This is a genomic window from Brevundimonas sp. AAP58 (assembly GCF_001295975.1).
Lineage (GTDB): Bacteria > Pseudomonadota > Alphaproteobacteria > Caulobacterales > Caulobacteraceae > Brevundimonas.
Genome location: NZ_LJHU01000041.1, coordinates 1 through 55,670, shown reverse-complemented (window position 1 = coordinate 55,670; position 55,670 = coordinate 1). Strand labels below are relative to the sequence as shown.

General features: G+C 68.8%; 53 protein-coding genes, 2 tRNA genes and 1 pseudogene. 23 read left to right on the top strand and 33 right to left on the bottom strand.

Annotated features, from left to right (window positions below; translation table 11 throughout):
• Positions 1–323, bottom strand: a pseudogene (locus IP78_RS06040) (histone deacetylase family protein); the annotation flags it as partial.
• A 65-nt stretch (positions 324–388) separates the two neighbouring features.
• Between IP78_RS06040 and IP78_RS06035 the strand changes: the two are divergent.
• The 5 genes from IP78_RS06035 (at position 389) to IP78_RS06015 (ending at position 4,514) form a co-directional block, all read left to right on the top strand.
• Positions 389–916: a GNAT family N-acetyltransferase gene (locus IP78_RS06035; protein ID WP_054110799.1), complete on the top strand. Its 528-nt coding sequence runs from the start codon at positions 389–391 to the stop codon at positions 914–916.
• A 21-nt stretch (positions 917–937) separates the two neighbouring features.
• A complete protein-coding gene (locus IP78_RS06030) occupies positions 938–2,116 on the top strand; it encodes a VWA domain-containing protein (protein ID WP_054110798.1) in 1,179 nt (392 codons plus the stop codon).
• A gap of 66 nt (positions 2,117–2,182) precedes the next feature.
• Positions 2,183–2,683 carry a hypothetical protein gene (locus IP78_RS06025; RefSeq protein WP_054110797.1) on the top strand — a complete coding sequence of 167 codons (501 nt, stop codon included), beginning with the start codon at positions 2,183–2,185 and terminating at the stop codon, positions 2,681–2,683.
• Positions 2,684–2,749: 66 nt separating this feature from the next.
• The gene (locus IP78_RS06020; RefSeq protein ID WP_054110796.1) at positions 2,750–3,616 is read left to right on the top strand and encodes an alpha/beta fold hydrolase; all 867 of its coding nucleotides are present in this window, start codon (positions 2,750–2,752) and stop codon (positions 3,614–3,616) included.
• Between the two features lie 64 nt (positions 3,617–3,680).
• Positions 3,681–4,514 (top strand): aldo/keto reductase, encoded by an 834-nt coding sequence (locus IP78_RS06015; protein ID WP_054110795.1) that lies wholly within the window; start codon positions 3,681–3,683, stop codon positions 4,512–4,514.
• Positions 4,515–4,524: 10 nt separating this feature from the next.
• Here IP78_RS06015 and IP78_RS06010 read toward each other — a convergent pair whose 3' ends face one another.
• From IP78_RS06010 to IP78_RS05990, 5 genes are read right to left on the bottom strand one after another with little or no spacing between them, the layout of a single operon-like run.
• Entirely contained in the window at positions 4,525–4,941 is a 417-nt protein-coding gene (locus IP78_RS06010) for an MAPEG family protein (protein WP_231680935.1), read from the bottom strand.
• Positions 4,942–4,943: 2 nt separating this feature from the next.
• Positions 4,944–6,773 (bottom strand): M14 family metallopeptidase, encoded by a 1,830-nt coding sequence (locus IP78_RS06005; RefSeq protein ID WP_054110794.1) that lies wholly within the window; start codon positions 6,771–6,773, stop codon positions 4,944–4,946.
• A 41-nt stretch (positions 6,774–6,814) separates the two neighbouring features.
• Positions 6,815–7,432 carry a hypothetical protein gene (locus IP78_RS06000; RefSeq protein WP_156320307.1) on the bottom strand — a complete coding sequence of 206 codons (618 nt, stop codon included), beginning with the start codon at positions 7,430–7,432 and terminating at the stop codon, positions 6,815–6,817.
• Positions 7,429–8,046 (bottom strand): hypothetical protein, encoded by a 618-nt coding sequence (locus IP78_RS05995; protein WP_054110792.1) that lies wholly within the window; start codon positions 8,044–8,046, stop codon positions 7,429–7,431. Before IP78_RS05995 ends, IP78_RS06000 begins: the two co-directional genes overlap by 4 nt.
• On the bottom strand, positions 8,043–8,582 hold the full coding sequence (locus tag IP78_RS05990) for a hypothetical protein (RefSeq protein ID WP_054110791.1): 540 nt from the start codon (positions 8,580–8,582) through the stop codon (positions 8,043–8,045). Before IP78_RS05990 ends, IP78_RS05995 begins: the two co-directional genes overlap by 4 nt.
• Positions 8,583–9,054: 472 nt before the next feature.
• On the opposite strand from IP78_RS05990, the gene IP78_RS05980 reads away from it, so the two are divergent.
• Both IP78_RS05980 and maiA read left to right on the top strand, forming a co-directional pair.
• Entirely contained in the window at positions 9,055–9,744 is a 690-nt protein-coding gene (locus tag IP78_RS05980) for a fumarylacetoacetate hydrolase family protein (protein ID WP_054110789.1), read from the top strand.
• 4 nt (positions 9,745–9,748) lie between these two features.
• Positions 9,749–10,378 carry a maleylacetoacetate isomerase gene (maiA, locus tag IP78_RS05975; protein WP_054110788.1) on the top strand — a complete coding sequence of 210 codons (630 nt, stop codon included), beginning with the start codon at positions 9,749–9,751 and terminating at the stop codon, positions 10,376–10,378.
• Between the two features lie 3 nt (positions 10,379–10,381).
• Here maiA and IP78_RS05970 read toward each other — a convergent pair whose 3' ends face one another.
• Positions 10,382–12,745, bottom strand: coding sequence for a caspase family protein (locus IP78_RS05970; RefSeq protein WP_054110787.1), 2,364 nt, complete (start codon positions 12,743–12,745; stop codon positions 10,382–10,384).
• Between the two features lie 183 nt (positions 12,746–12,928).
• On the opposite strand from IP78_RS05970, the gene IP78_RS05965 reads away from it, so the two are divergent.
• The 3 genes from IP78_RS05965 to IP78_RS05955 all read left to right on the top strand — a co-directional run bounded on the left by IP78_RS05965 (position 12,929) and on the right by IP78_RS05955 (position 17,932).
• Positions 12,929–14,908: a DEAD/DEAH box helicase gene (locus tag IP78_RS05965; RefSeq protein ID WP_082384877.1), complete on the top strand. Its 1,980-nt coding sequence runs from the start codon at positions 12,929–12,931 to the stop codon at positions 14,906–14,908.
• Positions 14,909–14,990: 82 nt separating this feature from the next.
• Complete coding sequence (locus IP78_RS05960) at positions 14,991–16,082, top strand: ABC transporter ATP-binding protein (protein ID WP_054110786.1); 1,092 nt, start codon at positions 14,991–14,993, stop codon at positions 16,080–16,082.
• A gap of 86 nt (positions 16,083–16,168) precedes the next feature.
• Entirely contained in the window at positions 16,169–17,932 is a 1,764-nt protein-coding gene (locus IP78_RS05955) for a patatin-like phospholipase family protein (protein ID WP_054110785.1), read from the top strand.
• Positions 17,933–17,947: 15 nt separating this feature from the next.
• Here the strand turns inward: IP78_RS05955 and IP78_RS05950 are convergent.
• The 8 genes from IP78_RS05950 to IP78_RS05915 form a co-directional block, all read right to left on the bottom strand.
• A tRNA-His gene (locus IP78_RS05950) sits at positions 17,948–18,024 on the bottom strand.
• A 142-nt stretch (positions 18,025–18,166) separates the two neighbouring features.
• Positions 18,167–18,886 (bottom strand): TonB family protein, encoded by a 720-nt coding sequence (locus tag IP78_RS15770; protein ID WP_054110784.1) that lies wholly within the window; start codon positions 18,884–18,886, stop codon positions 18,167–18,169.
• 6 nt (positions 18,887–18,892) lie between these two features.
• Positions 18,893–19,327 (bottom strand): biopolymer transporter ExbD, encoded by a 435-nt coding sequence (locus IP78_RS05940; RefSeq protein ID WP_054110783.1) that lies wholly within the window; start codon positions 19,325–19,327, stop codon positions 18,893–18,895.
• A gap of 5 nt (positions 19,328–19,332) precedes the next feature.
• On the bottom strand, positions 19,333–20,226 hold the full coding sequence (locus IP78_RS05935) for a MotA/TolQ/ExbB proton channel family protein (protein ID WP_054110782.1): 894 nt from the start codon (positions 20,224–20,226) through the stop codon (positions 19,333–19,335).
• Between the two features lie 413 nt (positions 20,227–20,639).
• Positions 20,640–20,715 (bottom strand) — tRNA-Phe (locus IP78_RS05930).
• 125 nt (positions 20,716–20,840) lie between these two features.
• Positions 20,841–21,320 carry a hypothetical protein gene (locus IP78_RS05925; RefSeq protein WP_054110781.1) on the bottom strand — a complete coding sequence of 160 codons (480 nt, stop codon included), beginning with the start codon at positions 21,318–21,320 and terminating at the stop codon, positions 20,841–20,843.
• 103 nt (positions 21,321–21,423) lie between these two features.
• Positions 21,424–22,197: an NAD kinase gene (locus IP78_RS05920; protein ID WP_054110780.1), complete on the bottom strand. Its 774-nt coding sequence runs from the start codon at positions 22,195–22,197 to the stop codon at positions 21,424–21,426.
• Positions 22,198–22,251: 54 nt separating this feature from the next.
• Positions 22,252–23,388, bottom strand: a complete 1,137-nt coding sequence (locus IP78_RS05915) for a DUF2336 domain-containing protein (protein ID WP_054110779.1) — start codon at positions 23,386–23,388, stop codon at positions 22,252–22,254.
• Between the two features lie 155 nt (positions 23,389–23,543).
• On the opposite strand from IP78_RS05915, the gene IP78_RS05910 reads away from it, so the two are divergent.
• From IP78_RS05910 to IP78_RS05895, 4 genes are all read left to right on the top strand, one after another.
• Positions 23,544–24,308 carry a class II aldolase/adducin family protein gene (locus IP78_RS05910; RefSeq protein ID WP_054110803.1) on the top strand — a complete coding sequence of 255 codons (765 nt, stop codon included), beginning with the start codon at positions 23,544–23,546 and terminating at the stop codon, positions 24,306–24,308.
• The gene (locus IP78_RS05905) at positions 24,308–25,090 is read left to right on the top strand and encodes a hypothetical protein (protein WP_054110778.1); all 783 of its coding nucleotides are present in this window, start codon (positions 24,308–24,310) and stop codon (positions 25,088–25,090) included. The genes IP78_RS05910 and IP78_RS05905 overlap by 1 nt, the downstream gene beginning before the upstream one ends.
• Before the next feature lie 118 nt (positions 25,091–25,208).
• On the top strand, positions 25,209–26,339 hold the full coding sequence (locus tag IP78_RS05900) for an efflux RND transporter periplasmic adaptor subunit (RefSeq protein WP_054110777.1): 1,131 nt from the start codon (positions 25,209–25,211) through the stop codon (positions 26,337–26,339).
• Positions 26,339–29,572 (top strand): efflux RND transporter permease subunit, encoded by a 3,234-nt coding sequence (locus tag IP78_RS05895; protein ID WP_054110802.1) that lies wholly within the window; start codon positions 26,339–26,341, stop codon positions 29,570–29,572. The genes IP78_RS05900 and IP78_RS05895 overlap by 1 nt, the downstream gene beginning before the upstream one ends.
• Position 29,573: 1 nt before the next feature.
• On the opposite strand, the gene IP78_RS05890 is transcribed toward IP78_RS05895, so the two are convergent.
• Both IP78_RS05890 and IP78_RS05885 read right to left on the bottom strand, forming a co-directional pair.
• Positions 29,574–30,719: a DUF2336 domain-containing protein gene (locus IP78_RS05890; RefSeq protein ID WP_054110776.1), complete on the bottom strand. Its 1,146-nt coding sequence runs from the start codon at positions 30,717–30,719 to the stop codon at positions 29,574–29,576.
• Positions 30,720–30,779: 60 nt separating this feature from the next.
• Positions 30,780–31,598, bottom strand: a complete 819-nt coding sequence (locus tag IP78_RS05885; RefSeq protein ID WP_054110775.1) for a transglycosylase SLT domain-containing protein — start codon at positions 31,596–31,598, stop codon at positions 30,780–30,782.
• Between the two features lie 231 nt (positions 31,599–31,829).
• Between IP78_RS05885 and IP78_RS05880 the strand changes: the two genes are divergently transcribed.
• On the top strand, positions 31,830–32,570 hold the full coding sequence (locus IP78_RS05880) for a TonB family protein (RefSeq protein WP_054110774.1): 741 nt from the start codon (positions 31,830–31,832) through the stop codon (positions 32,568–32,570).
• Here IP78_RS05880 and IP78_RS05875 read toward each other — a convergent pair.
• The gene (locus IP78_RS05875; protein ID WP_054110773.1) at positions 32,551–33,573 is read right to left on the bottom strand and encodes an FAD-binding oxidoreductase; all 1,023 of its coding nucleotides are present in this window, start codon (positions 33,571–33,573) and stop codon (positions 32,551–32,553) included. The genes IP78_RS05880 and IP78_RS05875 overlap by 20 nt on opposite strands.
• Positions 33,574–33,619: 46 nt before the next feature.
• Entirely contained in the window at positions 33,620–35,479 is a 1,860-nt protein-coding gene (locus IP78_RS05870) for a phosphoenolpyruvate carboxykinase (GTP) (RefSeq protein WP_369814668.1), read from the bottom strand.
• A gap of 209 nt (positions 35,480–35,688) precedes the next feature.
• On the opposite strand from IP78_RS05870, the gene IP78_RS05865 reads away from it, so the two are divergent.
• From IP78_RS05865 to IP78_RS05850, 4 genes are read left to right on the top strand one after another with little or no spacing between them, the layout of a single operon-like run.
• The gene (locus IP78_RS05865) at positions 35,689–36,330 is read left to right on the top strand and encodes a DUF938 domain-containing protein (RefSeq protein WP_054110772.1); all 642 of its coding nucleotides are present in this window, start codon (positions 35,689–35,691) and stop codon (positions 36,328–36,330) included.
• 15 nt (positions 36,331–36,345) lie between these two features.
• On the top strand, positions 36,346–36,867 hold the full coding sequence (locus tag IP78_RS05860; RefSeq protein ID WP_054110771.1) for a heme-binding protein: 522 nt from the start codon (positions 36,346–36,348) through the stop codon (positions 36,865–36,867).
• A 4-nt stretch (positions 36,868–36,871) separates the two neighbouring features.
• Complete coding sequence (locus IP78_RS05855; RefSeq protein ID WP_054110770.1) at positions 36,872–37,639, top strand: pseudouridine synthase; 768 nt, start codon at positions 36,872–36,874, stop codon at positions 37,637–37,639.
• A 12-nt stretch (positions 37,640–37,651) separates the two neighbouring features.
• Positions 37,652–39,451, top strand: a complete 1,800-nt coding sequence (locus tag IP78_RS05850) for a M1 family aminopeptidase (RefSeq protein WP_156320305.1) — start codon at positions 37,652–37,654, stop codon at positions 39,449–39,451.
• A 27-nt stretch (positions 39,452–39,478) separates the two neighbouring features.
• Here the strand turns inward: IP78_RS05850 and IP78_RS05845 are convergent, their stop codons facing one another.
• The 8 genes from IP78_RS05845 to guaB all read right to left on the bottom strand — a co-directional run bounded on the left by IP78_RS05845 (position 39,479) and on the right by guaB (position 47,279).
• Positions 39,479–41,110 carry a M56 family metallopeptidase gene (locus IP78_RS05845; protein WP_054110768.1) on the bottom strand — a complete coding sequence of 544 codons (1,632 nt, stop codon included), beginning with the start codon at positions 41,108–41,110 and terminating at the stop codon, positions 39,479–39,481.
• Complete coding sequence (locus tag IP78_RS05840; protein WP_054110767.1) at positions 41,107–41,481, bottom strand: BlaI/MecI/CopY family transcriptional regulator; 375 nt, start codon at positions 41,479–41,481, stop codon at positions 41,107–41,109. The genes IP78_RS05845 and IP78_RS05840 overlap by 4 nt, the downstream gene beginning before the upstream one ends.
• A gap of 114 nt (positions 41,482–41,595) precedes the next feature.
• Positions 41,596–41,928, bottom strand: coding sequence for a hypothetical protein (locus IP78_RS05835; RefSeq protein ID WP_054110766.1), 333 nt, complete (start codon positions 41,926–41,928; stop codon positions 41,596–41,598).
• Between the two features lie 4 nt (positions 41,929–41,932).
• Complete coding sequence (guaA, locus tag IP78_RS05830; protein WP_054110765.1) at positions 41,933–43,495, bottom strand: glutamine-hydrolyzing GMP synthase; 1,563 nt, start codon at positions 43,493–43,495, stop codon at positions 41,933–41,935.
• Complete coding sequence (locus tag IP78_RS05825) at positions 43,492–44,163, bottom strand: 5'-methylthioadenosine/S-adenosylhomocysteine nucleosidase (protein WP_054110764.1); 672 nt, start codon at positions 44,161–44,163, stop codon at positions 43,492–43,494. The genes guaA and IP78_RS05825 overlap by 4 nt, the downstream gene beginning before the upstream one ends.
• Positions 44,160–45,389: an RsmB/NOP family class I SAM-dependent RNA methyltransferase gene (locus IP78_RS05820; protein WP_054110763.1), complete on the bottom strand. Its 1,230-nt coding sequence runs from the start codon at positions 45,387–45,389 to the stop codon at positions 44,160–44,162. The genes IP78_RS05825 and IP78_RS05820 overlap by 4 nt, the downstream gene beginning before the upstream one ends.
• Positions 45,390–45,399: 10 nt before the next feature.
• The gene (locus IP78_RS05815; protein ID WP_054110800.1) at positions 45,400–45,816 is read right to left on the bottom strand and encodes an MAPEG family protein; all 417 of its coding nucleotides are present in this window, start codon (positions 45,814–45,816) and stop codon (positions 45,400–45,402) included.
• 5 nt (positions 45,817–45,821) lie between these two features.
• Positions 45,822–47,279 carry an IMP dehydrogenase gene (gene guaB, locus IP78_RS05810; protein WP_054110762.1) on the bottom strand — a complete coding sequence of 486 codons (1,458 nt, stop codon included), beginning with the start codon at positions 47,277–47,279 and terminating at the stop codon, positions 45,822–45,824.
• 146 nt (positions 47,280–47,425) lie between these two features.
• Here guaB and IP78_RS05805 point away from each other — a divergent pair, with 146 nt between their 5' ends.
• The gene (locus IP78_RS05805) at positions 47,426–47,959 is read left to right on the top strand and encodes a DUF2061 domain-containing protein (protein ID WP_054110761.1); all 534 of its coding nucleotides are present in this window, start codon (positions 47,426–47,428) and stop codon (positions 47,957–47,959) included.
• 312 nt (positions 47,960–48,271) lie between these two features.
• Here the strand turns inward: IP78_RS05805 and IP78_RS05800 are convergent, their stop codons facing one another.
• Genes IP78_RS05800 through IP78_RS05785 form a run of 4 tightly spaced genes read right to left on the bottom strand, consistent with a single transcriptional unit; the run spans position 48,272 to position 50,714 of the window.
• On the bottom strand, positions 48,272–49,330 hold the full coding sequence (locus IP78_RS05800; protein WP_054110760.1) for a DUF2332 domain-containing protein: 1,059 nt from the start codon (positions 49,328–49,330) through the stop codon (positions 48,272–48,274).
• Positions 49,327–49,731, bottom strand: a complete 405-nt coding sequence (locus IP78_RS05795) for a PIN domain-containing protein (protein ID WP_054110759.1) — start codon at positions 49,729–49,731, stop codon at positions 49,327–49,329. The genes IP78_RS05800 and IP78_RS05795 overlap by 4 nt, the downstream gene beginning before the upstream one ends.
• Positions 49,728–49,973, bottom strand: a complete 246-nt coding sequence (locus IP78_RS05790) for an AbrB/MazE/SpoVT family DNA-binding domain-containing protein (RefSeq protein ID WP_082384875.1) — start codon at positions 49,971–49,973, stop codon at positions 49,728–49,730. Before IP78_RS05790 ends, IP78_RS05795 begins: the two co-directional genes overlap by 4 nt.
• 33 nt (positions 49,974–50,006) lie before the next feature.
• Positions 50,007–50,714, bottom strand: a complete 708-nt coding sequence (locus IP78_RS05785) for an RlmE family RNA methyltransferase (RefSeq protein WP_054110757.1) — start codon at positions 50,712–50,714, stop codon at positions 50,007–50,009.
• Positions 50,715–50,891: 177 nt separating this feature from the next.
• On the opposite strand from IP78_RS05785, the gene IP78_RS05780 reads away from it, so the two are divergent.
• Positions 50,892–51,353: a peptidylprolyl isomerase gene (locus IP78_RS05780; protein WP_054110756.1), complete on the top strand. Its 462-nt coding sequence runs from the start codon at positions 50,892–50,894 to the stop codon at positions 51,351–51,353.
• 42 nt (positions 51,354–51,395) lie between these two features.
• Here the strand turns inward: IP78_RS05780 and IP78_RS05775 are convergent, their stop codons facing one another.
• Positions 51,396–51,977 carry a hypothetical protein gene (locus IP78_RS05775; protein ID WP_156320304.1) on the bottom strand — a complete coding sequence of 194 codons (582 nt, stop codon included), beginning with the start codon at positions 51,975–51,977 and terminating at the stop codon, positions 51,396–51,398.
• The gene (locus IP78_RS05770) at positions 51,935–52,900 is read right to left on the bottom strand and encodes a M20/M25/M40 family metallo-hydrolase (protein ID WP_054110754.1); all 966 of its coding nucleotides are present in this window, start codon (positions 52,898–52,900) and stop codon (positions 51,935–51,937) included. The genes IP78_RS05775 and IP78_RS05770 overlap by 43 nt, the downstream gene beginning before the upstream one ends.
• Before the next feature lie 262 nt (positions 52,901–53,162).
• Here IP78_RS05770 and ligA point away from each other — a divergent pair, with 262 nt between their 5' ends.
• Positions 53,163–55,478: an NAD-dependent DNA ligase LigA gene (gene ligA / locus IP78_RS05765; protein WP_054110753.1), complete on the top strand. Its 2,316-nt coding sequence runs from the start codon at positions 53,163–53,165 to the stop codon at positions 55,476–55,478.
• A partial coding sequence (locus IP78_RS15635) for a hypothetical protein (RefSeq protein ID WP_231680934.1) occupies positions 55,457–55,670 on the top strand: 214 nt, incomplete at its 3' end. The genes ligA and IP78_RS15635, both read left to right, overlap by 22 nt.

Genomic DNA, 55,670 nt, shown 5'->3' with positions numbered 1-55,670 from the left:
CCCGCCACGGCCCTGACCGCATCGATGACGGCTCCGGCCGCCAACCGGGCGGCGCGCACGCTACCGGGAGACAGGACCGTGTCGGCGTCCAGCTGAGCCAGACCCGTGCTCGGCGAGGCGTTCAGAATGCGGGCCACATAATCGGTCGGGTGCACCCTCTCCAGATCGGCGACCTCGGCCTCCGTCGCGGCCCTGCGGTCCAGAGACAGGCCAGCGTCGTCCAGCGCGGCCAGCACAGCGGCCAGGCGCTCCGGCCGTTCCGGGTGGCCGACGCCGGGGGCGTGCTCGGCCATGTCGGGATGGGTGAACAGGGCGACGGACATGGCGGCGGACACTAGGCGGAGTCCCGCCGCTTGTCGCCAGCCGGATCAGCCCCTAATCGCGCGCCATGAGCGATGTCGTCATCCGAGCCCCCTCCCCCGCCGACGCCGAGGCCCTGGGCGCGCTCGGACGCCAGACCTTCATCGACACCTTCGTGACCGGATTCGGCATTCCCTATCCCGAGGATGATCTGGCGGCGTTCCTCGACGCCAGCTTCAGCCCCGAGGCCACGGCCGCGAAACTTACCGAACCGGGCGCGGCCTGGTGGGTCGCCGAGCGGGACGGCGCCCTGCTGGCCTTCGCCAACGCCGGGCCGAACACCCTGCCCCATCGGGACGCCAGCACCAGCCATGCCGAACTGCGGCGTCTATACGTGGCCAAGTCGGCTCAGGGGCTGGGCCTCGGGACGAAGCTGCTCGCCCTGTCGCTCGACTGGATGGAAGCGAACACCGACGGCCCGCTATGGATCGGCGTCTGGAGCGGAAACCTAAAGGCGCAGAAGCTCTATGCCATGCACGGCTTCGAGAAGGCGGGCGAGTATCAATACCCCGTCGGCGCCTGGCGCGACGACGAGTTCATCTTGCGTCGCGGCTGATCCGGGGACACGGTTCGACCCATGCTCCTCCCCTTCTTCACCGCCCTGAAGGACGCCCGCGTTCCCGTCTCGATGAAGGAATGGCTCCACCTGATGGAAGCCATGGACAAGGGTGTGGCCGGGGGCCGGGTCGAGGACTTCTACCACCTGTCGCGCGCGGTGCTGGTCAAGGACGAGAAGCACTATGACCGGTTCGATCAGGTGTTCGGCCAGGTGTTCAAGGGCATCGAGACCGTCGGCGCGGGCGAGGAGCCGACGCTGGACGTGCCGGAGGACTGGCTCCGGCTGCTGAACGAGAAGTTCCTGACCGACGCGGAGAAGGCCGAGATCGAGGCGCTGGGCGGCTTCGAGAAGCTCATGGAAACGCTCAAGCAGCGGATGGAGGAGCAGAAGGGGCGCCACGAGGGCGGGTCCAAATGGATCGGCACGGGCGGGACCAGCCCCTTCGGTCACGGCGGCTATAATCCCGAGGGCGTGCGCGTCGGCGGGCCGGGCCGTCAGGGCCGCGCGGTCAAGGTCTGGGAGAAACGCGAGTACCGGAACCTGGACGACACGGTCGAACTGGGCACCCGCAACATCAAGGTCGCGCTGCGCCGTCTGCGCCGCTTCGCCCGCGAAGGCGCGGCCGAGGAACTGGACATCGACGGCACCATCGACGGCACAGCGCGCCAGGGCTGGCTGGACATCCAGATGCGGCCGGAGCGCCGCAACACCATCAAGGTGCTGCTGTTCCTCGACGTCGGCGGGTCGATGGACGGCCACATCAAGCTCTGCGAGGAGCTGTTCTCGGCCGCCCGGACCGAGTTCAAGAACCTGGAGTTTTTCTACTTCCACAACTGCCTCTACGAGGGCGTCTGGAAGGACAATCGCCGGCGCCACACCGAGCGGATCCCGACCTGGGACCTGCTGCACAAGTACAATGGCGACTGGCGCGCCATCTTCGTCGGCGACGCGACCATGAGCCCCTATGAGGTCACCATGCCCGGCGGCTCGGTCGAGCACTGGAACGAGGAGGCCGGGGCCGTCTGGATGCGTCGCGCGCGGCTGCAGTGGGACAAGTCGGTGTGGCTGAACCCGGTGGCGGAGCGGTACTGGAGCTATACCGCCTCGGTCGGCCTGCTGCGCGAGATCATGGACGAGCGCATGTATCCCCTGACTCTGGACGGGCTCGACAAGGCGATGCGGGCCCTGACCCGCTGAGGCGGATTGGCCGTCGCGGAAACCGGCGTTTCATGCGAGAGTGGAGGCGTTCCGGAGGACCGCGCCATGCCGACCGTCTTCGCCCTGCTTCTCGTGCTTCAGCAAACGCCCGGGGCGGTCGTCTGGGAGACCCCGCCGCCGGACGTCGTCGAGGCGGTCGAAGTCGCCGACGCTCCGGACCTTCCGGCCTGGGCACTCGCCGATCCTTTCGGCTGGGAGCGGTCGCAGTGCAGCCCCCTGGTGCGCGGCGACGAGCCCATGGCCGCCTGCCAGTCCCGGGTGCGGGCCGACCTGTCGCTGGCGCTCGGCGACCGGCTGCCGGCGGGTCTGCGGCCGGCGGATGCCCCGACGCCATGTCAGGCCACGCCCAGCGCCGACGGCTCCTTCCCCGTCGAATGCCGCGAGCCTGAGCGGCGCGTCGCGGCCGCCAACACAGTCCAGGACCAGGTCTGCGAGAGCCGACCCCGGCGCGAGGGCGGGGCGGTCGCCTTCGTCACAGAGTGCCGCCCGGCGGGTGCCTCGCCGGAGCGTCAGGGCCTGCGGTTCCGCCTGCCCATCGGGGACTGATCCCCGCCTCTTGACCTTCCCCAGCGTCACCGTGTCAGGTTCGTTTCCAAACAGGACGGACCTCCGATGGCGCGCACCGATCTCATCCTCCGCGACCTGACGGCGCCCGCCGCCGACGGCTATCCGCTGTCGATGCGTCTGATCTCCGCCCCGGAGCCGACCCACGCCGTTCTGGTGACGTCCGGCACCGGTTTCCCCAAGGGCTTCTACGAGCGGTTCGCGCGGCATCTGGCCGGACGCGGCGCGGCGGTCCTGACCCACGACATGCGCGGCATCGGCGGGTCGCGGCCCGAGGATCTGGCGGCGATGCGCATGACCTATGAGGACTGGGGTCGGCTGGACATGCCCGCCGCGCTCGAGGCGCTGATCGCCGAGGCCCCCGGCCTGCCCGTCACCCATGTCGGCCACAGCGTGGGCGGCCACTTCGCCGGCTTCATGCCGAACCACGCCAAGATACGGCGCCATGCCTTCGTCGCCGTCGGCTCGGGTTACTGGCGCAAACACCCGCTGAGCTACAACCCGGTCGAGCTGTTCTTCTGGTGGGGGTATGGCCCCTTCAGCCTGGCGCGCCATGGCTACATCAAGGGCGGCGGCTTGTGGCGGGGGGCCGACCTGCCGCGCGGGGTGTTCCTGCCGTGGCGGAAGTGGTGCCACGATCCGCGATACTTCGGCGAGCGGCTGCTGACCGAGCTCCAGCCCAACCACTTCGCCGAGGTGACCGCGCCGATCCGGTCATGGATCTTCACCGACGATCCGATCGCCAACACTCGCACCGGGCCGGACATGCTGAAGGTCTATCCGAACGCGCCATCCGAGCTGGTCGTGCGTCGACCAGCCGACTACGGCGTCGCCCGGGTCGGCCACGAGGGCATGTTCCGGCGCGGCATGGAACCGGTCTGGGACGAAATCGCGGACTGGCTGATGGTTGGCTGAGACTGGCGAGGCGCTCGGCCCGGCTTATATCCGGCCTCTTCCCCGAACGACGCTGGAGTCCGCCATGACCGACCAAGCCACGATCACCGTCGACGGTCTGACCATCCCCTTGCTCGGCTTCGGCACCTGGCAGCTGGAGCCGGCGGACGCGCGGCGCATGGTCGCCGAGGCCCTGAGCATCGGCTACCGCCATATCGATACGGCCTGGATCTACAAGAACGAGGCGGCGGTCGGCGATGGTATCCGCGATTCCGGCGTGCCACGCGACCAGATCTGGCTGACGACCAAGATCTGGGTCGCCCATTTCCAGCGCGACCACCTGTTGGCCCAGGCCGAAGAGTCGGCAGAATGCCTGGGCTTCACGCCTGACCTCCTGCTGCTGCACTGGCCCAAGGTGAAGCCGTCGATCCCCGATACGATCGCCGCTCTGAACGAGGCGATGGAGCGGGGCCTGACCCGGTCCATCGGCGTGTCCAACTATCCAGCGGCCCAGTTTCGCCAGGCCCAGGCAGCATCGAGCGCCCGGATCATCACCAACCAGGTCGAATACCACCCTTATCTGTCGCTCAAGACGCTGCGGGCGACGGCGGCGGAGCTGGGGTCCTCGATCACCGCCTGGTCGCCGTTGGCCCAGGGCCAGATCGCCGATGATCCCGTGATCGGCGAGATCGCGGCGGCGCACGGCAAGACGCCAGGCCAGGTGACCCTGCGCTGGCTGATCCAGCAGAACGTCATCGCCATTCCGCGCACCGTGAAGCCGGAGCGGGCCGCAGAGAACTTCGACATCTGGGACTTCGAGCTGTCGGCCGAGGAGATGGAGCGCGTCCACGCCCTGGCGCGGCCCAACGGCCGGCTCGGCGATTGGATCGACAGGGACTTCGTCTGGGACGCGGACTAGCCGCCGCGTTTCAATGCGGCGCGATGAAGGCGTGCACGACCAGCATCAGGGCTGCAAGGAACAGCGACAGCCAGGTCAGCAAGATGCCGAAGACTCGCGCCGTCGTGGCCCGGTCCCCGCGCAGACCCGCCGCGTGCAGCACGCGTCCCAGCAGTAGCGGCGCGCCGACCATATGGATGCCGACCGCCGGCATGCCCAGCGTCGCCAGGATGGCCATGGCCGCGACACCGACCGGGATGTACTCCGCCGCATTGCCAAACACGCGGCTCTTGAGCGCCAGATCGGGATCACCGCCGTCGCCCAGCGACACCCTCCGCGAGCGCCGCGCCAGCGCCACCCGCATCGACAGGACCACCAGCAGCAGGAGCAGCAGCCCGCTCCACAGCGCCGCCGCCTCCGCGCCGCTCAGGGTCCCGTCGATCATCATGCTCAGCCCTCCCGACCGACCGGATAGAGTCGGTAGCGGTCATCATAGAACGGCGTGCGCTCATAGAACCACTGCAGCCGCGCATCCCCGTTCGCCGCGAAGGCCGGGTCGGCGGCCAGCCTCGCCTCGAACTCGGCCTTCAGCGCCGGATCGGCCGCCAGCATGGCCTCGGCCAGCGGCGCGATGGCATAGCCCTCGATATACTCGACGCGGCTGAGGACCTCCGGGACCAGGCCCCAGGCGAAGAAGCTCTCGTTGGACTGCGGTTCCAGCAGCAGGACCGCGATGTCGCCGAGCGGCTGATCCGTTGGCACGCGCACGGAGCCGGGCGCCCAGGTCCAGTCGCGCTGTTCCGCCTCCACCGTCTGGACGCTCATCTGAACGTGGCCCTCGTTGGCGCGGGTGGCGATGACGGGATCGACCAGACGAAGCATGGAAACCGAAACGGTCCTCGGCGTCTCCAACGTCTCCATCTGCAGCCCGTGGATGCGCAGCCGCTCGATCAGATCGGCGCGGTGGGCGGGCACCCAGTAGGCGGTGGGTCGGCGCAAGGTGAGCGAGGGGCGCGATCCGAAGAAGGGCACCTGCCACAGCTGGGGATCGGGCCGGCCCAGCCAGCGGATCTCGGTCCGGCCGGACGCGGGGCTCTCGTAAGTCTCGTAGAGTACGCCCCGGAACGCGCGGGTCTCCAGCGGCGTCGGATCGGGGACGAAATTCGCGGGAATCTCGGCGGGCCTCAGCGCCCGGTCGGCGGAGATGGCGGAGCGGACGGCGGCGCCCTCTTCGGCCAGCAGGCGCAGGGAGGCCTCGATCAGGACATAGGTCCCAAGGACGCGCTGTTCATAGGGCTTGAGGCTGTGGTTCTCGATCAGGACCGTCGGCACATGCGCCGCCGCGCCCCAGCCGTTGGAGAAGCGCTCGCCCAGACCGCCATCCGACAAGCCCGCGCGCGGATTCTCATCATTGACGCCGAACACCAAGGGGCCCGGGATGTGCCCCTGCTCTTCCAGCGCCGCGTTGATCGCCGGCTTGAAGCGGTCGTCCAGCCATTCCGAGATCGCCGGCGAGCGGGAATAGACCCCGTCCTCGCCGTTAAATCCGAAGGTGATGTCGTACTGGTAGTCCATGCCGTCGGTGACGTGGATGTCGAGATACAGGTCCGGATCCAGCCGGTTCATGAAGGCCCGGAGCGCCCGCATCTCGGGCTGATCCAGCTTCAGGAAGTCGCGGTTCAGGTTCTGGTTGGTGGCGGTGTTCCGCCAACCCTGGATGCGCGGCCCCCGCTGGTTGGGGCGGGAATAGGCGCTGGCCCGCTCATGGCCGTCGACCGACAGGATGGGGATCAGCACCAGGTTGACGTCGTCGATCAGCCCGCCCTTGTCGCCGAAGGCGATGTCGCGCAGCAGCATCATCCCGGCGTCCTTGCCGTCGATCTCGCCCGGATGGATGCCGGCCTGAGCCAGCAACACGGGCTTGAAGGGATCGAGCGTCGCCCCGTCGCGGCTGGCGATGACGGCATAGATCGGACGGCCCTCCGGCGAGACGCCGAACGCCTCGATGCGGATCAGCTCGGACGCCGCGTCCAGCCGGTCGAACCAGGCGCGGGTGGCGGCGTAGTCGGGGCTGTGGTTCCGCTCCGGATCGCGCTCGAAGTCGGTGATCCAGGGATTGGCGGCGTCCGCCAACAGGCTGCGGCTCGCGCCGTCCCAGGCCAGAGCGGGAGGCAAGAAAGCCTGGTCCCACGGGGCTGCGTTCGGGACGTTCTGGGACATGGCGGGGCTCACGCTACTGGAGAGGGCGGCGACGGCCGCGAGGATCAGGATAGGGCGCATGGCCCTTCGTCGTCTGGCGGGACCGATCTGGCAAGGGCGGATCAGACCGCTGGCGACCAGGTCCCCGATGCGATCAGCTGGGCCCCCGCCCGCATCATGTTCCACAGGGTATAGGCCAGCACGACGACCAACGATCCGATCACCAGCCATCGCTGGGGCGCGAACGCCGCCGCCAGATTGCCCGCGGCGAACAGGATCACGCCAAAGATGATCCGGGGCGTCCAGAACGCAGCCCATGCGGGATCCGCCAGTGCCAACAGGCCCAGCAGAATCCATACCATCGCATTGGCCGCCAGCACGCAGCCGAAAACGACCCTCCGATGCGCCCAGAAGTGCTCATCGAGGTCGATCCGCGTCTCCACGCCCTCCGCCGTCACGCGCGGAAAGGTTACGCTGGCCGCGACATAGAAGGTCGCGGCGATCACCAGACCGACCAGCAACAGGGCCGGATTGAACGGGGCGTCTCGAAAGAACCGCCACGCCTGGTTCCAGAACGTCGCCAGATCGATCGCCACGAACAGCGCCAGAAGCGGCGTGAGCCAGCCGAACCGCACCCGATGCCGCTCATGCAGCAGCCGCGCGAACCCGCCGGTCAGCTCGGCGACCGACAGGCCCAGAAGCAGGCCGTAGAAGCTGAAGAAGAACTCGAAGTCGCTCAACGGGTGTCCTCCGGAGAAGCGCTGCCGAGGTCCCATGCTCCACCCTGCGCAAGGAGGAAGGCGTCGGAAATCACCAGGTGCGCGTCCATCGCGAAGAGGGCGAGAAAGGCCAGGGCGGCGAGACGTCCCTTGGGCAGGAAGGCGGCGAGGAGCGCCAGGCTCGCGAACATCACCATCAGCCGCAGAAAGCCCCAGAGGGCCTCCGGTGCCTGGGCCGCTACTAGCACGGCCGCGAGGCTGAAGTTCAGTACCTTGGCGGCGACAACCAGGCTGAAGATGAGGCGTCGGTGGCGCCAGTAGTGGGCGTCGAGGTCCAGGCCGTCCTCGATCTCGCGCGGGAAGACGAGGGTGGCGGCGAGGTAGAGCAAGCCGCTCGTCGTCAGCCCCAGCATCAGCAGAGCGATGCTGTACGGGGCGTTCTGGTTCAGGATCAGCGACTGGTTCCAGAAGGTCGCGACGTCGATGACCATGAAGATGGCCAGGAGCGGCGTCAGCCAGCCAACGCGGATACGGTGCCCCTCATGCACCAGCCGCCCCACGCCCGCGACCAGCTCCACCACGGCCAGTCCCGCGACGAGGCCAATGAAGGTGAAGGAGAACTCGAAGGTGCTCACCGGAACAAGCCCGCGATCTGCACGAAGGGGATGAGTGCAAGGCCGATCCTGTTCACCCGCCGGTTCGCGGTGAAGAGCAGCGCCAGCGGGATCAGGATGCGGATGGCAAAGTAGGCGCCCTCAAACCCGCCCGGGTATCCCCTACCGTCGACCAGAGCCCATACCCGACCCACGATGACCGGCGCGGCGACCCCGATCAGCATGAACCGCCGATGCTCGAAGAAATGCTCCTCCAGAGAGACGCCCTGGCCTTCGCGCGGGAACATCAGCCGAGCGATGAAGACATAGGGGAGCGCTGTCAGGGCGGTGACCAGCATGAACTCGGCCCCGACCTCCAGGATCTCTCGATAGGCCCAGAACGTGATCCATGTGTTCATGATGCCCAACAGGACACATAGGGCCAGGACCGGCGTACAGAAGCCGACCTCTATCCTTCGCCGGTCGCGCCACATGTCCGCGAAACCGGACACGACCTCTGCCGCAGCGAGACCCAGGATCAGACTGTAGAAGGCGAAGACGTATTCGAACGCGCTCACCCGGCCCCCCGACCATGATTCATACGGTCAAGCTAGCCTGACGTGAGCGGCGTGTCTTCGCCTGACAGTGCTCGCTTCGGCGGTCCCGCTTGGCCGTCAGGCGTTCCATAACCGCGCTTTCACGCTCAAGGCACCCGCGCCGCTCAGGCAGCTGGGCCATCTGCTCCGGGGTCGGGGCTTCGGCGGCTTCGATCGCGGCGATCTGATCTTCCAGTTCCAAAACGGCGTCGTCGGCCTCGATCAGGCGATTTTCCTCGCGGGGCGTCAGCGCCGGACAGCGGCGTGCCGATCCGCGGGCAGCTCCGCGACCGACCACAGGGTCCAGGTCACCACCCCGTTCACCGTCTTGCGCGTACGGCGGTCGTCAGCGCGAGGGCCCGGGCGCGGGCGACCGCGAGGGCGGCGCGGGCCGAGACACGGGGCGGCGTCTGGTCTATGGGCAGGCCTGTCGACCTTTCGCAGAGATGCCCTCATGAGCGCATTCCCGCTCCCAACTCCCGTGCTGGCCCCGACCTCGGGCGGCCGCCCGTTTCCGGTGCGGCGTCTGTTCTGCATCGGTCGCAACTATGCCGCGCACGCCCGCGAAATGGGAGCCAATCCGGACCGGGAGCCGCCCTTCTTCTTCACGGCCTGGGCCGAGACCGTCGTGCCGGGCGGCGGGACCATCGCCTATCCGGCCGGGACCGCCGATTACCATCACGAGGTCGAGCTGGTGGTCGCCATCGGAGCGTCCGGGCACGCGGTGCCGGTCGACCAGGCCCTGTCGCTGGTTCACGGCCATGCCGTCGGGCTCGACATGACCCGGCGCGACCTTCAGGCCGAGGCCAAGGCCGCCGGTCGGCCCTGGGACGTGGCCAAGAATGTGGAGCAGTCCAAGCCCCTGGGCGTGATCCGCACGGGACCGGGGTTCGACGCCTCGGCCGGCGCGATCACCCTGTCGCGCAACGGGGTGGAGACCCAGCGCGGCGACCTGGGCGACATGATCTGGTCGGTGGCGGAGGTCATCGCCCATGTCTCGCGCTTCTATCGGCTGGAACCGGGCGATCTGATCTTCACCGGCACGCCGTCGGGCGTCGGACCGGTGGCCATCGGCGACACCCTGATCGGGGAGATCGCGGGGCTGGAACCGCTCCAAGTCGTCATTGGCCCGCAGGAGGCGTGAGCCCATGATCCTGCACAGCTATTTCCGGTCATCGGCGGCCTGGCGCGTCCGCATCGTGCTCGCGCTCAAGGGGGTCGAGGCCGAACTGGCGTTTCAGCACCTGCGTCGCGCCGAGCAGCTGTCGCCGGCCTATCGCGCGATCAATCCCCAGGGCCTGATCCCCAGTCTGGTGCTGGACGACGGCACGGTCCTGACCCAGTCCCTGGCGATCTGCGAGTATCTGGACGAGGTGCTGCCTGATCCGCCCCTGCTGCCCAGTGATCCCGTCGAGCGGGCGCAGGTCCGGGCCTTCGCCCAGGCGATCGCCTGCGACATCCATCCGGTCCAGAACCTGCGCGTCCTCAAGGCGCTGGAGGCGCTGGGCCAGGACGAGGCCGGGCGTCAGGCCTGGGCGCGGCGCGTGATCGCTGACGGCTTCGACGCCCTGGAGGCGCTGATCGCGAACAGCGACGGCCCCTTTGCCTTCGGCAATCGCCCCACCCTGGCGGACGTTCTCTTGGTCCCCCAGATGGCCAACGCCCGGCGGTTCGGCGTCGAACTGCGCTGGCCACGCCTTCAGGCTGTCGAGGCGGCCTGCATGGCGGTCGACGCTTTCGAGGTGACCCGCCCCGAACGTCAGCCCGACGCCGAGTAGCCTCTAGGGCGCGCCCTGGGCTGAGCCCCGACCGCTCAGCCTCAGCACGATGTCGTCCACCTGCACCCCGCCCCGATCTATGACCAGGTTCTGGTAGTTGCGCTGGCCTTCGAGCGTCTCGGCCTCGATGCCGGACGCCTCCGCCACGAACTGGCGGCGAAGGTAAGTCGACAGTTCCCCCGCTGTCACCGCACCGTCACCGTCGACATCCCCGGCACCCGCCAACCCGGCGCGCAGGAAGTGGGACAGGTAACCCCCTGCCTCGAACTTGTCGGCAACCGAGCTGGTCAGGTCCTCTTCCGAGCTGAACAGGCCCATCACGCCCGGTCGGTCCACGACATTGCGCGCGAACCCGCCAGAGAAGCAGCTGTCGAGCACGAGCAGCGACAACCGCGTGTTGAGCGTGGCGAACATCCGACCCATCTCGGCGTCGGTGATCTCGCCGTCCCGGAGCACGATGGTTTCAGTGCGGCCATCCGGCTCGTCTCCGCTGGGGCCTCCCTCCCGCTGGACCCCGTGGCCCGAGAAGAAAAACAGGAACAGGTCGTCCGGTCCGGCCTCGCGCGCCACCTGCTCGAAGGCCTGGCGCACCCCCGCGACCGTGGCCTGCGCATTGGTCAGGACGACGCTTTCCGGTGCCAGGACTCCCCCGCGGCGGAGCGTTTCCGCCAGCTTCTCGGCGTCCTCATCGGTGTAGGACAGATCGCTCGCGGTGCCGCCATAGTCCGAGATGCCGACCATGACCGCGTGAACCCGTGCGCCGCCCTGCACCGCCGCCTGCCGCGTCGTTCCCATCGAGGGGACCAGGCTGAAGCGGTACGAGCCGGTCTCCCCGGGCGCAAAGGACGTGACTTGCACGACATACTCGCCATCCTCGGCCAGAACAGTATCGATCCGGCTGTTGGTGCCGTCAGCATCGTCGTTATCGAGCTGCTCGCCGCCGGGCGTTCGCAGGATTAGGTAAGCGTCGAAAGCTGATGAGGTCAGCTCTGCCGCGATCCTCTGCCCGCGCTGTCCGACGAAGGTGAAGCTGTCGGCATATTCTCCGCTGGATAGCTGGTCGTCACCGGCCTGCAGGGAGCCGCCGACGGTCTGGCCTAGCTGGATCGATCCACTCTCCAGAGCCTGACGTCCACGACCATCCTCGACATAGGACTGCTGGCTCGGGCGGCTCGGGGCCGAGCGCCCGTCCGCCGCGATCGCCGCCAAGCGATAGGTTCCTTCTTCCCCCGGCGCATAGCTGGTCGCAGTGACCTCATAGTCGCCGTCGGCCGGCAGGGTCACAATCAGACGACTATTGAACGAACCGCCACCATCCGGATCGTCGTCGTTGAAGTCCGACAGGCCGCCCGGCCCGCGGATTGCAAGGTAAGGGTCGAACGCCGAGGACGTCAGCCTGAGATCCACCGTCTGCCCGCGCCGTCCGCGCAGCGTCCAGACGTTGATGTATTCCCCGCTCTGGAGCCGTCTATCGCCTCGCGCCAGCCTGCCGCTGACCGTCTGGCCGACCTGGATCATCCCATCAGTCTGGCGGTCGAGCGGTCGGAACTCTGACGGAGTCCTCGAGCCTGAAGCGGCTCGTCCCGGAGCTCCATTGCGTTCGACCACGATCTGGTAGCGCCCGACCTCTCCCGGCTCGAAGCTGGTCGCGGCGATGTCGACTTCGCCATCGTCGGTCGCCGTAAAGGTGAGTGCGCTGTTGGTCGTGCCCCGCTGGCGGGTGTCGTCGTCATTGTCCTCCGACAGCCCCTGGCCACGCAGCATCAGATATGTGTCGAAATCCGCAGACGAGAGCCGGACCGTGTAGCTTTCTCCACGGCGCACAGGCAGGGTCCAATCGTCGGCGAACTCCCCACTGTTCAGCCGTCGGTCCCCCTGGGCGAGGACACCGGCCGAGAGCACATCGAGCCTCAGCGTCCCGCCGCCGGTATTGTCCCGATCCCGCCGGAACTGCGCTTGCCCGCCAGCTCCGGCCGCGTCCAGGCGCAACACATAGCGCCCGCTCTCGCCAGCCTGATAACTGGTTGCGCTGAGCCAATACGTTCCGTTTGAAGGCAGGCGGACATCCAGCGCCGAGTTGGTGCCGTCCGCATCGTCGTTGTCCTCCGAGAAGCCGCCGGGTCCACGGATCATCAGATAGGTGTCGAAGTCGTCGGACCGCATCGTGGCGCGCAGGGTTTCACCCGCGCGTCCCTGGATCTCATAGATGTCCACGAACTCGCCCGAGCCCAGCCGGTCATCGCCCCGGGCCAGTTCTCCCCGCACCTCGCCGCCCGGTCTCAGCTGCTGCGCCAAGGCCGCTGGCGTCATGAGCGGAGACGCCGCCAACGATAGCGAAAGTGCGCTGAAAAACAGAAGCTTGCGCATACGACTCTCCCCCGAAAGACGACTGGACAATGCATGCGGACGGGAGGGCTGTCACCGGGTGGGCGAACGACGGTCAGATTCCGGCGCCCTCCCCCCATTTCGGCCTTGATCGCGGCGCATAGGCCCCGGCCCATAACGACCGCGCCCCTCGCGTTTCACCGCCCGGCGCCCTACGAGACCCCCATGCCCTTCCCCGCCAGTCATCCCGCGCTCGACCGCGCGCTCTCCGAACGCGGCTATGACGAGCCGACCCCTGTCCAGTCCGCCGTCCTGGAGGCCGAGGAAGGCCGCGACCTGCTGGTCAGCGCCCAGACCGGCTCGGGCAAGACCGTCGCCTTCGGCCTGGCTTTGGCCACCACCCTGCTGGGCGACGCCGACCGCATCGAGGACAACGGCGCGCCCGGCGCCCTGATCATCGCCCCGACTCGCGAACTGGCGCTTCAGGTGTCCAAGGAACTCGAGTGGCTCTACGGCAAGGCCGGGGCCCGCATCGCCACCTGCGTCGGTGGCATGGACCCCCGCGCCGAGCGCCGCGTGCTGGAACGCGGCGCCGCCATCGTGGTCGGCACGCCGGGCCGCCTCAAGGACCATCTCTCGCGCGGCGCGCTGGACCTGACCCGCCTCAAGGCCGTCGTGCTCGACGAGGCCGACGAGATGCTCGACATGGGCTTCTCCGAGGACCTGACCTTCATCCTCGACGCCGCTCCGTCGGAGAACCGGCGCACCCTGATGTTCTCGGCGACGCTGGCCCGCGACATCGTCGACCTGGCCCGCACCTATCAGCGCGACGCCATCCGCATCGACACCACCCAGAAGAACGCCCCCCACGGCGACATCGAGTACCGCTGCATCCGCGTCGCCCCCAACGAGGTCGAGCTCGGCGTCGTCAATGTGCTGCGCTGGTTCGAGGCGCCCGGCGCGCTGGTCTTCGCCAACACCCGCGAGCGGGTGAAGCACCTGACGAGCTCGCTGCGCGAACGCGGCTTCTCCGTCGTCGGCCTGTCCGGCGAGCTGACGCAAGGCGCCCGCTCCGAGGCGCTGCAGGCGCTCCGCGACGGCCACGCCCGCGTCTGCGTCGCCACCGACGTCGCCGCGCGCGGCCTCGACCTGCCCGACCTCGGCCTCGTCATCCACGCCGAGATCCCGGTCAACAAGGCTACCCTGCTGCACCGCTCGGGCCGCACCGGCCGGGCGGGCAAGAAGGGCGTCTCGGTCCTGATGGTCAGCTACACGCGCCGCAGGAAGGTCGAGCTGATGCTCCAGTCGGCCGCCATCAAGGCCGAGTGGCAGGGCCCGCCGACCGCCGAGATGATCCTGGAAAAGGACCGCGAACGCCTGCTCGCCGATCCCGCCCTGACCGCCCCGGTCGAGGACGAGGAAGCCCTGGCGCTCGGCCGTCAGTTGCTGGAGCGCTCGACGCCGGAGCAAATCGCGGCGTCGCTCATCCGCCTGTACCGCCAAAAGCTGCCATCGCCCGAAGACGTCTACGACGACGAGCGCATGAAGCGCGCCCAGTCGTCCGGCGTGAATGAGCGCGGCCAGCGTGACGGCCCCCTGACCGACTTCGCGCGTGGCGGCGACATGGTCTGGTTCCGCATCAACATCGGGCGCGACAAGAACGCCGATCCCAAGTGGCTCCTGCCCACCATCTGCCGCCTCGGCCACGTCACCAAGCCCGACGTCGGCTCCATCAAGATCTTCGAGCGCGAGACCAAGTTCGAGATCACCAAATCCGCCGAGGCGAAGTTCCGCGCGGCCGTCGCCGCCTCGACCGAGGACGGCGTGACCGTGTCGGATGCTGTCGCCCCCGGCCCCGGCGAAAAGTCGCTGCGCCGCTTCGACAAGCCCCGCCGAGACGACGGCGACCGCCCGGCCCGCAACCCTCGCCCGCCCCGCGCCGACGGCCCGCCATCGAAGAAGCCCTGGACGCCCCGTCCCGCAGAAACCGCCGCCGCGCCCGCCGCGTCCGAGGCCAGGCCCAAATGGGTCAAGCGGACCAAGGACGCCCCGGTCCCCGAGGGCAAGAAGCCCTGGGTCGACAAGCCCAAGTCCGCCAAGAAGCCCTGGACGCCCAAGCCCGCCTCCGCCGCCGGCGACCGTCCCTGGACCGGCAAACCCAAGACCGGCCCCAAGACCTTCAAGGGCAACAAGGCGCGCGGCTAAGCTTTCCCCACCGGCTGAGGAGTTGCCTGGTTGCTGTAACCGTTTACGGTCCACCCAACGATAAGCGGGACGGAACGACAGTATGGCCGAGGTCGCCCTTCGCGGCATCACCAAGAGCTTTGGCGCGACGCCTGTTCTGAAGGGCGTCGATCTTGATGTCGCCGACGGCGAGTTCGTGGTGTTCGTGGGTCCGTCCGGCTGTGGCAAGTCTACCCTGCTGAGAGCCATCGCCGGGCTGGAAGAGCCCGACACCGGGGAGGTTGCCATCGGCGGCCGCACCGTCAACGCCCTGTCGCCGTCCGATCGGGGCGTCGCCATGGTGTTCCAGTCCTATGCGCTTTATCCGCACATGACGGTGCGCCAGAACATGGCGTTCGGCCTGACGCTCGCGAAGACGCAGAAGACCGAGATCGACCGGCGAGTGGCCGCCGCCGCCGATATCCTCAACATCTCGGACTACCTCGATCGCAAACCGAAGGCCCTGTCCGGCGGCCAGCGTCAGCGGGTCGCCATCGGCCGGGCCATCGTGCGCGAGCCGCAGGTTTTCCTGTTCGACGAGCCGCTGTCGAACCTGGACGCCGCGCTCAGGGTTCGCATGCGCTACGAGTTCGCGGCCCTGCATCAGCGGCTGAAAACCACCATGATCTACGTTACCCACGACCAGGTGGAGGCCATGACGCTGGCCGATCGGATCGTGGTGCTGAATGGCGGCGTCGTGGAACAGGTCGGCGCTCCGCTGGAGCTGTATGATCACCCCCGCACCCGCTTCGTGGCTGAGTTCATCGGTAGCCCCAAGATGAATCTGATCCCGGCCGAGATCGTCGAGGCTTCGGTGGCCGGGGCCACCGTTCGCCTCGCCGACGGCGCGACCGTCCGGGTGGGCGTCGATGCAGCCGGGGCCCGGGTCGGCCAGCCGGTCCAGCTCGGCGTCCGGCCCGAGCATCTGAGCCTCGATGGTCCCGGCGATGCCGTTGCCGCGACCGCGACCTTCGTCGAGAGCCTGGGTGCCGCCACCTATGCCTACGCCACCGTGGCGGGATCGGCCGAGACCCTGACCGTCCAGCTGCCCGGCGAAGTGCGGGTCGCGGTGGGCGAGGCCCTGTCCCTGCGGATCGCGCCCGATCGCGCTCATCTGTTCGACGCCGACGGCGCGGCCTTCCGGCGGCAGGTCTGAGCCCTTGCACCGGCCGCCAAAGCGCCTCTAACTCGGTCCATCGACCTGTGCGGTAACCCCGCGCCACAGCCCGGCGACACCCGATCATGGCGCCTCATCGCCCCGACACTCTGGAAGCGGCGCTGGCCAAGGTCTTCGAGGACCGCAACACCCGGGCCAGTTGGTTCGCACTGACCGGCGGCGAACTGCTGTTCCAGGCCGGTGAAGAGGCTGACAGCCTCTATCTGGTCCGCTCCGGCCGACTGGGCGTGTTCCGGCAGGAGGACGGCCACACGCCGCAGTTCCTGGGCGTCATCAAGCCGGGAGAGCCAGTCGGCGAAATGGCCCTGATCGCCGGAACGCCTCACTCCGCCAGCGTCGTGGCGCTGCGCGATTCCGAGATCCTCGCCCTTCCGCGCGCCGACTTTTTCGAGGCGGTGCGGACACGGCCCGAAGTCATGATCGAGCTGTCGCGCCTGATGCTGCAACGCGCCCGCGAACGGGCGCCCGGCCAGACCGACCCGTCCGTCTTCGGCTTCATCTCCGTGCGCGCCCGGCCGATCCGCGCCTTCGTCGAGCGGGTCGCCGCCCAGATCGAGGCACAGGGTTTCACCTGCGAGGTCATCGACCACTCGGCCCTGTCCTCGGCATCGGACTGGTTCTCCCGCATGGAGGACACCCACGACTTTGTCCTTTACGTCGCCGAACTGGACGAGCCCTCCTGGGCCAATCTCTGCGCCCGCCAGGTCGACCGGCTGTTCGTGGTCGGCGACGCCCTGACCGCGCCACCAAAATCCATTCCGGCACAGACCGCGCACGGTCTGCAGCAGTTCACCGATCTGATCCTGCTGCGCGATCCCCGGATGCGGCGGCCGGCCAACACCCGGGTCTGGCTGGACGCGGTCGAGCCCGGACGCTGGTTCCACGTGGTCGAAGGCGACGCGAACGATGCCGGCCGGATCGCCCGGATCATCACGGGGACGGCCGTGGGCCTGGTCCTGTCCGGCGGCGGGGCCCGGGCCTATGCCCACATCGGGGCTATCAAGGCCCTGCACGAGGCCGGAATCTGTTTCGACTTCCTGGGCGGGGCCTCGATGGGGGCGGTGATCGCCGCCGGACCCGCGCTCGGCTGGACCGACGAAGAGCTGGACGCCCGCATCCGCCGCGCCTTCGTCAAGTCTGACCCGCTGTCGGACCTCGCCTTTCCCATGATCGCGATGACGCGGGCGAAGAAGGTCGCCGGTCTGCTGGAGGAAGCCTACGGCGACGTCGACATTGCCGACATGCCCCTCCCCTTCTTCGCCGTGTCGTCGAACCTGACCACAGGCCGCGTCGAGGTGCATCGGCGCGGGCTGCTGCGCCGGGCCATGCGCGCATCGATCTCCATCCCCGGCGTCATGCCGCCAGTCGTGATGGACGGCCAGGTGCTGGTCGACGGGGCCGTGATCAAGAACTTCCCGACCGACGTGATGCGCCAGCTGAACGCCGGGCCAATCATCGGCGTGGACATGTCACAGGCGCGCGGCGTCGACCCGCATGCGCTCGAAAACCCGCCGTCCTGGTGGCGCTGGATCGCCTCAGGGGCCTGGAAGAAGGGGCCGCCGATCGTGTCCATCCTGATGCGCTCGGCCACGATCACCACGGACGCCGAGATGGACGACACCCGCGCCGAGGCGGACCTCCTGATCCTGCCGATGCCCGAGGGCTCCGACATCCGTGACTGGAAGGTCTACGATCCGGTCGTGGAGGCCGGTCGCCGAGCGACGGTCGAAGCGCTCGAGGCTATGGAGACGCCTCTCGAGCGGTGTCGGCACCGACCTGTCGCCGATACTGCGCCCTTGGGCGAAGACGCATCGACCGAGGACGCCTGACGGCGGTGGAGGAAGTGGTACAGCCTCTCGGGATCGAACCGAGGACCTCCGGCTCCACAAACCGGCGCTCTAACCAGCTGAGCTAAGGCTGCACATGACGCCCAAGGGCGTGTGGGAGGCGCGTGTCTAGCTTCTGCCCGTCCCGCGATCAAGCATGGAGCCCGACAAGGCAGAAAAGAAAAACGCCCCGGAGGTCTCCCTCCGGGGCGTCTGTCGTTGTGAACGATCCGAGGATCAATCCGGCAGGTTGAAGCGGACCGTGAACCGGACCGTACCGCCGGTGGCCACACCATCGACCGAACGGGGCGACAGGCGGGCCGAGCGAGCTGCCGACAGAGCCGCGCGACCGAAGCCGGCACCCGACGGAGTTTCCGACACCACGGTGCAACCGCTGACCGAGCCGTTCGGGTTGACCGTGCAGCTCAGATCCGCGCTACCCGAGATGCCACGCTCCAGAGCGCGCTCGGGATACTCCGGCACCGGCTGGCGGGACCAGCTCGGGTCGGTGATCACCGGAGGCCGGACCGGAGCCGGCGGGGCCGGCGGCGGCGGCGGGCCGGGGACGATCACGGGCGGGCCCGTGTATTCGACCCGGTCCTCCTTCTTCGTCGGCTCAAGCGGAAGCGTGATCGGCGGCGGAGGGGCCTGGGTGTTGATGACCGGTTCCCGCACCTGCAGCTTGGGCGGCGGGGGCGTGTCCGGCGGAGGCGGCGGTGGCGGCGGAGGCGGAGGCGGAGGGACCGGTTCAACGATCTCCACGTCCACGGCTTCGTCCGTGTAGTTGAACTCCTTCAGCTCGAAGCGGGCCGACTGCAGATAGAAGATCAGAACACTGAACATGATGGCGACGACCGCGAGCGCGATCAGCCATACCTGCAGCGAGACCCCCATGAAGCCCTTCCGCTTGGGGGCGTCATAACGGCTGCGATGATACTCGACGGGTGTGTCTGTCATGGGGACCTACTGCGGCGTGGTATCTTCGCCGACCAGGGCGACGGAGTAGAAGCCGTTGTCCTGCAGGGCGTTCATGACCTGCATGAAGTCACCATAGCGCGTCTGCTGGTCGGCACGGATGTAGATCCGCTCCTCTTCAGGATTGCGCGTCCGGATCTGCGTCCTCAGGTCATCACCCAGCGCCGCCGGGCTTGACCGGAAGTCACCCAGGAAGACGTCGCCGTCGTTCTGGATCGAGATGAACACCGGCTTGGGCGGGTTCACTTGCGGCGGGGCCACGGCTCGCGGCAGCTTCACTTCCACCGACACGGTGGCGAGCGGAGCCGCCACCATGAAGATGATGAGAAGGACGAGCATGACGTCGACGAACGGCGTGACGTTGATCTCGGCGTTCTGTTCGACATGCCTGCCGCCACCGCCGCCTGAAAGTTTGGCGGCCATCCGCGTTATGCTCCCTTGTCGAGCTGACGCGAGATGCCGTTCAGCAGCTCGGCCTGGAAGCCGTCGGCGCGCGTGCCATAGGCGGCGATGCGGGTGTTGAAGTAGTTATAGAAGATAACCGCCGGGATGGCCGCGAACAGGCCGATGCCGGTGGCCAGCAGGGCCTCGGCGATACCCGGAGCCACGACGGCCAGGTTGGTCGTGTTCGACTCGGCGATACCGATGAAGGAGTTCATGATCCCGTACACCGTGCCGAACAGGCCGATGAACGGACCACCCGAACCGGTCGAGGCCAGGAACTGCTGGCCGCCCGACAGACGGCCGGCGATGCCCGACTGAACCGCGGCGACGGCAGTGCTGGCGCGAGCGATCGTGCTGTCGCGGTGCTCGCCCGTGACCGACAGACCCGACTGGCGAGCCAGTTCGACTTCCTCGGTGGCGGCGGCAGCCATGTCGGCCAGCGGGTTGCCGTCATACTCGTCCGCGGTCGCGACCTTGCGCATGTCCGCGATGGTGCGGGCCTGACGGAAGTTCTCGAGGAAGCGGTTGGTCTTGCTGTTCACACCCGCGAACTCGATCAGCTTGATGATCAGCAGGGTCCACGTGAAGATCGAGGCTAGCAGCAGACCGATCATGACGACCTGCACGACCGGGTGAGCGATCATGAACATCGAGATCGGGGTGAGGCTGCCGCCATGACCACCACCCGCGGCTTCGGCGACGGTGGTCGGGTCCTCGGAAGAGGTGGCTTCGGCAGCCGGAGCGGCAGCGTCAGCGGCCGGGGCGGCGGCGGCCGTAGCTTCAGCGGCCGGAGCGGCCGGGGCCTGGGCCAGAGCCGGCGAGCTCGCCATCAGGACGGCGGCGCCGGCCAGAGCGAGAAGAATGTTGGTCTTTTGCATGTGTCGCCAGTTCCTGCTTGTTGGTCTGACTCGTGGAACCCAAGAGCCGAGGCGCGTCAGTGCGCAACGGCCCAGAATGAAAACGGTTGTGTCCCGCCGACCGGCCGAAAGTGACCGAACGCCGAAACGCCTTCTGTCGCATCCGGTTGCCCCGTTCGGGGCCCCTTCGGCGAAGTGGTCGAACACCGTGGAATTGAAATTCGGCAAGCGTTCGGCCGCTCACGCAAAGAAAGCGGTCAAGCTCCTTTGGCGAACCGATACCAGAGCGTCAAGGGCGCAAAGGCGCTTTTCGCCCCTTGGGCGAGAAGGCACGCTGAAGAGCCGCAATGTCGCACCCGTGCTGCATTTCGGCGTTAGTTTAATCGACCCCGAACCCGGTGTCTGAAGTCGCGCGATGACCAAAAGAGAGGGTGTGGTGCCTGGAGGCGGATTCGAACCACCGACACGCGGATTTTCAATCCGCTGCTCTACCAACTGAGCTATCCAGGCGCAGCGTTCCGGAGCAATCCGGTGGCGCGGGAGCGGGGTCTATAGGGGAGCGGTATGAGACTGTCCAGCGTTCCCGTGGAGCCTAACCCAGCCTCGCGAGTCTAAAGGCTCGCCCCTCTCGGAGTCTAACCCGCGCGGTGTGCTGCGACCTTGGCTTCCAGGGTCTCGGCCAGGACACGGCCTGTCGGATGGTCGTCAGTCTGGATCTGGTCACGGACGACAGCGCGGATGGCGTCGATGTGGGCGTCGATCAGCATGAGGGGCGCGCCCATACGCTTGGCCGGATCGTCCAACAGCTTGCACAAGGAGCCGGCCAGCCGCGTGACGAGCGGATACTGATAGGTTGTTCCAAGCCCCTTCAGATCGTGGGCGCGGAAATAGATGCCCTCAGCGGTCTGCGGGGTGTAGCCCTCTGTTCGGACCGCGGCCTGGGCGGCATCAAGTTTGGTAATCTCGTCCTGCAGCCACTGGCCGAACTGGGTCGACATGGCCTTCAACGCCTCTTCCGCCTTGGCGATGGCGTCGGCGTTGATGCCGCCGAACCCACCGCCGACCTTGGCACGGAGAACGTTCGGGGGACGAATGACCTGGGCCGGATTACTCACGGGACGCTCCTAGAGACTAGTCTGCCGCAGAGTGCACCGAACGCCCTAAGAAACCGTGACCCGGAGCCTGATCCGGAAAAGCGCAAGCGGTTTGCCGGTCGAATCAGGCCGTGAACTGCTCGGCCAGCACGCGCTCTTCGAAGGAGCGGCCGGCGTCGAACAGCATGGTCAGGGCGATGTCGCGACGCTCCTTGACCGCTACGCGCACGACGCGCCGGATCTCCAGACTGTCGGCCACGGCGCTGACAGGCCGTTTGTCGGCTTCCAGAACCTCGAACTCCACCCTCGCCCGATGCGACAGCAGGGCTCCGCGCCAACGGCGGGGCCGAAAGGCGCTGATGGGCGTCAGGGCCAGCATGCGGGCGTCGAGTGGAATGATGGGGCCGTGGGCTGAAAGATTGTAGGCGGTGGAGCCTGCGGGTGTGGCCACCAGACAGCCGTCGCACGTCAGTTCCTCCAGTCGCACCTTGCCGTCCACGCTGATCTTCAGCTTGGCGGACTGGCGGGTCTGGCGCAGCAGGGAGACCTCGTTGATGGCCAGACCCGACTGGGCCTGCCCGGCCTCGGTCCAGGCGTCCATCTGAAGCGGATGGATGACGGCGCGCCCGGCGGCGGCGATGCGTTCGATCAGGCCATCTTCCTCATAGTCGTTCATCAGGAAGCCGACCGAGCCCCGGTTCATGCCGTAGACCGGCGTGCGGCGGCTCAGGTTGGTGTGCAGCGTCTCCAGCATGAAGCCGTCGCCGCCCAGCGCGACGATGACATCGGCCTCGGCCTCAGGGACGGAGCCATAGCGATCGACCAGCCGCTCGCGCGCGGCCTGGGCCTCGGGCCGTTCGCTGGCGCAGACGGCGATGCGGGGAGAGGAAGTGGTCACCCGGCGAGGTGAACCGAGGGGACCGGCGAAGTCAAACGGCGGAGCGCGCCGCGATCACTCGCCAATATGACCCATCAGGGCGCGGAACTCGCGGGCGGCGGCCGATGGAGGCAGGCTGGTTCGGCCATGGACGCCGACGTCGCCCTCGCCAGGCCAACCGTCCGACAGCTTGCGGATTTCATCGAGCACGGCCGGGAAGACGGCGCGATCGATGCCGACCGAGGCGCATAAGAGATACAGCGCGTCCGCCGAGGGGCGCAGGATGGCGGCGCGGACCTGGGCGAGGGTGAAACCCGACAGGGCTGCGATGCCATGTTCGAACAGGCCAAGGCGCTTTTCGCGCACGGCGCGGATCAGAAAGCCGGCGCGAAGCTGACCGCCCGCTTGCAGCTTGGCGACAAGGCGGCGCTCCATTTCATCGCGCTCGACGACGCTGGCGGCCTCCTCGATTCCTTTGGGCTCGGCCTTCTGCGGTTGAACCTTCGTCGTCGCGGTGTCGATGGCGGTGGCCAGTTTCGCTTCATCGACGCGAAAGCGTTCGCCGATGGCTTCGCGCAGCGCCTGGCCGACATAATGATAGAGCTGGGTGGCGAGCTGGTCGTTCAGACGCGGGTGACGTGTGAGGGGCGCACGGAGCGCGGCGATCCGGCGGGAGTGATCGATCAGGCGTTCCAGCGCGCGCTCGGAGACCTCGGCGGTCCGATTGCCAGCAAGGGCGGTCAAAGTGGCGGGCTCGCCCCGGTCGATGATGGCGTCGGCGACCTGGCTGGAGAGGTGCGGACGGCGGGCGACCTCGATCTGATGTTCGACGGTGGCCTCGACCAGGACACGCAGCAGGTCCTGATCCTTCAGCAAGGGACTTCTGGCGATGACCGGGCGTGCGATCTCGATCTCGTCGAGCGCCAGCATGGCCACAAGAGCGGGCGGGGCCCATTCGGCGGGGGCCAGGGCCTCGGACAGGGCCTTGCGGATATCGCGCTCGGCCTGGCGGGCCAGGATCATGAAGATGTCGCCGAGCAGAGGCGAGGCCTCGGTCCCTGGTGGTGTCGCGTCGCACAGGGCGGTGATGCCGAGCAGCAGACGACGGCGATCCTCCGTTGTCTTTGACCGCGCCAGGTCAAGAAGGCGAGAAGCGCTGGACGCCGTATCCTCGTCGTGGCGGTAGGTCTGCATCTGGACGACTGCGGTCACGGGCGGCTCCGGCCGGAGGAACTCCGAACGCTGTTCAGCTTGGCCACGGGTCGTGAAAACTCGGTTAACGAACCCTGAATCGAAGGCCGTTCTTGACCCAATCCAAGGTTGGCGCGACGGTCCGGCCATTCATCGCCACGCCCCAGGAGACGATCATGGCCGACGGTTCGACCCCTTCGCTGAAATCGCGCGTCTCGGCCGAGGAATGGCAGGCGCGAGTCGATCTGGCGGCGCTGTATCGGCTGGTGGCGCTGCACGGGTGGGACGACATGATCTTCACCCACATCTCGGCCCGCGTGCCCGGGCCCGAGCACCACTTCCTGATCAACCCCTATGGCTTCTACTTCGAGGAGATCACGGCCTCGTCGCTGGTGAAAGTCGATCTGGACGGGAACATCGTCCAGGAGACGCAGAGCTTCATCAATCCGGCCGGTTTCACCATCCATTCGGCCATCCACGCCGCGCGCGAGGACGCGCACTTCGTCATCCATCTGCATACGGTGGCGGGCGTCGGCGTGGCGGCGCAGAAGGAAGGCCTGCTGCCGATCGGCCAGAACGCCTGCCTGTTGCAGCATCAGGTGGCCTACCACGGCTATGAGGGTCTGGCGCTGAACCACGAGGAGCGCGAGCGGCTGGTCGCGGACCTCGGCGACAAGCCGCTGATGCTGCTGCGGAACCACGGCACCCTGGCGGTGGGTCCGACGGCGGCGGCGGCCTGGGTCGGGATGTTCTTCCTGGAGCGCGCCTGCGCCCAGCAGGTGGCGGCTTTGTCGGGCGGACGAGAGCACGTTCTGTTCGCCCCGGACGCGGCCCAGGCCGAGACCAAGGAGCAAGGGCGAGGCCTGGGCTTCGTCGCGCCGCTGGCCTGGCCGGGCGCGCTCCGGCTGCTGGACCGCAAGTCGCCGGGCTACGACGTCTGATGCGCATCGCCATCCTCGCGGGCCTCGCGCTCGCGGGGACGGCGACCGCGGTCCATGCCGGGGCCTGGACCCAGCCGAAAGGCAAGGCGCAGATCATCGCCAAGGCCGAGGTCATGCGCGCGACCGAGGGCTTCGATCCCGGCGGTGCCCTGGCCGACCTGCCCGCGCGGCGCGAGGACGGGGCCGTCGGGGTGTTCGCCGAATATGGGCTGACCGACCGGCTGACGCTGCAGATCAAGGGCGACTGGCAGTCCGGAGAGGACGCCTTCGTCGACTATGCCGGGCGCGGGCCGGTCGAGATCGGCCTGACCTGGCAGGCGTGGCGCGATCATCGCGGGGCCGTCAGCCTCTACGCCGGCTACGCCCGGGCCGGGGACGGTCGCAACGCCGGCTATGCGGCACCGGGCGTCGGGGAGCAGGACTGGGAGGTACGGGTGTCGGCCGGAAGGGGGTTCGGCGCGCCGACCCCTGTCGCGGGTCGATGGGGCCCGAGCCGGACCTTCGTGGAGGTCCAGGCGGCGCGGCGGATGCGCGACGGCCTGCCCGACGAGGTCCGCGCCGATCTGACCGTCGGGGGCCACTTCGGCGACGACTGGATGGTCCTGGCGCAGGCCTTCGGTGGCGTCACGGACGATGATGGGGCACAATGGCTGGCGGCCGAGACGTCGGTCGTCCGACACTGGGGTCGCTGGAGCCTTCAGGCGGGCTGGCGGCGAACGGTCGCAGGACGGGAGACGCCGCTGGCCGAAGGACCCGTGGTGGCGCTCTGGCGCAGGTTCTGAGCTGCGACGGGACGACGCGACGGAAACCGGAACGGTAGACGTTACAAACTGTTTAGATTGCCTGACGCGACGGAAGCGTTATGGCCCACAGCCTTCCCACACGACGAGACCCGCGCCTGTGATCAAACGTCACTTCTTCCTCATCGTCGCCGCAGTTGTGCTCGGTCTGATGATCGTGGCGGCCGTCCTGCGCGTCGCCTTTGCTGAGGACGAGGGCGGCCGCGGGCCCGGTGGTCCGGGTGGACCCGGCGGCGGTCGCGGCGGCCAGCAGGTCTCGGAGGCCGTGGTGACGCTGCGTCCCTTCAGCGATCAGATTGATGTTCTGGGCGTGGCGCGCGGGCGACGGTCGGTGAACATCACATCCGCCACGTCACAGCTTGTCACCGCGGTGTTGTTCGAGGACGGCCAGCGCGTCAGCGCGGGAACGCCGCTGGTTCGGCTTCAGGCCGGGGAGGAAGAGGCATCCATCATCCAGGCGCGCGCCAACCTCGCCCAGGCCGAGCGCGAGTATGAGCGGTTCAGCACTCTGGCGGAACGGGGCATCGCCCCGCGGGTGTCGGCCGAAGACGCCCTGACGGCGGTCGAGACCGCGCGGGCCATCCTGGCCGCCGCTGAAGCGCGCCGGGGCGACCTCTCGATCCGGGCGCCCTTTTCCGGTGTGCTGGGCCTCTCCACCGTCACGCCGGGCACGCTGATCAGCCCGGGCGCCGTCATCACGACGCTGGACGACATCAGCGTGATCCGCGTCGATTTCCCGGTTCCGGAGCGCTATCTCAGCGTGCTGCGCCAGGGCCTGCCGATCACGGCGACGGCAGACGCGTACGGCAACGAGACCTTCTCGGGGCGGATCGCCCTGATCGATACCCGCATCAACGAGACCACCCGCGCTGTGACCGCGCGCGCCGAGTTCCCCAACCCCGGCGGCCGAATCCGCCCGGGCATGCTGATGCGCGTCGGCATTCAGCAGGGTCAGCGCCAAAGCCCGTCGGTCCCGGAATCCGCAGTGCAGTATGAAGGCGACGGTGCCTTCGTCTATCGCATCGCCCCCGGCGAGCGTGGAGCCACGGCACAGCGCGTCGAAGTCGAACCCGGGGCCGTGGAAGGCGGCTTCGTTGAGATCGTCGCGGGCCTGTCCGCCAATGAGCGCGTCGTCGGCTCGGGTTTGAACCGCATCCAGCCCAACGCCCCCATCAGCGTCGCCGAACCCGGCGGGCGGGCACCCGCTCCAACCCAGGCGGCTACGCGATGATGCTCTCCGATGTCGCTGTTCGCCGTCCGGTCTTCGCGGCCGTGGCCGCGATCGTCCTTTGCGTGATCGGGGCGGCCGCTTTCTTCTTCCTGCCCGTGCGCGAACTGCCGGACGTCGATCCGCCGATCGTCTCGGTCTCGACGAGCTATGCCGGGGCCTCGGCCGAGGTCATCGAGAACCAGATCACCGAGCCGATCGAACAGCAGGTCGCGGGCATCCAGGGGATCGAACGCATCAACTCGACCAGTCGCGACGGGCGCTCGAACGTGTCGATCGAGTTCGCTCTGGGTCGCGACATCGACGTCGCGGCCTCCGACGTCCGCGACCGGGTCAGCCGCGTGCAGGGGAACCTGCCTGATCAGGCTCAGCCGCCGGAGGTCGCCAAGGCCGATTCCGACGGTCAGCCGATCATGATCCTGTTCCTGCGGTCATCCACGATGAACCGGCTGGAGCTGACCGACTACGCCGATCGCTATCTGCTGGACCGCCTCGCGACCGTGCCGGGCGTGGCCCAGGTGCAGATCTATGGCGAGCAGCGCTACGCCATGCGCATCTGGCTCGATCCGGACGCCATGGCGGCGCGGGGCCTGACCGTGACCCAGGTCGAACAGGCCCTGACGCGTCAGAACGTCGAGCTGCCGGCAGGTGCCCTGGAATCCACCGACAAGAACTACACCATCCGCGTCGACCGGACCTATGCACGGGCCGAGGACTTCGCGCAGTTGCCGATCACGGCGACCGGCAACGCCTCGTCCCAGTCCGCCGGTGCTTCCGGGGCCGTCTCGACCGGCGCCCAGCCGACAGGATCGGGCGCGCAAGGCGCTCTCCAGGGCCGTCCGGTCTATGTGACCCGGCTGGGGGACATCGCCCGTGTCGAAGAGGCGCCGGAAGAGACCCGACGGCTGTTCCGGGGCAACGGGCTGGATCAGATCGGCCTGGCAGTGACCCGTCAGGCCCAGGCCAACGACCTGGAAATCTCCAAGGGCGTCTCCAGCCTGGTCGAGCAGATTCGCGGCAGCCTGCCACCCGAGACCGAACTGGTGGTCGGCTCGGACAACTCGGTGTTCACCAAGCACGCGATCGAGGAGGTCTGGATCACCATCGGAATCTCGATGGTACTGGTGGCGCTGGTCAACTTCATCTTCCTTGGCACGCTGCGGGCGGCGATCATCCCCTCCATCGTGGCACCCATCTGTCTGCTGGCGACCTTCATCGTCCTCGCACCGCTCGGCTTCTCTCTGAACCTTTTGACCCTGCTGGCTCTGGTTCTGGCCATCGGCCTGGTGGTGGACGACGCCATCGTCGTGACCGAGAACATCCAGAGGCGTCTGGACCATGGCGAACCGCCGCTGGTCGCGGCCGAACGCGGCACCCGCCAGGTCTTTTTCGCCGTCGTGGCGACGACCATCGTCCTGCTGTCGGTGTTTGCGCCCCTGATGTTCCTGCCCGGCTACGTCGGACGTCTGTTCGTGGAGCTGGCCGCCGCCATCGCCGCCGCGATCGCCTTCTCGGCCTTCCTCGCCCTGACCCTGTCGCCGATGCTGGCGTCCAAGATCCTACGGCCAGCCTCCGGCGGCGGCTGGGTCGCCCGTCGCGTGGATTTCGCGATGGACAAGCTGAAGAACTCCTACGCCAACTCCCTGGACATGCTGGTGGGCAGGCGCGGCGCCGTCTTTGGCGTATCGGCCGTTGTGCTGCTCGTGGCCGGGGGCGCGGCCCTTATGTTCCTCAAGCTGCCCAACGAACTGGTCCCGCCGGAAGATCGCGGACGCGTCACCGTTCGTGTCCAGGGACCAGAGGGTGCCGGCTTCGACTACACGCGCGACATCATGCTTGGACTTGAGCCGATCCTCGCCGAGTATCGCGAGGCCGGGGAAGTCGAGAGCTTTCTTGTCTCCGCGCCCGGCTTTGGCGGCGGCAGCTTCAACTCGGGCAATGCGGTGATGGTCCTGAAGGACTGGTCCGAGCGCGACCGCCCCGCCGACGAGATCGCCCAGGAGCTGAATGGCAAGCTGCGTGGACAGGTCGACGCCCAGGTCAACGCCTCCACGCCCGGGGCCTTCCAGCGCGGCGGTGGCGGCGGTGGCAACTCGGTCGAAGTGGTCGTGACAGGGTCGGACTACAGCCAGATCTTCCAGTGGCTGCAGCCCATTCTGGCGGCCGCCCAGGACAACCCCGGCTTCAGCCGCCCGCGCCTGAACTATGAGCCGAACTCGCCGCGCCTGCTGGTCCAGGTCGATCCGCAACGCGCCGCGGCGCTCGGCGTCTCTTCCCAGGAGATCGGCCGGACGCTGGAGACCATGTTCGGCTCGCGCCGGGCCACCACTTATCTGCGTGGCGGCCAGGAGTATGACGTGATCCTGCAAACCGACCGCGAGGACCGCTCATCCTTGTCGAATCTGAACACGCTCTATGTCGGAACGGGCAACGGCGTGCTGGTGCCGCTGTCTTCCGTGGTTTCGACCGAGACCTCGGGCGCGACGCCGGACCGTCGTCGTCTGGATCGCCAGCGCGCCATCACCCTTTCGGCCGACCTGAACCCCGGCATGACCATCGCCGACGCCGTGGCCTTCATGGACGAACAGGTCGCCCAGCAGCCTCAGGGCGTGGTCAACGTGCAGTACGGCGGTGCCGCGCGCGACCAGCAGGAGGCGGGTGGAGCGGTCGCGGCCGCCTTCGGCCTGGCTCTGCTGCTCGTGTTCTTGGTCCTGGCCGCCCAGTTCGAGAGCTGGATCACGCCGGCGGTCATCATGCTGACGGTGCCGCTCGCGGCCGCCGGGGGCCTGTTCGGCCTGCTGATGGCAGGGTCCAGCCTCAACATCTACTCCCAGATCGGACTCATCATCCTGATCGGGGTTGCAGCCAAGAACGGCATCCTGATCGTGGAGTTCGCCAACCAGCTGCGCGACCAGGGCCGCTCGATCAAGGAGGCCATTGTCGAGAGCTCGGCGCTGCGCCTGCGCCCCATCATCATGACCTCGATCGCCACGGCCTTCGGCGCGCTTCCGCTGATGCTGTGGCAGGGCGCGGGCGCCGGCAGCCGTCAGACCATCGGCGTCGTGATCTTCACCGGGGCCATGTTCGCGACCCTTTTGACCCTGTTCGTCGTGCCCGTGATTTATGGTGCCCTCGCCCGCTTCACGCGCTCGCCAGAATACACAGCGCGCAAGATCGAGGAGTGGGAAGCCCAGGAGCAGACGGCCAACGACGCCGTGCCAATCGCGGCGGAGTAGGTCAGGCGGCGTTGGCGGCCTGGATTCGGACCGGGCCCTGGGGGGCCTGGTCCAGGCGTTCCATCAGATAGGCCACGTCGTCGCGCGGGGCGTTTGGCCGCTGGGTCAGGAACCGCTCCAGCATGCGCTCGCGGAAGGTTTCGCCCGACAGGTCCCCGCCCTCCGCCGTCAGCTGGCGCCAGGTATCGACGCCCGCGCGAAACGCCTGGAACAGGCGCGGCGGCAGGCCGGCGCGGTCATAAATCGCCTTCAGCCCGAGCGGCCCCGCGTCGTGCACCATCAGCCAGGCCCGGCTGTGCGGCGTCGAGGCCAGCTCCGCCACGCCATGCTCGAACAGCGCCATCTTGCCCCGCGCCAGCGCCCGCAGCAGCAGCGACGCCGTTAGGGCCTTCCTGGCGTTCAGCTGGGCCACGAAGGTCGCCAGATCGGCGCCCGCGGGCGCCTCGTCGATCAGGTCGACCGTCGCCCGCTCCCGCGCATAGGTCGCCAGCCGGATCGCCGTTTCCGGGGCCACCGCATGACGGCTGACCAGATGCTCGCGCACCGCCTCGGACGCCAGCGCCACCAGGCGCTCGGTGATCCCCAGCGGCAGAACCTGCCTATAGGCCAGAGCCGCCACGACTTCCGGCGCGCTGCCGAACCGGTCGATGGCCCGACCCATCGCGCGCTCGGACAGGTCGGCGTTGTCGTTCGAGGCCAGCGTCCTCACCGCCGCCTCCCCCGCTTCCGCCGCGATGACCTCGGCCACGTCACGCGGCACGCTGGGCCGGGCCGCGACAGCCGCCTGTCGCGCGATCGAGCCGGCGCGCACGATCTCGATCAGGTCCTCGTCCGAGAACACCGGCGACGATCCGATGATCGGCAGGGCGATGGAATCGACGTCCATCGCCAGTTTCCTGGCCACGTCGCGGGGCAGCAGATCCGAGCTCTTCAGCGTCACGGCCAGCGCCCGCCGCACCAGCTCGGCGGCATCCTCGGCCAGCAGACGCAGGATCTTCTGTGCGGCCTCGCGGTCCTCTGCGGTCAGGTCGACCCGCTCCATGCTGCGACACAGCTTGTGCGCGGCGGCGGCCCGGTCATCGTCGTCGGACGCCTTGATCAGGCGGCGAATGTCGAACTCGGTCAGGCGGGCGCGGACGGCGGTCATGGTGGGGCAAGTGTTCCCTGAGTCGTGCGGGATGGTGAGCCGCCAGGCTTAACGGCCGGTTTACCAACCCCCGCCGGACGAGGATTTCTCGGGCCCAAAGGCTCCGCCGAAGCCCACTCCGGAGGTGGACTTGAACTGGCCCTCCCCGTCCTGGCCGAGCAGGAGCGCCAGCAGGCTCTGATCCTGCTTCAGCCGGTCCATGCGGGCAGCCAGAGCCAACGCCTGATCGTCCAGAGGAGGGGCGGACGGCGCGGACGGCCCCGCCACAGGCGATGGGCCGCCCGCCGTGCTCTGCAGATTGGCGTGGACCTCGGCCACCGTCGCGGCGCGGCCGTCGCGATAGAAGATCGAGCGATTGGCCGCCGCGGCTTGGGGGAACATGGCGACGGCACTGGCGCCCGGCCGAGTGGCCATGGCCTCCATGATCTGGGCGGCCCCGGCCGGACCGAGGAAATGGGCGGCATACAGGTCGCCGGCACCCGGCTCCCTCCCCGTCCGGCCTCTCAGATAGGACGCGTTCTGGGCTGTCAGTTCGCCCGCCATCAGCGACGCCGCCTGGGGGTCGAAGCGCAGGTCCAGGACGACGTTCCTCGCCGAGCCCTCCACCCGCCAGCGGCCGTCCGCGCCCCGGTGGATCAGGTCGGCGTACTGGCCGTAGCCGTGCTTGGCGCCGTGCTGCTTGAGCGTCGCCAGCCAGGTCTGTTCGATGAACTGGAACAGACCGGAGGCCGAGGACGTCGGCGCCCGCGCATTGGGGTTGAAGGCGCTCTCGCGCCGGGCCGTCTTCATCAGGAAGTCGAAGTCAACGCCCGTCGACTGGGACGCACGACGAATCGCGGCCTCTACGCCTCCCGACGCTGGAATCGCCCTGACGGTCATGGCCGAGAGGCTGAAAGAACGTGGTTAAGCGGTCGTTAACGTCGGTTAACGGCCTTGCTCGGCCCCTGCCTTTAAGCAGCGAGCAACCGGGTCGGGAGCGGTGGCGCGCTACGGACCTCCGTCAGGAACCATCAGAAACCGTCATTACCCCCTGCCCCAATCCAGACACCGGCCGGGCGCGCCATCGCCGGCGGCGCTTCCCGAGCGCCGCTGCAACAGGGAGTGACGACCATGATGATCCAAGCCGCTGGCGGCCCCCGCCTGATCAACCCGTTGGATTACGGCGAGCGTCGCCGGCCTCTGCCTCGCGCCACCATCGTTGCTGTCGGTGTCGTGGTGATGGCCCACGTCGGCCTTGCGACGGCGCTCTACCATCAACGCTTCGAGTTGAAGCAGATGGAGACCGCCCCGGACCGCGTGATCGACGGGATTACCCTGCTGCCGCCGCCGCCGCCCCGACCGCCCGAGCCGACGGCGACGCCGCCCGCGCCGAACCCTCGCCTGAACGTAACGCCCCTGCCGACGACGCCGACCGAGACCCTGACGGCGGTCGTCAATGAGGCGGCCACCACGATCACCGGCCCGACAATCAATCTGGAAACGCTCATGCCGGCCGACACGGCGACCGGCTCGGCGACTGAGCCCGTCATCGAAACCCCGCGCGGGCCACCCGTGATCACCTCCCCGCGCTGGATCAGCCAGCCAAGCGGCGACCAACTGGCACGGGCCTATCCTGACCGGGCGCTGGATCGTGAGATCGAGGGCGTGGCCAGCCTGACCTGCACGGTCAACGCCAACGGCACGGTCTCGGCCTGCGCGGTGGTATCGGAGACGCCGGGCGGCAACGGCTTTGGCCGGGCGGCCCAAGGCCTCAGCCGCTACTTCCGCATGAGCCCCCAGACCGTCGACGGCCAGCCGGTCGACGGGGCGCGGGTGAGCATCGCCATCCGGTTCACGCTTCCGGAGGACTGAACCGGAGCGGGTCGAGGGCGGTGGCGTACGGATCGCGCGGTCGCCCTTCGACGCCGTCCGCCACGATGCGGGCGACCAGGGGCGCGAGCAGCCAGCCGTTCCGCCGGGGGGCGAGCGCCAGATGTAGGCCTGGCCCCGCCGGTCCGGCCAACGGCAGACCGTCCGGCGTCGCGCCCCGGACGGCGGCCCGCCAGTCGATCGGCGTGTCGATGGGCTGGCCAATCAGGGCCTCGGCCTGGGCGATCAGGCGGGCGGAGGCGTCCGGATCGACGACGGCGGGCGACTGGCCTTCGACCATGGTCGCCCCGATCAGGGCCCCGGCCCCCGCCGGCACGACATAGCCGCCGGGGCCACGCAGGACGCGGTCGGTCAGGGGCACGGCGACGAGCCCGATCTGACCGGCGATGGGATGGATATCGGACACGGCCCGGGCGGCTGGCCGAGGCAGGCCACGGATCGGTGCGCCGACACCGGTCGCGAGGATCATATGCTTCGCCCGGACCGCTTCAACGTCGGTGAAGACGGTCCAGCCCTCCTCGTCCGAAGACACGGCAGAGGCCATCGCCGCGACCCTGCGTCCGGCGAGGCGCTCCAACAGGCGCGCCATGGCGTCTAACGGATCGATCCGGATGTCGCTGGGCGCGGCCACGGCACCCGCGGGACGTTCCACGGCGAAGCCCAGTCCGATCAGGGCGTCGGCGACCCCTTCGGGATCGGGACCGCGCCATTCAGCCGGGGTAGGGTCCAGCGCCAGACTGTGCGCCTCGGCGAAGGCGGGCCACAGGGCGGCGGCGTCCTTGAGCAACGCCGCTCGGCCAGAAGCGGCCCCGTCCAGCAGGCTCTCGAGGGCCGGGGCGATCATGCCGGCGGCGACGGAAGATGAGTTGGCGCCACCGGGATCGATCAGGCGGACCTCATGCCCGCGCGCCGTCAGCTCAGCCGCGACGGCGAGGCCGAGCACGCCCGCGCCGAGGATGACGATGTCGGTGGAGAGGTCGGCCACGCGCGCTGCATCGGCGCGCGCGGCCGGGAATGCAAGTCGATAGGCGCTACTCCGCCGCCATCACCGCCGGTTCACCCCGCGCGGCCGCCAGACGCTCGCCCAGCGCCGTGTGCTGGGCCCATAGACGGGCCGGCAGACGGTCGCCGAACTGCATGTAGAACTCCGGGATCATCGCGGCCTCCTCGGCCCAGACCTCGGCGTCGACATCGAGCAAGGTCGACAGCTGGCCGTCCGTCAGCTCCAGACCCGCTAGGTCCAGCGCCTCCGCCGGCGGAACGCGACCGACCGGCGTGTCCAGGGCTTCCGCCTCCCCATCTATACGCTCGGCGATCCACTTCAGGACCCGCGCATTGTCGCCGAAGCCCGGCCAGACGAACTTGCCGGTCTCGTCCTTGCGGAACCAGTTGACGAAGAAGATGCGCGGCAGCTTGGCCGCGTCCGCCTTGTCGCCCAGGGCCAGCCAGTGGGCGAAGTAGTCGCCCATGTTGTAGCCGCAGAAGGGCAGCATGGCGAAGGGGTCGCGGCGCAGCTCGCCGACCTTGTTCTCGGCCGCCGCCGTGCCCTCGCTGGCCACGGTCGAGCCCATAAACACCCCGTGCTCCCAGTCGAAGGCCTCGGTCACCAGAGGCACGGCCGAGGCGCGGCGGCCGCCGAACAGGATGGCGTCGATGGGCACACCACGGGGATCCTCCCACTCGGGCGCGATCGTGGGGCACTGCCCGGCCGGCGCCGCGAAGCGGGCGTTCGGATGGGCGGCGGGTTCGCCCGACGCGGGGTCGTGCGGCTTGCCCTTCCAGGTCGTCAGGCCCTCGGGCGCGATCTTGGTCAGGCCTTCCCACCAGACGTCGCCTTCGGCCGTCAGGGCCGTGTTGGTGAAGACGGTGTTCTTCGCCAGGGTCTCCAGCGCGTTCTGATTGGTGTTGCGGCTCGTGCCCGGGGCCACGCCGAAGAAGCCGGCCTCCGGGTTCACCGCATACAGCCGCCCGTCGTCGCCAAAGCGCATCCAGGCGATGTCGTCCCCGACCGTCTCGGCCTTCCAGCCGGGCAGGCTGGGCTGGAGCATGGCCAGGTTGGTCTTGCCGCAGGCGCTGGGGAAGGCCGCGGCCATGTACTTTACCCGGCCCTTGGGGTCGGTCAGCTTCAGGATCAGCATGTGCTCGGCCAGCCAGCCCTCGTCGCGGGCCATGACCGAGGCGATCCGCAGGGCGTAGCACTTCTTGCCCAGCAGCGCGTTGCCGCCATAGCCCGAACCGTAGGACCAGATCTCGCGCGTCTCGGGGAAGTGGACGATCCACTTCTCCTCGTTGCAGGGCCAGGCCACGTCGGCCTGCCCCTCGGGCAGCGGCGCGCCGAGCGTATGGACGCAGGGCACGAACACGCCATCCTCGCCCAGCGCCTCCAGCGCGGCCGAGCCCATCCGCGTCATGATGCCCATCGACACAGCGACGTATCCGCTGTCGGTGATCTCGACGCCCAGCGCGCTGATCTTCGAGCCGATCGGCCCCATGGAGAAGGGCACGACATACATCGTCCGCCCGGCCATGCAGCCGTCGAACAGCCCGCCCAGCCGCTCGCGCATCTCGACCGGATCGGACCAGTTGTTGGTCGGCCCGGCGTCGGCCTGGTCCTCCGAGCAGATGAAGGTCCGGCTTTCGACGCGGGCCACATCCTTGGGATCCGACGCCGCATAGTAGCTGCCCGGCCGCTTCACCGGGTCCAGCGCCTTCAGCGTGCCCTTGTCGATCAGGTCGGCGACGATGGCGTCCTTCTCGGCCTCGGTGCCGTCGCACCAGTGCACGCGGGCGGGCTTCGTCAGCGCGGCGATCTGTTCGACCCAGGCGACCAGGCCGGCATGACGGGTCGGCGCCGGGTGAAGCCCCGGAATGGATTGGGTTTGCACTGGCAGGCTCCTGAAACGTCTCTGCCCGGCGATCTGACGCCGCCGTGGCGCTTTCCTGAATGTTACAGGCTTTCACGGCCTGTTTCAGCCGCAATGACACCCGTCCTGCCGCCGCGTCAACCGGCGCAAGATTCCGCCCCCTGAACTGTGGCGCCAGGGTCCCCACAGGCGGAAACCGGTCGCGCTTGCCTTCACGCGGCTGTATTCCTGCTTGTGTGCAGACCCTCGATTCCGTTCAGAACGCAGCGTCGGCCGGGGCCCTCGCCTCGCCCTCGGTGGCGCGAAACACCCAACCTATTCTTGATGTCCTCAAGGCCCACCTTCCGGCCGAGGGCCGCATCCTCGAGATCGCCTCAGGCTCGGGCGAGCACGCCGTCGCCTTCGCCCGGACACTCCCCCGCACAACCTGGACCCCCAGCGACCCGTCGGAGCAAGCCCGCGTCAGTATCAGGGCCTGGGCCGCCGAGGCCAATCTGCCGAACCTGAAGCCCCTGCTCGCGCTCGACGCTGCCGATCCGGACACCTGGCCGCCGCTGGACGTCCAGGTCATCGTCTGCATCAACATGATCCACATCAGCCCCTGGTCCGCGACCGAAGGCCTGATGACTGGTGCCGGCCGCGTCCTGCCCGACCCCGGAGGCCTGCTGGTCCTCTACGGCCCATTCCGCGAGGCCGACGTGCCGCTCGCCCCCTCCAACGCCGCCTTCGACGACAGCCTGAAGAGCCGCGATCCGGCCTGGGGCCTGCGTGACCGCGACGCCGTCGTGGCCGAGGCCCTGAAGCACGGCCTGCACCTGACCCGTCGGGTCGAGATGCCCGCTAACAACCTCATGCTGCTGTTCCGCAAGGTCGGCTGAACCCGGAGTCATCCAGTGCCCAACGCCCCCATCGCGGCCATCGGTCTCACCCTCGCGATGTCGCTCGCCGTCACGCCTTCCGTCATGGCCCAGACGGTGGCCTCCGTCGGGCCAGGCACTGCCGCGCCTGCACCGGCCTATGGCACGCCTATCGCCCTGGAGACGGCTCAGACCCTGATTGCCGCCGCGCTGGATCACGGTCGTGCGAACGGCTGGCGGGTCGCGGTCGCCATCGTCGAGCCGTCTGGGGAACTGGTCGCCTTCGCTCGGCTGGACGACACACACTACGGTTCGATCCTTGTCGCCCAGAGGAAGGCCATGACGGCCGCCCGCTATCGTCTGCCAACCGTGACGATGGAAGAACGCGTCCAGGGCGGACGTCTCGTCAGCCTGGGCAACGCGGACGCCTTTCCGATAGCGGGTGGCCGACCCATCGTCATCGACGGTCGAGTTGTCGGGGCCATCGGCGTGTCTGGTGTCACCTCAACACAGGACGATCAGGTCGCCTTGGCGGCTCTGGCGGCCCTTCAGGACTGACCGTTTGGCCCTGACCCGCGTCTACGACGGGCCCGAGCCGGTCCGCATCAACAAGTGGCTGGGCCAATCAGGCGTCTGCTCGCGCCGCGAAGCCGACGCCCTGATCGCCGAAGGGCTGGTCTCCATCGACGGCGAGGTCGTCACCGACGCGGGCCGCAAGATCCAGCCGGGCCAGACGCTGACCCTGGCAGACCGGGCCGAAGCGGCACTCGCCTCCGGCGTCACCATCGTGATGCACAAGCCGGTCGGCTACGTCTCCGGCCAGCCCGAACCCGGCAAGGTTCCCGCCGTGCGCCTGCTGACGGCCGAGAACCGCATCGGCGAGGGCGAGGTCCCCGCCGCCGATGCTTCCCTGCCGCCCATCGGCCGTCTGGACGAGGATTCGCGCGGCCTGCTGCTGCTGTCGTCGGACGGCGTCGTGGCCAAGGCGGTGATCGGGCCGGACTCGACGCTGGACAAGGAATATCTGGTGCGGGTCACCGGCGACGTGACCGAAAAGGCGCTGGCGCAGTTGCGGCACGGCATCATGCTCGATGGACGGGTGCTCAAACGGGCCAAGGTCACCCGCGTCGAGCCGCATCGACTGCGTTTCATCCTCACCGAAGGCCGCAACCGCCAGATCCGCCGCATGTGCGAGCGGGTTGGGCTGGAGGTCACCGACCTGCTCCGCATCCGTATCGGCCCGATCCGCCTGGACGGAGTGGCCGAAGGGCAGTGGCGGATGCTATCCCAAGCTGAGCGGGAGGCGTTGATCGCGCAGCCCAACACCTGAAGTGAGGTGATGATGCGAGCCCTCAGAACCTTGTTTCTGGCGATCCTTGTGGCCGGCGTCGGGCATCCGGCCCTGGCCCAGACCGCGGGCGCACCGACCGATCTGGCGACCTGGCTGGAAGCCGCCGCTTCGGAATCCGGCCCGGCTGGACCGCTGCAGGTCTCGCCCACGGCCGCCGCCATTGCCCGAGACAATGGTCTGACGTTCATCAGCGAACCGCCGCTGGTCCTGTCGCAGGACGCGGGAACCGGCTCGGCGCTGGTTCTCGCCAACGGCCGGGTGGAGGTCGGCAACAGCGGCGACGACACCTCGATCACTCACCTCGACCCCAGCATCTTTCGCGTGACCCGAACGGACACAGGCTGGACTTCGGAACCGGTTCCGATGGGGCGCAACCGCATCCACCGCCATGAGATGACCGTCGCTCTCGACCCGGCGCGCGGCCTGTCGGTCCAGGACACCATGACCGTCGAGGTCGTCGACGACGACGGCTTCGCCTTCGGCCTGAACCGTGCGGCGACCATCCGTGCGCTGCAGATCGATGGGACCGACACCGACTGGGTCTTCCGCAATGGCCTGCTCTGGGTCGATGCGCCGCCGGGTCGCCGGGGTGTCAGCGTGACCTATGACCTGGTCGTGGAACGCGATGCCGGAGCCAACTCCGGTGTCTTCCAGGACGACCACGGCCACCTCCGGAACCAGTACTGGTGGCACCCCAGCCTCGGACTGACCAATGCCGGGTCGCGCGCCGTCTTCGACGTGACGCTGACGAGCCCCGAGGCCGTCCACGTCGCTCTGGACTTCGACCAGACGAGCGCCGTCGCGGACGGCCGCAGAACGACCCGGATCATCAGCCCCACCCCGACCGGCGCGCTCAGCCTCGCCTACGACACCGCGTGGGTCCCCCGCCGCGTGACGGCGGGGGCCTTCACACTCGACGTCTTCGCCGCGCCGGATTTCGCGCCGAATGACGCCGAACTGGCGGAAGCTCTGTCAAACGCGACCTCGGCGCTGTCGGCCCGCTTCGGTGTCCCCCCGAGCCAGCGCATGGCGGTGGTCCAGAACCGGGGACGCGATCGCGACGCCTGGGCCTTCCTGTCCAATCCGGCCATCCATGCCGGGCCGAATGGCGCACCCTTCGTCAGCATCGCGGACTTCCCCTACCACGCCCCCTTCGCCCATGAGGTGGCCCATCTGTGGACCTCCGCGTCGGGCGACCTCCAGTACCTGCTGACCGAGGGCTGGGCGACCTATGCGGAAGGGGTCGTGCTGGAAGCGACCGAGGGGCCGGACGTCGCTGCGGCCTTCTGGGAACACCGAGCCCAGCTGTTGGCGCTGGAACCCGATGTGCTCGACACCCCGCTGGACCAGGACGCGATGAATACGCTCGTGTCCTATCACAAGGGAGCCTGGGTGTTCCGCATGCTGGAAACGGTGCTGGGGCAGGACGCCTTCGACGCGGGCATGCGACGCTTCGCGGAGACGGCTCTGGCCAGTCCGGCTTACGAAGACTTTCTGACCGCGTTCGGCGATCAGGCCGAGGTCGCCCGGCGCTTCCTGTCTCCCTGGATCAGCCAGTCCGGCGTTCCCTCGCTGGATATCGTCCGGGAGAATGGACGGCTGTTCCTCATCCAGACCGGCCCGACCTACTGGCTGCCCGGACTGGAGGTCGAACTGCGGGAGGGCGGCCGCAGCGAACGCGTCCGGATCGATGTCGAAGGCAGCCGGACGGAAGTTCCCACAGGATCCACGTCCAATCCCACCGTCCGTATCGACCCGGACAACCGCTTCCTCATCCTCGACCGCGACTGACCTTCGTCGTCGGTCCGGCTTCGCGCCTCACCCCGCGTCGGCGGCCTGGGCCGCGAGCTGGTCGGCTTGGCGATCCAGATCGTCGGCCTGGCGGATCAAGCGGGGGCCGAGATCGCGCAGCTCCTGGTCGGTGACGGTGTTGCCGCGCGCGCGGTTTCGCTCGATCTGCTCGGCGCGATAGGCGGGGTCGGCCAGACGGCGCCCTTCCTGACGCATGTTTTCGGCACCGCGACGCATCTCCTCGGCGCCCCGGGCCATTTCGACACGGGCATTCGCCATGGCCCGCTCGGCCTCGCGCATGGCGACGCGGGCGTGGGCGCGGGCCTGATCGCCGGCGGCGCGGGCGGTCTCGGCGGCGACGCGGACGGCGGCCATCGCCTCGCGCTGCTGCTCGGACAGGGCGCGTTGCTGGCCGGCCAACTCCCGGGCCCGGGCGGCCGCTTCGCGAGCACGGGCCGCGGCCTCGCGGGCGTCGTCGTTCCAGTCGTCCTGACCGCCGCGATAGATGTAGACGCCGCCGCGTTCAGCGATTCCGGCCGGGGGCGCGGGCGGAGCAGGAGGCGCAGGAGGCGCGGGAGGCGCTTCGGCATACGTCCGGGCGGGCGGAGCGGGCGGAGCCGGCGGAGCGAGCGGAGCTTCGGCGACCGGGGCGGGCGCGGACGGCGGCATCGGGGCCAGCGGCGCGAACGGCGTCTGCGGGATGCGCGCGCCGATCTCCAGGGCGGCGATCGGGGTGGCGACGGCCGCGAGGACCGCGATGGCGGTCAGGACGACGGCGGGGCGGCGGCGGGCGTTGGGGGTGTCGGTCATGATCTTGGCGATCCTTTGCTTGAGGGCGGGACCCGGCGCGGCCATGGCGGCGGCGGCGAGCGAAACAGGGGCGGCACGGGCGGCGAGGCCGACCAGGGCGCGGGCGTAGGTCTGGCGATCGACCTGATCGAGCGCGATGGCGTCAGCGGCCTCCTCGGACCGCTCGATCAGCTGACGGTGGACCATCCAGACCAGGGGGTTGAACCAGAACAGGGCCAGCGCCAGCCGCGACAGGACGAGGAAGATCCAGTCGCCACGCGTGATGTGGGCCATCTCGTGGGCGATGACGGCGGGCGCGGTCTGGGGTTCGCCCAGTGTCTTCGTGTCCAGCAGGACCACACCGGGCGGCAGGCCCCAGCTGAGCGGGCTCGTCGCCTGTTCACTGGCGCGGAGCATGGGACGACGACGCGGACGATGACGCAGCACGGCCTCGCGCCACGCAGCGACCTCGACCGGCCGCGCGGCGGCGGTCCAGCGCGACAGGGTCAGAACCCCCAGCGCGAACCGGGCAGCGACCAGAACGGCCCCGAGCGACCAGGCGACCGCGAGGAGCTCGGCCCACGACGGGGCGAAGACCGAGCCGGACACCGTCAGCCCCTCAGCGGGCCGAACCGATCCGCTCCACAGCGTCATCGGGGTGATGGCCACCGGCTCGACCGGCGGCAGCAGCGCCAGCCTCAGCTCCGGGCCAAAGGCGACCACGATCGGCAAGAGCAGGAGAAGCACGACCGTGGCCCGCAGGACATCGCTGCGATCCACCGGACGCCGGGCGATCAGGGCGGACAGGGCCAGACCCGTCACCGCGATCAGCGCCGACTTGACGAACAGGGCGATCAGCACGGCGCTCATTGCTCGGGCTCCTTCGCGGCCTCGATCAGGCGCTCCAGCGCCTCGATTTCGTCCGGCTTCAGCGGCCCGCTCATGCCCAGCAGGGCTGTCGCCGCAGACGCGGCCGATCCGGCGAAGAAGGTGTCGACCATCCGCTTCAGCGCGCCCGCCGCCACCGTCGAGGCGCGCGGCACCGGCCTATAGACGAAGCCGTCCGGCCCGCTCTCACGAGCGACCAGCCCCCGGTCCTCCAGCCGCTTCAGCAGGGTGCGGACGGCCGAGTCGCTGAGCGGATCGGACAGCGCCGCCCGCACCGAGGCCGCCGTCGCGCCGGGCTGGCCGCACAGTACCTCGAACACCTCGCGCTCGCGCCTTGGCAGCCCTTCGATCATCACGCTCTCCGCTACATATGTAGCGTTACATTTGTAGCGGATTACGGCGGCATTGGGGCGGCCGGATGAAGCCTTGGACAGGGTTGCGCTGAACCGTCTGGCTGAACCGCCGGCTCAGACCGGCCAGACCGACGCGATGGCGGTGCCATGGAACGCCGCGATCAGCAGGTTGCTGACCACCACCGGATTGCGAACCGACCCCACGGTCAACGGCGTCGTCAGCTTGTAGACGACCTGCACCGCCAGAAGGGCGACAGCCATCTCGGGCCGATCGACGACCAGCAGCGCCACCGACCCGACAAGGATCGCCAGATAGACCGACAGCAGGATTCCCCGCGCCGGCGTCGGCTGACCATAGGCCGCCGCCGTCCATTTCGCAGAGGTCAGAAGCCCGAAACAGACCGGAACCAGAACAGCGACGTTCAAAAGCAGCGCCGCCGTGATCATGGCCTCATTCCCACTCGATGGTACCCGGCGGCTTGGACGTCACGTCGTAGACCACGCGGTTGACGCCCCGCACCTCATTGACGATGCGCGTCGCGGTGCGGCCCAGCACGTCCCAGGGAAACTCGAAGAAGTCCGCCGTCATGCCGTCGGTCGAGGTCACGGCCCTGAGCGCCAGCACCTTCTCGTATGTGCGCGCATCGCCCATGACGCCCACCGTCTTCACCGGCAGCAGCACCGCGAACGCCTGCCAGATCTGGTCGTACAGCCCGGCCTTCCTGATCTCGTCCAGATAGATGGCGTCCGCCTCCTGGAGCGTCGCCACCGCGTCCGGCGTGATCTCGCCCGGGATGCGGATGGCCAGCCCCGGCCCCGGGAAGGGATGGCGCCCCACGAAGGCGTCGGTCAGGCCCAGCTCGCGGCCTAGCGCCCGCACCTCGTCCTTGAACAGCTCCCGAAGCGGCTCGACCAGCTTCAGCTTCATATAGTCCGGCAGGCCGCCGACGTTGTGGTGGCTCTTGATGACGTGGGCCTTGCCGCTGGAGGACGACACGCTCTCGATCACGTCGGGATAGAGGGTGCCCTGGGCCAGGAACTCGGCACCCTCTATCTTGGCGGCCTCGCGGTCGAACACCTCGATGAAAACCCGGCCGATGGTCTTCCTCTTGGTCTCCGGGTCCGACTGGCCGGCCAGGGCCCCGAGGAACTCCTTCGACGCATCAACGTGAATGAGCGGGATGTTGTAGTGCTCGCGGAACAGGGTCGTGACCTGCTTGGCCTCGTCCTTTCTGAGCAGGCCGGTGTCGACGAACACGCAGGTCAGCTGATCCCCGATCGCCTCATGGATCAGCACCGCCGCGACCGATGAATCCACCCCGCCCGACAGGCCGCAGATGACCTTGGCCGAGCCGACCTGTTCGCGGATCTGGGCGATCTTTTCGTCGCGATAGGCGGCCATCGTCCAGTCGCCCTTCAGCCCGGCGATTCCGTGGGTGAAGTTCCTCAGCATCTGGTGGCCGCGCGGCGTGTGCATCACCTCCGGATGGAACTGCACGCCATAGAAGCGGCGGCTCTCGTCGGCGATCACGGCATAGGGTGACCCGGCCGAGGACGCGACCACCTCGAAGCCCTCGGGGATGGCGACGATCTTGTCGCCATGGCTCATCCAGACGGTCTCATCCTCGCCGACCGGGGCCAGACCCTCCAGCAGCGGCGAGGCCTTCTCGACCGTGATCTCGGCCCGACCGAACTCGCGGGTATGGCCGCCCTCGACCTTGCCGCCGAGCTGTTCGCACATCGTCATCTCGCCGTAGCAGATGCCCAGCACCGGCACGCCGGCCTCGAACACGGCCTGGGGCGCGCGGGGGCTGCCCTCCTCGTGCACGCTCTCGGGCCCGCCCGACAGGATGATGGCGCGTGGGTTCATGGCGGCAAGAGCGGCCTCGGCCTTGGCGTAGGGATGGATCTCGCAATAGACGCTGGCTTCCCTCAGCCGCCGCGCGATCAGCTGGGTCACCTGGCTGCCGAAGTCGACGATGAGGACTTTCTCGTGGTCGGTCGGTGCGGTCATCGGGCGGTTTCCAGGGCGCGGGCGGGAGAGAGGGCGTCCAGGCCGCGCGCGTCCAGCACGGCCTTCAGTCTGTCGAGAGCGACGGCGAGGTTCTCGTCGACGTGGTGCAGGGTCGAGGTCCAGTCCTCCAGCGCCTTCAGCTCGGCGCGCCCGTCCGACACGCCGCGGAGCGCGATCAGGGGCACGTCGAACGTCATGGCGGCGCGGACCAGGGCCCAGGTCTCCATGTCGACCATGTCGGCGTCGATGGCGGCATAGGCGGGGCCGGAGACCACATCGGCCCCGGTCGACAGGGTCGCGGTCGGCACGCCGGGGATGGGCGTCGGCAGGGGCAGGACCGCGGGCAGGTCCGACAGCGGCGTTACCCCCTTCGCGAACCCCAGCGGGCTGGCGTCCATGTCGCGATAGGCGACGGACAGGGCCTGATAGACGGCCGCGTGTTCAAGCGTCGGTGACCCGCAGGACCCGAGCGACACGACCAGATCGGGCAGGCGCCCGGCCCCTCCAAGCTCGGCGAGGACGCGGGTCAGGGCGACCGCCGCCTCGACCGGGCCGATGCCAGTCATCAGAGGCGCGATCCGCGCGCTCAGATGCCCGCCGTATTCGGCAGGCGCGGCCATGACCGGAAGCACCGCGACCCCGCCCCAATGCTCCACGCGAAACCTCATGCGCCACGCTCATAGACGGCGGCGAAGAAGCCGTCGGTGTTCGTCGAGGCGGGCGACAGGCGCACGCGCGGTCCGATCGCAGCAAACGCCGGATGCCCCGCCTCGAAGGCGTCGGCGCTGGCCTCGTTCTCGGCGGTCAGCATCGAACAGGTAACATAGACCAGCCGCCCGCCTGGCTTCACCAGCCGCGCCGCCCGGCCCAGGATCGCGACCTGCAGCCCGTGCAGCCGCGCCACCTCGTCCTCGGTCAGCCGCCAGGCGTCTTCTGGCCGACGCCGCCAGGTTCCCGAGCCCGAGCACGGCGCATCGACGAACACCACGTCCGCCTGACCGACCAGATCGTCCATCCCCTCGCCGTTATGGCCCAGAAGCCGCAGCTCGGCCTCCACCCCCGCTCGCGCCAGCCGGGGCCGGATGTTGTCCAGCCGCTTCTGCACCACGTCGCAGGCAATCAGCTGGCCCCGGCCTTCCATCTGCGCGGCCAGGCCGAGCGTCTTGCCCCCGCCGCCGGCGCAATAGTCGACCACTGTCATCCCCGGCCTGGCTTCGGCGAGCGCGCAGACGATCTGGCTGCCCTCGTCCTGGATCTCCACCCGGCCCGCCTTGAAGGCCTCCAGCGCCTGGACGTTGGGCGGTGGCTCGGCCGCAAGTCTCAGCCCCACCGGCGAGCGCGGCGTCCGCTCGGGCGCCAGCCCTGCCTCGCGCAGCTCTGCCTCCACCGCCTCGACCGTCGCCTTGGCCACATTGACCCGCAGGTCGATCGGCGCGCGCGGCTGCATCAGGGCCGCGGCCTCCTCCGCCCAGCGATCCCCGGAAGTCTTCTGGAAGTCCGCCACGACGAACTCCGGCAGGCCCGCGGCGACCCAGCCCGGAAGCTCGCCTTCGCCCGCCGAAATCCGCGCCCGCTCCTGCTTGGACAAGGGACGCGGCCCATAGCCGTCGCCGGAATGGAGCGCCTCGATCTCCTCCAGCGGCAGGCCGTCGATCAGGCTGAGCGAGCCGATCACCAGCGCCCGCCCGTCTTCGCGCCCGCCCATGGCCCAGGCCAGTCGCCCGCGCGCACGCAGCACCTTGTAAACTCGGTCCGCGATGGCCCGCCGGTCCTTCGACCCCGCGTATCGGTTGGACTGTCCCCAGGCCTTCAGCACCACTTCCGCCGGCGCGCGGCTGTGCGCGATGGAGTCGAGAACCGAAGCGGCGGCGGCGAGACGGGCGGCGGGGGTCACTCTAACGGCGTCAGGTCAGGATGGCGGCGAAAATGGCGATCAGCCCGCCCATGGCGATCAGCCAAACGATCGATCGCACGAACGGGATGCCCAGGGCATAGATGGGAATGTAGATCAGCCGCGCCCAGAAGAAGGCCTGTGTTCCCCAGAAGGTCAGCGGCCCCTCCTCCCCCGTCACATGGGCGATCAGCACCGCGCCGATGAACAGGGGCAGGGTCTCCCACATATTGGCCTGGGCCCGCTCCAGCCGCTGGGTGATGATGCCCGGTCGCGCTGGCTGGCCGTCCCGGGGTCCCGCGTTCCAGCCGATGCCGTTGGCCATCGTCCGCCCGGCGGCGGGCAGGAAAACGTGCACGAACGCCAGGATCAGCGTGGCCGTCAGCATGGTCAGTTCGGGCGTGGTCGCGAGGACCCAGGCGTCGCTCATGGTCGTCATCCCTGCCGGTAGTTGGGGGCTTCCCGCGTGATCATGACATCGTGGACGTGGCTCTCGCGCAGGCCTGCGCCGGTGATCCGCACGAACCGCGCCTTGGCCTGCAGCTCGGCGATCGTGGCCGCGCCGACGTATCCCATCGCCGCTCGCAGACCCCCGACCATCTGGTGCAGCACAGGCGCGATCGGACCCTTGTAGGGCGTCTGCCCCTCGATGCCTTCGGGCACCAGCTTCTGGGTCTCGACCTCCTTCTGGAAGTATCGATCCGCGCTGCCCGCGCCCATCGCGCCCACCGAGCCCATGCCGCGATAGCTCTTGTAGGATCGGCCCTGGTACAGGAACACCTCGCCGGGTGACTCATCCGTGCCGGCGAACATCGACCCCATCATGGCCACCGACGCGCCCGCCGCCAGCGCCTTGGCCAGGTCGCCCGAATACTTGATGCCCCCGTCGGCGATGACCGGAGCACCGGACTCCTTCGCCGCCCGCGCCGCCTCCATGACAGCCGTCAGCTGGGGCACGCCCACGCCCGCGACGATGCGTGTGGTGCAGATGCTTCCCGGCCCGATCCCGACCTTCACCGCGTCCGCGCCTGCGTCGATCAGGGCGCGCGCCGCGTCATAGGTGGCGATGTTGCCGGCGATGATTTGCAGACGGTTGTTCTCGCGCTTGATGCGCTCCACCACCCGCGCCACGTGGGCGGAGTGGCCGTGGGCGGTGTCGATCACCACCACGTCGGCCCCGGCGTCAGCCAGGGCCATCGCCCGCTCATAGCCGCTGTCGCCGACCGTAGAGGCCGCGCCGACCAGCAGCCGCCCCTGCTCGTCCTTGGCGGCGTTGGGGAAGGCCTGGGCCTTCTCGATGTCCTTCATGGTGATCAGGCCGACCGCGCGCTGATCCTCGTCGACGACGATGACCCGCTCGATCTTGCGAGTTTTCAGCAGCTCGCGCGCCGCCTCCTTGCCTGCGCCTTCGCGCAGGGTGGCCAGATCGCCGGTGGTCATCAGCTCGGCGGCCTTGCGGTTCGGATCGCTCTCGAAACGCATGTCGCGGTTGGTCAGCATGCCGACCAGACGGCCGGTCGCCTGATCCACGACCGGGAAGCCGGTGATCTTCTTGCGCGCCACGATTTCGCGCACCTCGCCCAGCGTGGTCTCGGGGTGAACCGTAACCGGGTTCACCACCATGCCGCTCTCATAGCGTTTGACCGAGCGCACCTGCTCGGCCTGTTCCTCGACCGTCAGATTGCGGTGGATGACCCCCAGACCGCCCGCCTGGGCCATGGCGATGGCCAGTCTGGCCTCGGTCACCGTGTCCATGGCGGACGACAGCAGGGGGATGTTGAGCCGGATGTCGCGGGTCAGCCGGGTCGAGACATCCGCGTCTGCGGGCATGATCTCGGACGGGCCGGGTTCAAGCAAAACATCGTCGAAGGTGAGCCCTTCGCGAATCTCCATGGGAGTCTCCGTTTTGCGGGCCGCCTATCGTCTTTCGCGGGTGCGAAGTCAACCGCGCGGCGGGTCATCGGCCCCTCCGCGACATGGAGCCACGTTTTTTCAGCGACGGTTGAACTTTTCAGCCTCAGCTAACATTTTGTGCGGCGATGGTCGTCACCCTCGCTCGATCCGTGCAGAGCCTCGCGCTCAAGATCGCCTCCTACGGCGTGATGCACCTGATCGTGGCCATGCTGGTGGCCTGGGCCATCACCCAGGACTGGCGGATGGCGCTGGCCATCGGCTTCGTCGAGCCCTTTTTCCAGACCATTGCCTACTCGTTCCACGACCGCGTCTGGCACCGCATCGAGCAGCGCCGTCGCCGCAGCGGCATGGAGGAAACCGCCGAGGCCTTCACCGCCCGTCTCGACGTCATGAACGCCGAGGAACAGGCGCGCGCCCACGGCCACCACGGCCACACCCACGCCCTGCCGTCGTTCGGGAAGATCGCGGTCAAGACCGTGACCTACGGCGTGATGCACCTGATCGTCGCTGTGGCGGTGGCGTTCGCCATCACCCAGGACATCCGTCAGGCGCTCGCCATCGGCATCATCGAGCCCCTGGTCCAGATGGTCTTCTTCGCCATCCACGACCGCGTCTGGACGGCCCGCGAGGCCAAGCGCGCGGCGACGCAGACGGCCTGAGGCGTTCCGTTCCGGGAGATGCGTGCACGCAGACGGCGCAAGGGTTCATCACGGAGAGCACGAAGCGTTCACAAAGGACACGAAGGGACCGAGCAGGACCAACCGGCATCGACTGCTTCTTTTCAGATGCCCGAGGCTCGAGATGGACGCTTCGCGTCGATCAAGACGAGGCGGCGGAGCCGCAACTCGCAACCCTCGATTCGTCCGGTGACCTGTCGTCGCCATGACCGTCCGCTCGGTCCCTCCGTGTCCTTTGTGAACGCTTCGTGCTCTCCGTGATGAACCTTGCGCTGCCCACAGCGCCCGCTGCCCTCAGACGACCCACTCGAACCAGCTGCCATGCGGATGCCCGCGCGCCAGCATGACGCCGTTCTCGCCCGGCCATGCCCTGAGGCGCAGCACCGGCTGGCGCTCGAACCCCGACTGCTCCGCCTCGAACGTCAGCCACGCGACCGGCGCGCTTTCCGTCGCCCGCGCCCCCGCCGCCTCGATCCGCGCCCGCACCCGCGTCTGAACCTCGGGTGGAAAGTACTGGAACGCGATGGTGTGCATCACGACCCGGCACACGCCCGGCTCGGGCTCGACCGCCAGCCGGCGCTCCAGCCAGTCCGCAGCGTCGCCGCGCTCCATGTCCACCGGCATTCCCGCCGCGATGTCCAGCGCCGCCTCCAGCCGCTCCAGCCGCTCTCTCTGGTCCGCCCACACATAGGCCGCCAGCCGCTCGCGCGTCCCTGGATCGCCCGGGTCCAGCGGATTGAGATCCACCCCCGCCCGCCGCGCCACCCGCACCTCGGCCGACGGCGGCGACGCCCCCCGCCACTCCGGCGCGATCCGCACCGCCGAGCCTGGATCGCCCGCCTCGACCTCCCCCAGCCGAAACCCATACCGATCCAGCCGCGTGTTCAGTCCCGCGCTCGCGCCCAGCTCATGCAGCGCGAACGGCAACCCGAACCGTTCCGCCAGCACCAGCAGCCCGGCCATCAACCCAGCCGACCGCCCCACCTCATTGGTCTGCGGCGGCCCGTCCAGCCACCGATCCAACTGCGCGGCGTGAGAGACCAGCGATCCCGCCACGATCTCCCAGAACACGTCATCGTCGCCCGGCGCCGCGTTCGGCGGATAGACCGCCGCCAGCCCCGGATCGCTCCCCGCCCGCGCCAGCCCATGCAGCCCGCCCGCCAGCCTCAGCGCCAGGGCATCGCCCTCGTGCGAAGGATTGCCCGCCCAATCCAGCACGCGCCGTCCGATCTCGCCCGACCGATCCAGCCGCTCTCCGATCAGACCACAGACCCTTCCCGTGAACGGCGCCCCCGACGCCGCGCAGATCGCCGCCTGCTTGGCGAAGGCCGCACGGACCTCGGCCTCGCTCATGCCGCCGCGAAGGGATTGCGCACGGTCAGCCCGCCGAACCTCTGCCCGTCCGTCAAATCCTCGGTCCAAAGCGTGTCGCACCCGGCTTCCAGCGCGCAGGCGATGATCGTGGCGTCGTAGATGTGGATGTCGTTCCTGACGGCCAGGGCGACCGCATGTTCATGGGCAGCCACCGAAACCGGCACGACAGCGACTCCCATCGTCCGCAGCAATCCCTTGATGGCGATTATCTCGTCCCAGGACATCCGGAGCTTCCGGCGTGCGACAGATACAAATTCGTTCAGCGTCTGCACACTGACAACCAGATCGTTGCGAGCCAGGATCCCCCGAGCAATCGCGCGCTTATCGCCTTCGTCTTCAATGGCGTAGATCACGACGTTAGTGTCGAGAAACTCCGTCAAGCCTTGCCGCCACGACTGTTCGCCTCTTCCCGGTCGAACTTGTAGTCCGCCGGGATTTTGATTCGAAACTTATCGAGCGCTTCGAGGGCCTCCTGACGACGACGATCAGGCGTGATCGTCAGACCGCCCTGGCCATCCGCGCGGACGACGACTTCATCCCCCTCTTTCAGCCCGGCTTCCAGCAGGGCTGCCTTGGGAATACGCACGCCTGCGCTGTTTCCCCATCTCGCCAAACGTCCCATCAGAACCTCCGGATATACATCACTCGACGTATATCATTTCCGCCCCAGCGCGACCAGATAGACCTCCGACGACCCCTTCCGGCTCGCGGCGGGCTTGACGTATTTCACGTCCTCGAAGGCCGCGCGCAGGTCGTTCAGCACCTCTCCGGCCGCCCCGCCCTGGAAGTTCTTCGTCACGAAATGACCGCCCGGCTTCAGCGTCCGGATGGCGAAGTCGGCCGCGATCTCGATCAGGGCGATGATCTTCAGGTGGTCAGTCTGCCGATGCCCCACCGTGTTGTGGGCCATGTCCGACAGCACCAGGTCCGGCGCCCCGCCCAGCTCGGCGATCAGCTGGGCGTCCACGCCCGGCTCGGTGAAGTCGGCCTGGATCAGGGTCGATCCGGGAATGGGTTCGATCGGCAGCAGGTCCACCCCCACCACCGCCGCCGCGCCCCGGTTGACGCAGACCTGCACCCATCCGCCGGGCGCCGCGCCCAGGTCGATCACCCGCGACCCGCGCTTGATCAGGTGGAACCGATCGTCGATCTCGGTCAGCTTGAAGGCCGCGCGGCTGCGCCAGCCCTCGGCGCGCGCCTTTTCCGACCAGGGATCGGCCAGCTGGCGCTTGATCCACTGCTGGCTCGACATGGTCTTGTTGTCGGCGGTCTTGATCTTCTGGCCCGTGCCGCGCCCGGCCGCCGTCCCGCCCGAAGGCGGGCGCACCATGCGGCGGCGTTCGGGCGGCTTTTCGTCTTCCATGTTCAACTTCCGCTCATCCCGGCGAAAGCCGGGACCCAGTCCTTTGGGCGATGACCATCGCCGGGTTCGCTCGACGGCCAATCCCGACCGCACTGCCCAGCAAAAGCACTGGGTCCCGGCTTTCGCCGGGATGAGCGGGATAGTAAGGACCCCGCACATCCGATCAAGGAGCGCCCGATGGCCGACACCCTCACCTTCACTCTCGACACCGGCGATGGCCAGGGCGGCGACGTCGTCATCAAGTTGCGCCCTGACCTGGCCCCGGGCCACGTCGCCCGCATCACCGAGCTGGCCACGGAAGGCTTCTACGACGGCGTGGTCTTCCACCGCGTCATCCCCGGCTTCATGGCACAGGGCGGCGACCCGACCGGCACCGGCACCTCGGGCTCCAAGAAGCCCAACCTGAAGCAGGAGTTCTCGTCCGAGCCTCACGTGCGCGGCGTCTGCTCCATGGCCCGCACCAACGACCCGAACAGCGCCAACAGCCAGTTCTTCATCTGCTTCGACGACGCCACCTTCCTGGACCGCCAATACACCGTCTGGGGCCAGGTCATCGAAGGCATGGAACACGTCGACGCCCTGCCCAAGGGCGAGCCGCCCCGCAATCCGGGCAAGATCGTCAAGGCGACGGTCAACTGATCGACCATCAAGAGGCGGCCTTCGCGGGCCGCCTCTTTCGTTTCAGCCCCCGCCCATCGACCAGGCGAACTTGACCCCGCCATAGGTGCGCCCGCCGACCGTCACAGCGCCCTCCATCGCCGGGTCCTCGGCCGTGCCCAGGTTGCGCCGCGCCAGCGCCAGCGTCCCGCCGTCCAGCCGCGCATCCAGCGTCACCCGCCCCAGCGCCTCGCTCGTCCCGGAAAACCGCACCCGGCTGTCGGAAACCTCATACCGCTCCGGGAGCACGCGCTCACCGCCCGCGAACTCCAGCATGACCGGCGCGAACTCGCTGTTCCGCGTTCCCTTCTCCCAGGCCTCGAAGTCCGCCGGCTGGCCGATGAAGACCAGCAGCAGCCGCCCCTCGCCCTCCCCGGTCTCGGCGACCGGCGTATAGAACCCCGACAGGTCTTCGCTCTGGGAATGACGGAACGCCCCGTCCGCCGTTGGTGCTTCTGCGCGCTCGCCCGTCTCGGCCCGTTCTGCCGCGGGCGGCTCGAACAGATCGCACCCAGCCAGCACGACCGCCGCTGCCCCCAACACGAGCCCCGCCGCCCGCCGCATCAGCGGCTCATGCCTCGATCCAGCGCCTGGAACGACCGCCACGACAGCTCCGTCGCCGCCGCGAACACCGCCGGGTTCACCTTGTCGAAGTCGTCCGTCGGCCGGTGATAATCCGGGTGATAGTCCACTCCCAGATACAGGAACGGCAGCCCGGCCCGATAGAAGGCCGCGTGGTCCGACGCCTCGACCCAGTTGTCGGCCCCGGTGTCCTGCGGCGTGTCCTTGCCGAACGCCAGTGACACCCCGCCCTCGGTCCCCACGCCCTCCAGCAGCGGCCGCAGCGTCGGGTTCTGATACGTCCCCGTGACCCACAGCTTCATGTCGGTCTCGGCCCGCGCCGTCATGTCGAAGTTGAGGTTCAGCGCGATGGAGCTCAGCGGCACCGGCGGCGCCTCCACGAAGTGCCGTGCGCCGAGCAAGCCCCGCTCCTCCCCGTCCAGGAAGGCGAAGATCACGCTGTGCTCGGGCTGCGCCGCCTTCAGCCGGGCCGCGATCTCCAGAGCCGTCGCCACGCCCGAGGCATTGTCGTCGGCCCCGTTGTGGATCTGCCCGTCCGCGATGCCGACGTGGTCATAATGGGCGGTGATGACGATGTAGCGATCGGTCGCCCGCGTTCCCGGGATCACCGCCAGCACATTCACGCCATTGAACGTCCGCGGCCCCTCGCGCGTGCGGCCCTGCATCTCCCACGGCTGCAGCCTGCCCATGGGCGGGGCCGCGACCCCCAGCGCCTCCAGCCGCGACACGATATAGGCCCGCGCCCGCTCCCCGCCCGGCGCGCCAGTGTCCCGCCCCTCCATGTCGTCGGCCGACAGGATGCGCAGGTCCGCGATCAGCTGGGCATAGTCGGCGCTCGCGGCCGGCGCTGCGGTCTCCGGCGCGGGCGTCGCCGTCTCCATGCCGGCGCAGGCGGCGAGCGCGGTCAGGGCGGCGCCGACGAACAGGGCGCGAAGCGTGCGGGACATGGAGCCTCCTTGGACAAGCCGCGCTTCACGCCAGCGCGGACTGAGATTTTCAAACCCATTTCCTCGTCATGGCCGGGCCTGTCCCGGCCACCCATAGACACAATCGGGGGGCGGAGGCGAGATCGACGTCTATGGGTCGCCGGGACAAGCCCGGCGGTGACGAGTCATGAGGATGATCTAGCGCGAGCTTGGCCGGCTCGTCCGCTAAATTCGCCGTCATGCACGGATGGCTCGCGCCGCCGCCGATGCTAAACCCGCCCCCATGTCCGAGCCCGCCGTCGACACCCTGACCGAAGCCGAAGCCGCCACCGAGCTGGCCCGCCTCGCCGCCGAGATTGCGCGCCACGACGCCCTCTACGCCGAGGCCGCGCCGGAAATCTCCGACGCCGACTACGACGCGCTGCGCGCCCGCAACGCCGCTATCGAGGCGCGCTTCCCCGCCCTGGTGCGCCCCGATTCGCCCTCGCTCAAGGTCGGCGCCCCCGTCTCCAGCCAGTTCGCCGAGGTGCGTCACGGCGTGCCCATGCTGTCGCTGGACAACGCCTTCGACGAGGCCGACGTCGCCGATTTCGAGGCCCGCATCCGCCGCTTCCTCAAGCTGCCCGCCGACGAACCCCTCGCCTTCGTCGCCGAGCCCAAGATCGACGGCCTGTCCGCCAATATCCGCTACGAGGACGGCGTGCTGGTCCAGGGCGCCACGCGCGGCGACGGTCGCGCGGGCGAGGACATCACCGCCAATCTCAAGACCATCGCAGACATCCCCCACCGCCTGTCCGGCTCCGGCTGGCCCGCCCGCATCGAGATCCGGGGCGAGGTCTACGCCCCCAACGACGCCTTCGCCGCGTTCAACACGGAAGCCGAGGCGGCCGGCCGCCGCACCTACGCCAATCCCCGGAACTTCGCCGCCGGGTCGCTGCGCCAGATCGACCCGACCGTCACCGCCGCCCGCCCCTTGCGCTTCTTCGCCTACGCCTGGGGCGAAACCTCGGAGCCCTTCGCGGACACGCAAGCCCAGGCGCTCGCCGCCTTCGAGCGCTGGGGCTTCCCGGTCAATCCGCGCTCCAAACGGGTCGAGGACGCCTCAGGCCTACTCGCCATCTACCGTGATCTGGAGACCCATCGCGCCAGCCTCGGCTACGACATCGACGGCGTCGTCTACAAGGTCGACCGCCTGGACTGGCAGGAGCGTCTGGGCTTCGTCTCCCGCAGCCCCCGCTGGGCCATCGCCCACAAGTTCCCTGCCCAGCAGGCCGCGACGGTTCTGGAAGGCATCGATATCCAGGTCGGCCGCACAGGCTCCCTGACCCCCGTCGCGCGCCTCGCCCCCGTCACCGTCGGCGGCGTCGTCGTCAGGAACGCCACCCTGCACAACGAGGACGAGATCGAGCGCAAGGACGTGCGCATCGGCGACACCGTGGTCCTGCAGCGCGCTGGCGACGTCATCCCCCAGATCGTCTCGGTCGTGCCGGACAAGCGCCCGGCCGACGCCGTCCCCTACCTCTTCCCCACCCACTGCCCCGTCTGCGGCTCCGAGGCCGTCCGCCCCGACGGCGAGGTGCGCCGCCGCTGCACCGGCGGCCTGGTCTGCGCCGCCCAGCTGGTCGAGCGCCTGAAACACTTCGTCGGCCGCCGCGCATTCGACATCGAGGGCCTCGGCGAAAAACAGCTGATCGCCTTCTCCGAACGCGGCTGGATCAAGGAACCCGCCGACATCTTCCGCCTCGCCCGCGACGAGGAAAGGCTTGCCGAACTCCGGGCCGAGGACGGCTACGGCGAGACCAGCGTGAGGAACCTCATCGCCGGCATCGACGCCCGACGCACCATCGCGCTGGAGCGCCTCATCTTCGGCCTCGGCATCCGCGAGATCGGCGAACAGACCTCACTCCTGCTCGCCCGCCACTTCGGCAGCTGGAGCGCCTTCCACGCCGCCGGCCTCGCCGCCGCCGAGGGCATCCCCTCCCCCGAATGGACCCGCCTGGCCGAAGGCCACGGCGTCTCCCCCCGCACCCTGTCCGTCCTCGCCTCCGCCACGCTCGACCCGACCGACCCCTGGCGCGAGGCCCCCGTGGACCAGAAGCTGGCGCTCGCCTTCCCCGGCATCGCCGCCCCCGCCCGTCGCGCGCTCGCCCCGCTCGCCCCCGACTGGCCCGCCATCGTCGAGCTGTCCCGCATCGCCCGCGAGGACGGCCCCTCCGAGACCCTGGGCGAGATCGCCGGCATCTCCGGCGTCGGCCCCGTCGCCGCCAGCGCCGTTGCCGAGTTCTTCCACGAGCCTCACAACCGCACCGTCGTCGACGCCCTGGTCGCCGAGCTGACGCACGTCGAGGACGCCGAACGCCCCAAGACCGACACCGCCGTCGCCGGCAAGACCGTCGTCTTCACCGGCAGCCTGGAGCGCTTCACCCGCGACGAGGCCAAGGCCCGCGCCGAAAGCCTGGGCGCCAAGGTCTCCGGTTCGGTGTCCAGGAAGACCGACTACCTCGTCGCCGGCCCCGGCGCCGGCTCCAAGCTCGCCGACGCCCAGAAGCACGGCGTCACCGTCCTCACCGAGGACGAATGGCTGGCGTTGATTGGCTGATTGGCTGGCCGCGCTCGGGCAAGGGCCGGGTCGAGCACCAACCCAGCCGCAATCTGGCTTTCGTCATTCCGGGCGGCGGGAGCGAAGCGACCAGAGACCCGGAACAAGGCGGCGCCGGAGCGAAGCGGAGGCGAAATGCGTCCGCCGACTGTGCGCGTGACAGCTTCGCGCTCTCGCGCGCCGCCCTGTTCC

What these genes read in the sequence shown, in the direction of transcription:
- IP78_RS06015 (WP_054110795.1), top strand. Translation starts at nt 3,681, where the DNA reads ATGACCGACCAAGCCACGATCACCGTCGACGGTCTGACCATCCCCTTG.
- IP78_RS05770 (WP_054110754.1), bottom strand. Translation starts at nt 52,900, where the DNA reads ATGTCCCGCACGCTTCGCGCCCTGTTCGTCGGCGCCGCCCTGACCGCG.
- IP78_RS05790 (WP_082384875.1), bottom strand. Translation starts at nt 49,973, where the DNA reads ATGGGACGTTTGGCGAGATGGGGAAACAGCGCAGGCGTGCGTATTCCC.
- IP78_RS06030 (WP_054110798.1), top strand. Translation starts at nt 938, where the DNA reads ATGCTCCTCCCCTTCTTCACCGCCCTGAAGGACGCCCGCGTTCCCGTC.
- IP78_RS05805 (WP_054110761.1), top strand. Translation starts at nt 47,426, where the DNA reads ATGGTCGTCACCCTCGCTCGATCCGTGCAGAGCCTCGCGCTCAAGATC.
- IP78_RS05935 (WP_054110782.1), bottom strand. Translation starts at nt 20,226, where the DNA reads ATGCAAAAGACCAACATTCTTCTCGCTCTGGCCGGCGCCGCCGTCCTG.
- IP78_RS05880 (WP_054110774.1), top strand. Translation starts at nt 31,830, where the DNA reads ATGATGATCCAAGCCGCTGGCGGCCCCCGCCTGATCAACCCGTTGGAT.
- IP78_RS05955 (WP_054110785.1), top strand. Translation starts at nt 16,169, where the DNA reads ATGGCGCCTCATCGCCCCGACACTCTGGAAGCGGCGCTGGCCAAGGTC.
- IP78_RS15770 (WP_054110784.1), bottom strand. Translation starts at nt 18,886, where the DNA reads ATGACAGACACACCCGTCGAGTATCATCGCAGCCGTTATGACGCCCCC.
- IP78_RS05845 (WP_054110768.1), bottom strand. Translation starts at nt 41,110, where the DNA reads ATGAGCGCCGTGCTGATCGCCCTGTTCGTCAAGTCGGCGCTGATCGCG.
- IP78_RS05890 (WP_054110776.1), bottom strand. Translation starts at nt 30,719, where the DNA reads ATGACCGCCGTCCGCGCCCGCCTGACCGAGTTCGACATTCGCCGCCTG.
- IP78_RS05960 (WP_054110786.1), top strand. Translation starts at nt 14,991, where the DNA reads ATGGCCGAGGTCGCCCTTCGCGGCATCACCAAGAGCTTTGGCGCGACG.
- IP78_RS05835 (WP_054110766.1), bottom strand. Translation starts at nt 41,928, where the DNA reads ATGATCACGGCGGCGCTGCTTTTGAACGTCGCTGTTCTGGTTCCGGTC.
- IP78_RS06005 (WP_054110794.1), bottom strand. Translation starts at nt 6,773, where the DNA reads ATGCGCCCTATCCTGATCCTCGCGGCCGTCGCCGCCCTCTCCAGTAGC.
- IP78_RS05840 (WP_054110767.1), bottom strand. Translation starts at nt 41,481, where the DNA reads ATGATCGAAGGGCTGCCAAGGCGCGAGCGCGAGGTGTTCGAGGTACTG.
- IP78_RS06025 (WP_054110797.1), top strand. Translation starts at nt 2,183, where the DNA reads ATGCCGACCGTCTTCGCCCTGCTTCTCGTGCTTCAGCAAACGCCCGGG.
- IP78_RS06035 (WP_054110799.1), top strand. Translation starts at nt 389, where the DNA reads ATGAGCGATGTCGTCATCCGAGCCCCCTCCCCCGCCGACGCCGAGGCC.
- IP78_RS05800 (WP_054110760.1), bottom strand. Translation starts at nt 49,330, where the DNA reads ATGAGCGAGGCCGAGGTCCGTGCGGCCTTCGCCAAGCAGGCGGCGATC.
- IP78_RS05885 (WP_054110775.1), bottom strand. Translation starts at nt 31,598, where the DNA reads ATGACCGTCAGGGCGATTCCAGCGTCGGGAGGCGTAGAGGCCGCGATT.
- IP78_RS06020 (WP_054110796.1), top strand. Translation starts at nt 2,750, where the DNA reads ATGGCGCGCACCGATCTCATCCTCCGCGACCTGACGGCGCCCGCCGCC.
- IP78_RS05815 (WP_054110800.1), bottom strand. Translation starts at nt 45,816, where the DNA reads ATGAGCGACGCCTGGGTCCTCGCGACCACGCCCGAACTGACCATGCTG.
- IP78_RS06010 (WP_231680935.1), bottom strand. Translation starts at nt 4,941, where the DNA reads ATGATGATCGACGGGACCCTGAGCGGCGCGGAGGCGGCGGCGCTGTGG.
- guaB (WP_054110762.1), bottom strand. Translation starts at nt 47,279, where the DNA reads ATGGAGATTCGCGAAGGGCTCACCTTCGACGATGTTTTGCTTGAACCC.
- ligA (WP_054110753.1), top strand. Translation starts at nt 53,163, where the DNA reads ATGTCCGAGCCCGCCGTCGACACCCTGACCGAAGCCGAAGCCGCCACC.
- IP78_RS05965 (WP_082384877.1), top strand. Translation starts at nt 12,929, where the DNA reads ATGCCCTTCCCCGCCAGTCATCCCGCGCTCGACCGCGCGCTCTCCGAA.
- IP78_RS05850 (WP_156320305.1), top strand. Translation starts at nt 37,652, where the DNA reads ATGCGAGCCCTCAGAACCTTGTTTCTGGCGATCCTTGTGGCCGGCGTC.
- maiA (WP_054110788.1), top strand. Translation starts at nt 9,749, where the DNA reads ATGATCCTGCACAGCTATTTCCGGTCATCGGCGGCCTGGCGCGTCCGC.
- IP78_RS05785 (WP_054110757.1), bottom strand. Translation starts at nt 50,714, where the DNA reads ATGGAAGACGAAAAGCCGCCCGAACGCCGCCGCATGGTGCGCCCGCCT.
- IP78_RS05940 (WP_054110783.1), bottom strand. Translation starts at nt 19,327, where the DNA reads ATGGCCGCCAAACTTTCAGGCGGCGGTGGCGGCAGGCATGTCGAACAG.
- IP78_RS05895 (WP_054110802.1), top strand. Translation starts at nt 26,339, where the DNA reads ATGCTCTCCGATGTCGCTGTTCGCCGTCCGGTCTTCGCGGCCGTGGCC.
- IP78_RS05825 (WP_054110764.1), bottom strand. Translation starts at nt 44,163, where the DNA reads ATGAGGTTTCGCGTGGAGCATTGGGGCGGGGTCGCGGTGCTTCCGGTC.
- IP78_RS05980 (WP_054110789.1), top strand. Translation starts at nt 9,055, where the DNA reads ATGAGCGCATTCCCGCTCCCAACTCCCGTGCTGGCCCCGACCTCGGGC.
- IP78_RS05905 (WP_054110778.1), top strand. Translation starts at nt 24,308, where the DNA reads ATGCGCATCGCCATCCTCGCGGGCCTCGCGCTCGCGGGGACGGCGACC.
- IP78_RS05910 (WP_054110803.1), top strand. Translation starts at nt 23,544, where the DNA reads ATGGCCGACGGTTCGACCCCTTCGCTGAAATCGCGCGTCTCGGCCGAG.
- guaA (WP_054110765.1), bottom strand. Translation starts at nt 43,495, where the DNA reads ATGACCGCACCGACCGACCACGAGAAAGTCCTCATCGTCGACTTCGGC.
- IP78_RS05970 (WP_054110787.1), bottom strand. Translation starts at nt 12,745, where the DNA reads ATGCGCAAGCTTCTGTTTTTCAGCGCACTTTCGCTATCGTTGGCGGCG.
- IP78_RS05780 (WP_054110756.1), top strand. Translation starts at nt 50,892, where the DNA reads ATGGCCGACACCCTCACCTTCACTCTCGACACCGGCGATGGCCAGGGC.